The organism is Burkholderia sp. MSh2 (assembly GCF_000731655.1).
Lineage (GTDB): Bacteria > Pseudomonadota > Gammaproteobacteria > Burkholderiales > Burkholderiaceae > Burkholderia > Burkholderia paludis.
On record NZ_JPGM01000014.1, the window covers coordinates 115,344 to 157,836 of the forward strand.

At 67.4% G+C, this 42,493-nt stretch carries 40 protein-coding genes and 1 pseudogene (1 of these 41 running past the window's edge); 33 read left to right on the top strand and 8 right to left on the bottom strand.

Features of this window, described 5'->3' with window-relative positions; genetic code table 11:
• The 9 genes from mdcA to GQ57_RS11085 form a co-directional block, all read left to right on the top strand.
• On the top strand, positions 1 to 772 hold the 3' portion of the coding sequence (gene mdcA, locus GQ57_RS11045; protein WP_031401021.1) for a malonate decarboxylase subunit alpha. The gene continues 875 nt to the left of window position 1, outside the view; the window shows 772 of its 1,647 coding nt (coding positions 876–1,647); its start codon lies off the left edge, out of view; its stop codon occupies positions 770 to 772.
• A 10-nt stretch (positions 773 to 782) separates the two neighbouring features.
• Positions 783 to 1,097 (top strand): malonate decarboxylase acyl carrier protein, encoded by a 315-nt coding sequence (gene mdcC, locus GQ57_RS11050; protein WP_034197889.1) that lies wholly within the window; start codon positions 783 to 785, stop codon positions 1,095 to 1,097.
• Positions 1,094 to 2,029, top strand: a complete 936-nt coding sequence (locus GQ57_RS11055) for a biotin-independent malonate decarboxylase subunit beta (protein ID WP_034197890.1) — start codon at positions 1,094 to 1,096, stop codon at positions 2,027 to 2,029. The genes mdcC and GQ57_RS11055 overlap by 4 nt, the downstream gene beginning before the upstream one ends.
• A complete protein-coding gene (mdcE, locus tag GQ57_RS11060) occupies positions 2,016 to 2,723 on the top strand; it encodes a biotin-independent malonate decarboxylase subunit gamma (RefSeq protein WP_031401018.1) in 708 nt (235 codons plus the stop codon). The genes GQ57_RS11055 and mdcE overlap by 14 nt, the downstream gene beginning before the upstream one ends.
• On the top strand, positions 2,710 to 3,378 hold the full coding sequence (gene mdcG, locus GQ57_RS11065; protein WP_034197891.1) for a malonate decarboxylase holo-[acyl-carrier-protein] synthase: 669 nt from the start codon (positions 2,710 to 2,712) through the stop codon (positions 3,376 to 3,378). The genes mdcE and mdcG overlap by 14 nt, the downstream gene beginning before the upstream one ends.
• Complete coding sequence (gene mdcB, locus GQ57_RS11070; protein WP_034197892.1) at positions 3,375 to 4,241, top strand: triphosphoribosyl-dephospho-CoA synthase MdcB; 867 nt, start codon at positions 3,375 to 3,377, stop codon at positions 4,239 to 4,241. Before mdcG ends, mdcB begins: the two co-directional genes overlap by 4 nt.
• Positions 4,238 to 5,170 carry an acyltransferase domain-containing protein gene (locus GQ57_RS11075; RefSeq protein ID WP_034197893.1) on the top strand — a complete coding sequence of 311 codons (933 nt, stop codon included), beginning with the start codon at positions 4,238 to 4,240 and terminating at the stop codon, positions 5,168 to 5,170. Before mdcB ends, GQ57_RS11075 begins: the two co-directional genes overlap by 4 nt.
• 105 nt (positions 5,171 to 5,275) lie before the next feature.
• Positions 5,276 to 5,797 carry a phospholipase D-like domain-containing protein gene (locus GQ57_RS11080; RefSeq protein ID WP_031401014.1) on the top strand — a complete coding sequence of 174 codons (522 nt, stop codon included), beginning with the start codon at positions 5,276 to 5,278 and terminating at the stop codon, positions 5,795 to 5,797.
• A 129-nt stretch (positions 5,798 to 5,926) separates the two neighbouring features.
• On the top strand, positions 5,927 to 6,592 hold the full coding sequence (locus GQ57_RS11085) for a phosphoribosyltransferase (RefSeq protein ID WP_425322000.1): 666 nt from the start codon (positions 5,927 to 5,929) through the stop codon (positions 6,590 to 6,592).
• On the opposite strand, the gene GQ57_RS11090 is transcribed toward GQ57_RS11085, so the two are convergent.
• Complete coding sequence (locus GQ57_RS11090) at positions 6,579 to 7,790, bottom strand: polyhydroxyalkanoate depolymerase (protein ID WP_034197895.1); 1,212 nt, start codon at positions 7,788 to 7,790, stop codon at positions 6,579 to 6,581. The genes GQ57_RS11085 and GQ57_RS11090 overlap by 14 nt on opposite strands.
• Positions 7,791 to 7,954: 164 nt before the next feature.
• Between GQ57_RS11090 and GQ57_RS11095 the strand changes: the two genes are divergently transcribed.
• Together GQ57_RS11095 and GQ57_RS11100 are read left to right on the top strand one after the other, a co-directional pair.
• Positions 7,955 to 8,584 carry a glutathione S-transferase family protein gene (locus tag GQ57_RS11095; RefSeq protein WP_034197896.1) on the top strand — a complete coding sequence of 210 codons (630 nt, stop codon included), beginning with the start codon at positions 7,955 to 7,957 and terminating at the stop codon, positions 8,582 to 8,584.
• A 176-nt stretch (positions 8,585 to 8,760) separates the two neighbouring features.
• Positions 8,761 to 8,967, top strand: coding sequence for a hypothetical protein (locus tag GQ57_RS11100; RefSeq protein WP_031401010.1), 207 nt, complete (start codon positions 8,761 to 8,763; stop codon positions 8,965 to 8,967).
• Between the two features lie 110 nt (positions 8,968 to 9,077).
• On the opposite strand, the gene proP is transcribed toward GQ57_RS11100, so the two are convergent.
• A complete protein-coding gene (proP, locus tag GQ57_RS11105; RefSeq protein WP_034197897.1) occupies positions 9,078 to 10,565 on the bottom strand; it encodes a glycine betaine/L-proline transporter ProP in 1,488 nt (495 codons plus the stop codon).
• A 526-nt stretch (positions 10,566 to 11,091) separates the two neighbouring features.
• Here proP and GQ57_RS11110 point away from each other — a divergent pair.
• A complete protein-coding gene (locus tag GQ57_RS11110) occupies positions 11,092 to 11,424 on the top strand; it encodes a YnfA family protein (protein WP_011545077.1) in 333 nt (110 codons plus the stop codon).
• 27 nt (positions 11,425 to 11,451) lie between these two features.
• Here GQ57_RS11110 and dnaQ read toward each other — a convergent pair whose 3' ends face one another.
• Genes dnaQ through GQ57_RS11125 form a run of 3 tightly spaced genes read right to left on the bottom strand, consistent with a single transcriptional unit; the run spans position 11,452 to position 13,477 of the window.
• On the bottom strand, positions 11,452 to 12,186 hold the full coding sequence (dnaQ, locus tag GQ57_RS11115) for a DNA polymerase III subunit epsilon (RefSeq protein ID WP_034197898.1): 735 nt from the start codon (positions 12,184 to 12,186) through the stop codon (positions 11,452 to 11,454).
• A gap of 38 nt (positions 12,187 to 12,224) precedes the next feature.
• A complete protein-coding gene (gene rnhA / locus GQ57_RS11120) occupies positions 12,225 to 12,668 on the bottom strand; it encodes a ribonuclease HI (protein ID WP_031401007.1) in 444 nt (147 codons plus the stop codon).
• Entirely contained in the window at positions 12,665 to 13,477 is an 813-nt protein-coding gene (locus GQ57_RS11125) for a class I SAM-dependent methyltransferase (protein ID WP_031401006.1), read from the bottom strand. The genes rnhA and GQ57_RS11125 overlap by 4 nt, the downstream gene beginning before the upstream one ends.
• An 18-nt stretch (positions 13,478 to 13,495) precedes the next feature.
• On the opposite strand from GQ57_RS11125, the gene gloB reads away from it, so the two are divergent.
• The 8 genes from gloB (at position 13,496) to GQ57_RS11165 (ending at position 23,968) form a co-directional block, all read left to right on the top strand.
• Positions 13,496 to 14,302 (top strand): hydroxyacylglutathione hydrolase, encoded by an 807-nt coding sequence (gloB, locus tag GQ57_RS11130; RefSeq protein ID WP_034197899.1) that lies wholly within the window; start codon positions 13,496 to 13,498, stop codon positions 14,300 to 14,302.
• 151 nt (positions 14,303 to 14,453) lie between these two features.
• Entirely contained in the window at positions 14,454 to 16,013 is a 1,560-nt protein-coding gene (locus GQ57_RS11135) for a transglycosylase SLT domain-containing protein (RefSeq protein ID WP_034197900.1), read from the top strand.
• A gap of 157 nt (positions 16,014 to 16,170) precedes the next feature.
• Positions 16,171 to 17,388, top strand: coding sequence for an MFS transporter (locus tag GQ57_RS11140; protein WP_034197901.1), 1,218 nt, complete (start codon positions 16,171 to 16,173; stop codon positions 17,386 to 17,388).
• A 365-nt stretch (positions 17,389 to 17,753) separates the two neighbouring features.
• Positions 17,754 to 18,899 carry a glutamine-hydrolyzing carbamoyl-phosphate synthase small subunit gene (carA, locus tag GQ57_RS11145; protein WP_031401002.1) on the top strand — a complete coding sequence of 382 codons (1,146 nt, stop codon included), beginning with the start codon at positions 17,754 to 17,756 and terminating at the stop codon, positions 18,897 to 18,899.
• Between the two features lie 37 nt (positions 18,900 to 18,936).
• Complete coding sequence (leuE, locus tag GQ57_RS11150) at positions 18,937 to 19,596, top strand: leucine efflux protein LeuE (protein WP_031401001.1); 660 nt, start codon at positions 18,937 to 18,939, stop codon at positions 19,594 to 19,596.
• A 49-nt stretch (positions 19,597 to 19,645) separates the two neighbouring features.
• Positions 19,646 to 22,900, top strand: a complete 3,255-nt coding sequence (gene carB / locus GQ57_RS11155) for a carbamoyl-phosphate synthase large subunit (protein WP_034197902.1) — start codon at positions 19,646 to 19,648, stop codon at positions 22,898 to 22,900.
• Positions 22,901 to 23,018: 118 nt separating this feature from the next.
• Positions 23,019 to 23,495: a transcription elongation factor GreA gene (greA, locus tag GQ57_RS11160; protein ID WP_031400999.1), complete on the top strand. Its 477-nt coding sequence runs from the start codon at positions 23,019 to 23,021 to the stop codon at positions 23,493 to 23,495.
• Between the two features lie 14 nt (positions 23,496 to 23,509).
• Positions 23,510 to 23,968, top strand: coding sequence for a DUF4149 domain-containing protein (locus GQ57_RS11165; protein WP_031400998.1), 459 nt, complete (start codon positions 23,510 to 23,512; stop codon positions 23,966 to 23,968).
• 46 nt (positions 23,969 to 24,014) lie between these two features.
• Here the strand turns inward: GQ57_RS11165 and GQ57_RS11170 are convergent, their stop codons facing one another.
• On the bottom strand, positions 24,015 to 24,542 hold the full coding sequence (locus tag GQ57_RS11170; protein ID WP_031400997.1) for a YhbY family RNA-binding protein: 528 nt from the start codon (positions 24,540 to 24,542) through the stop codon (positions 24,015 to 24,017).
• A 193-nt stretch (positions 24,543 to 24,735) separates the two neighbouring features.
• Between GQ57_RS11170 and GQ57_RS11175 the strand changes: the two genes are divergently transcribed.
• The 11 genes from GQ57_RS11175 to phoR all read left to right on the top strand — a co-directional run bounded on the left by GQ57_RS11175 (position 24,736) and on the right by phoR (position 36,950).
• The gene (locus tag GQ57_RS11175; protein WP_034197903.1) at positions 24,736 to 25,398 is read left to right on the top strand and encodes an RlmE family RNA methyltransferase; all 663 of its coding nucleotides are present in this window, start codon (positions 24,736 to 24,738) and stop codon (positions 25,396 to 25,398) included.
• A 166-nt stretch (positions 25,399 to 25,564) separates the two neighbouring features.
• Complete coding sequence (gene ftsH, locus GQ57_RS11180; RefSeq protein WP_031400995.1) at positions 25,565 to 27,463, top strand: ATP-dependent zinc metalloprotease FtsH; 1,899 nt, start codon at positions 25,565 to 25,567, stop codon at positions 27,461 to 27,463.
• 76 nt (positions 27,464 to 27,539) lie between these two features.
• Positions 27,540 to 28,433 carry a dihydropteroate synthase gene (gene folP / locus GQ57_RS11185; protein ID WP_034197904.1) on the top strand — a complete coding sequence of 298 codons (894 nt, stop codon included), beginning with the start codon at positions 27,540 to 27,542 and terminating at the stop codon, positions 28,431 to 28,433.
• A gap of 26 nt (positions 28,434 to 28,459) precedes the next feature.
• Positions 28,460 to 29,815, top strand: a complete 1,356-nt coding sequence (glmM, locus tag GQ57_RS11190; RefSeq protein WP_034197905.1) for a phosphoglucosamine mutase — start codon at positions 28,460 to 28,462, stop codon at positions 29,813 to 29,815.
• A 432-nt stretch (positions 29,816 to 30,247) separates the two neighbouring features.
• Positions 30,248 to 31,282: a phosphate ABC transporter substrate-binding protein PstS gene (gene pstS / locus GQ57_RS11195; RefSeq protein ID WP_034197906.1), complete on the top strand. Its 1,035-nt coding sequence runs from the start codon at positions 30,248 to 30,250 to the stop codon at positions 31,280 to 31,282.
• Between the two features lie 94 nt (positions 31,283 to 31,376).
• A complete protein-coding gene (gene pstC / locus GQ57_RS11200) occupies positions 31,377 to 32,363 on the top strand; it encodes a phosphate ABC transporter permease PstC (RefSeq protein WP_031400991.1) in 987 nt (328 codons plus the stop codon).
• The gene (gene pstA, locus GQ57_RS11205; RefSeq protein WP_034197907.1) at positions 32,360 to 33,253 is read left to right on the top strand and encodes a phosphate ABC transporter permease PstA; all 894 of its coding nucleotides are present in this window, start codon (positions 32,360 to 32,362) and stop codon (positions 33,251 to 33,253) included. The genes pstC and pstA overlap by 4 nt, the downstream gene beginning before the upstream one ends.
• A 15-nt stretch (positions 33,254 to 33,268) precedes the next feature.
• The gene (pstB, locus tag GQ57_RS11210; RefSeq protein WP_031400989.1) at positions 33,269 to 34,117 is read left to right on the top strand and encodes a phosphate ABC transporter ATP-binding protein PstB; all 849 of its coding nucleotides are present in this window, start codon (positions 33,269 to 33,271) and stop codon (positions 34,115 to 34,117) included.
• An 18-nt stretch (positions 34,118 to 34,135) separates the two neighbouring features.
• Positions 34,136 to 34,840 (top strand): phosphate signaling complex protein PhoU, encoded by a 705-nt coding sequence (gene phoU / locus GQ57_RS11215; protein ID WP_034197908.1) that lies wholly within the window; start codon positions 34,136 to 34,138, stop codon positions 34,838 to 34,840.
• Positions 34,841 to 34,871: 31 nt separating this feature from the next.
• Positions 34,872 to 35,573 carry a phosphate regulon transcriptional regulator PhoB gene (gene phoB, locus GQ57_RS11220; protein ID WP_006750313.1) on the top strand — a complete coding sequence of 234 codons (702 nt, stop codon included), beginning with the start codon at positions 34,872 to 34,874 and terminating at the stop codon, positions 35,571 to 35,573.
• Between the two features lie 57 nt (positions 35,574 to 35,630).
• Positions 35,631 to 36,950 (top strand): phosphate regulon sensor histidine kinase PhoR, encoded by a 1,320-nt coding sequence (phoR, locus tag GQ57_RS11225; protein ID WP_031400988.1) that lies wholly within the window; start codon positions 35,631 to 35,633, stop codon positions 36,948 to 36,950.
• 156 nt (positions 36,951 to 37,106) lie between these two features.
• Here phoR and ppk1 read toward each other — a convergent pair whose 3' ends face one another.
• Positions 37,107 to 39,170, bottom strand: a complete 2,064-nt coding sequence (ppk1, locus tag GQ57_RS11230) for a polyphosphate kinase 1 (protein WP_034197909.1) — start codon at positions 39,168 to 39,170, stop codon at positions 37,107 to 37,109.
• 278 nt (positions 39,171 to 39,448) lie between these two features.
• On the opposite strand from ppk1, the gene ppx reads away from it, so the two are divergent.
• The gene (gene ppx, locus GQ57_RS11235; RefSeq protein WP_031400986.1) at positions 39,449 to 40,963 is read left to right on the top strand and encodes an exopolyphosphatase; all 1,515 of its coding nucleotides are present in this window, start codon (positions 39,449 to 39,451) and stop codon (positions 40,961 to 40,963) included.
• A 73-nt stretch (positions 40,964 to 41,036) separates the two neighbouring features.
• Here ppx and GQ57_RS11240 read toward each other — a convergent pair whose 3' ends face one another.
• A complete protein-coding gene (locus GQ57_RS11240) occupies positions 41,037 to 41,471 on the bottom strand; it encodes a hypothetical protein (protein WP_034197915.1) in 435 nt (144 codons plus the stop codon).
• Positions 41,472 to 42,212: 741 nt separating this feature from the next.
• On the opposite strand from GQ57_RS11240, the pseudogene GQ57_RS11245 reads away from it, so the two are divergent.
• Positions 42,213 to 42,493, top strand: a pseudogene (locus GQ57_RS11245) (transposase); the annotation flags it as partial.

The following is a 42,493-nucleotide window of genomic DNA, read 5'->3' on the forward strand; positions in this document are numbered from 1 at the left end:
GTCGGGCTGGGTCGAGCAGATCCATTGCTTCGGCTCCGAGGTCGGGATGGACGACTACATTCGCGCGCGCTCCGACGTGTGGTTCACGGGCCCCGACGGCTCGCTGCGTTCGAACCGCGCGTTCTGCCAGACGGCCGGCCTCTATGCGTGCGACATGTTCATCGGCTCGACGCTGCAGATCGACCTGTCCGGCCATTCGTCGACGGTCACCGCGGAGCGGATCGCCGGCTTCGGCGGCGCGCCGAACATGGGTAGCGACGCGCGCGGCCGGCGCCATCCGAGCGAGCCGTGGCTGAAGGCCGGCGCGGAAGCCGACCCCGACACGCCGGCGCCGCTCAGGCGCGGCCGCAAGCTCGTGGTGCAGATCGGCGAGACGTTCGGCGACAAGAACGTGCCGATGTTCGTCGAGCAGCTCGATGCGCTGAAGCTCGCCGACAAGCTGCAGCTCGACCTCGCGCCGATCATGGTCTACGGCGACGACGTTACGCACATCGTCACCGAGGAAGGGATCGCGAACCTGCTGATGTGCCGCGACAGGGACGAGCGCGAGCACGCGATCCGCGGCGTGGCCGGCTATACGGAGATCGGCCGCGGCCGCGACCGGAAGATGGTCGAGCGGTTGCGCGCGCGCGGCGTGATCCGCCGCCCGGAGGATCTCGGCATCGATCCGCTCGACGCCGATCGTCGCTGGCTCGCCGCGCGCTCGATCAAGGATCTCGTGCACTGGTCGGGCGGGCTCTACGCGCCGCCGGCCCGGTTCCGCAACTGGTAAGGAAGAGGGCATGGAACAGTTGAACTATCGCTTCACCGCGCGCGAACGCGCGAAGGGCGGGCAGGCCGCGGCGCTCGTCGGCGTGGTAGCGTCCGGCAATCTCGAGGTGCTCGTCGAGCGTGTGTTGCCCGGCAACGAATGCGAGATCGACATTCGCACCGCGGCGGTCGGCTTCGGCGCGGTATGGCAGGCCGTCGTGGCGGATTTCGTCGAGCGGCGCACGCCGGGCGGCCTGAAGCTGTCGATCAACGACGGCGGCGCGCGCCCCGACATGGTGTCGCTGCGCCTCGCGCAGGCCGTGCGCGCCATCGAGGGGGACGCATGATGAGCGACGCGATCCACGACGCGCCGGCGTTCGTCGCGAACGGCGCGAGCTGGTACGAGGCGTCGGCACGGCAGCGCATCGACGGGCTGCTCGACGCGGGCAGCTTCAGCGAATTCCTCGGGCCGGCCGAGCGCGTGACGAGCCCGCACCTGCCGCTGTTCGACCTGCCGCAGCAGTTCGACGACGGAATGGTGGTCGGCCACGGCCGGCTCGACGGCCGCCCGGTGTTCGTCGCCGCGCAGGAAGGCCGCTTCATGGGCGGCGCGTTCGGCGAAGTGCACGGCGCGAAGCTCACGGGGCTGCTGCGGGCCGCGCGCGACGCCGGCAAGCCGGTGCTGATCCTGTTCGATACGGGCGGCGTGCGGCTGCAGGAAGCGAACGCGGGCGAGCTCGCGATCGCCGAGATCATGCGTGCGCTCGTCGACGCGCGGGCGGCCGGCGTGCCGGTGATCGGGCTGGTCGGCGGACGCGCGGGCTGCTACGGCGGCGGCGGACTGCTTGCCGCGTGCTGTTCGGCGCTCGCGGTATCGGAGCAGGGGCGCATCAGCGTGTCGGGCCCCGAAGTGATCGAGACCAATCGCGGCGTCGAGGAATTCGACGCGAAGGACCGAGCGTTGATCTGGCGCACGATGGGCGGCAAGCACCGGCGGCTGACGGGCGGCGCCGACCGCTATGTCGCCGACACGCCCGATGCGTTCCGCGCGGCGGCGCTCGAGCTGATCGGCCGCGCGCCGCGGTTCGACGCGGCGATGCTGCGCGCGGAACAGGCGCGTCTCGAAGCGCGCGTCGAGCGGTTCGGCGGATGCGCGGACGCGCTCGACGTGTGGCGCGCGCTCGGCGCATCCGCGCCGGAAGCGATTCCGGGCATGCCGGACGACGCGTTCGCCGCGCTTGCCGACCAACTGCAGGAGCCCAAGCATGACGCTCGATGAAGTCCTGACCTCGCTGTTTCCCCACGGCCATTCGATCGCGCGCGCCGGCGGGCTGCTGACCGGCCACGCGGAACTCGCCGGCACGCGGGTCGACGTGATCGGCGTCGCCGAGCGCTTGCCGTTCGGCATCGACGAGGCGCTGACCCTCGCATCGCACGTGCTCGGCACGATCGAGCGCGGCGCGGCGACGCCGATCCTCGTACTCGTCGACAGCGACAGCCAGCGGATGAGCAAGCGCGACGAACTGCTCGGCTTGAACGAGGGGCTGTCGCATCTCGCGAAGTGCCTGATGCACGCCGATCTCGCCGGGCACCGGACGATCGGCGTGCTGTACGGGCACACGGCCGCGGGCGCGTTCATCGCGACCGCGCTCGCGACGCGCACGCTGCTCGCGGTGCCGGGCGCCGAGCCGGAAGTGATGGACCTGCCGTCGATGTCGCGCGTGACGAAGCTGCCGATCGACGTGCTGACGGCGATGTCGCGCTCGACCCCGGTATTCGCGCCGGGGCTCGACAATCTCGTGCAGATGGGCGCCGTCGACGCCGTGCTCGATCCGGCGCGCGGGCTCGATGCGCAGGTTGGCGAATGGCTCGGCAAGCCGCTCGAGCGCGTCGATCGACGCGCGGCGCGCGGCCGGCCGGTCGCGACCGAGGTCGCACGGCGCGTCGAGGCGCTCGCGCGTGCCGCAGGCTGACATGCCGCTGCGCCGCCACACGCTCGTCACGTTGACGCCGGCGGGGTGGGACGCGGCGTTCGCGCGCGACCTCGCGCTTGCGGCCGATCCGCGCGTGCGGGCGTGGGCCGCGCGCGGCTGGCCGCTGATCGTGCGCCGCGCATCGCCCGACGAGGTCGAGGCCGGCCGCGTGCCGCTCGGTTTGCCGCTGCCGCCTTCCGCGGGCAAGCGGCGCATCGCGCTGAACGCGGCCGCCGACGCGCTCGCGACGATCGGCCCGCTGCCCGCGCCGGCCGACGTGCTGGCCGTCGCGCCCGACGCGTGGCGCGCATCGCTGCGCGCGCTCGACGCGCTCGGCGTGCGTTGCGGCGTGCAGGGCCGCGTGTTCGGCAGCCTCGCGTGGCAGGCGCTGACGGGCGAGACGTACCTTGGCGCGGCATCCGATCTCGACATCGTGTTTCCGTTGCCGGACGCCGCGTCGATTGCGCCGCTGCTCGACGGCCTCGCGGCGATCGACGCGGGTGCGCCGATGCGCATCGACGGCGAACTGCTGCGCGCCGACGGCGCGGGGGTCAACTGGCGCGAACTGCATGCGCGCCAGCCCGAAGTCGCGGTCAAGACCGCGAGCGCCGTCGAACTGATGCCGGCCGGCGCATTCACCGGAGGCGCGCGATGAGCGCATCGGCTGCCCGGCGCGTCGCGGCGCCGTCCGATGCCGAGCGTATCGCCGGGCTGGCCGAGCGCTGTCTCGTGCTCGAGATCGAAACCTATCCGAAGCCGGGGCTCGTCAGTCACGTCGACACAGGCAGTCATTCGGACATGGATGCCGCGACGTTCGCCCGCAGCGCCGCCGCGTTGCGCCCGTACTTCGCCGAGCTGGCCGACGCGGGCGCGCGCGACGCGGACATGGCCGTGCTGCGCAAGATCGGCCTGCGGGCCGAGCACGCGATGCTCGCCGCGACGGGCGGCGTCAACACGCATCGCGGCGCGATCTTCGGGCTCGGGCTGCTGTGCGCGGCCGCGGGCCGGCGTGCGATGCCCGGCGCCGCGCCGGACGGGACGACGCTCGGCGCGTGCGTCGCGCGCCGCTGGGGCGCCGATATCCTGGGCGGCCCGCGCTTGCCCGACAGCCACGGCGAGCGCGCGAGCCGCCGTTACGGCGTCGGCGGCGCGCGTCGCGAGGCAGCCGACGGGTTCACGACCGTGTACGCGGTCGGGTTGCCCGCGCTGCGCCGCGCGAAGCGCGATTTGCCTGACGATCCGGAAGCCGCGCGCGTCGATGCGTGCTTCGCGCTGATTGCCGCGCTCGACGACACGAATCTGCTGCACCGGGGCGGGCAGGCCGGCCTCGACTTCGCGCGGGCGACCGCCCGTGCGTTCGTGGCGCGCGGCGGCGTGCGCGCGCGCGACTGGCGGCTGCGCGCGGCCGCCGCGCATCGTGCGTTCGTCGCGCGGCGGCTGAGCCCGGGCGGCGCGGCTGATCTGCTCGCGATGAGCGTCTTCGTCGATGCGCTCGAAGCCGGCGGGGCGGTGCGATGACGCTGGCCATCCTGTGCTCGGGGCAGGGCTCGCAACGCGCCGACATGTTCGACCTGACCGGCGCCGCGCCGGCGGCCGGCGCGCTGTTCGCGCACGCCGGCCGGCTCCTCGGCGACGATCCGCGCGAGTGGGTCCGGCGAGCCGGGACGGACGCGCTGCACGAAAACCGTGCCGCGCAGATCCTCTGCACGCTCCAGGCGCTCGCGGCCGCCGCGCTGCTCGACGCCGTGTGGCCGCGCCGGCGCTGCGTTGCAGGCTACAGCGTCGGCGAAGTCGCATCGTGGAGCGTCGCGGGGGTGATCCGGCCCGAGGACGCGCTCGACCTGGCCGATGCGCGTGCGCATGCGATGGATGCCGCGAGCGGCGGCGGCGAGCGGATGGTGTTCGTCCGGGGGCTGACGCGCGCGCAGCTCGCGCGGCTGTGCGACGGCCGCGACGCGGCGATCGCGATCGCGAACCCGGGCGACGCGTTCGTGGTGGCCGGACGGCAGGCCGATGTCGACGCGGTGGGCGACGATGCGGCGCGCGACGGTGCGCTGCGCGTCGCGCCGATGGGCGTGCGGATCGCGTCGCATACGCGCCTGCTGGCGGCGGCCGTGCCGGGATTCCGCGCGTCGCTCGCCGCAACGCACGTGCGGCGGCCGCTGCCGGGCACGCGGCTGTTTTCCGGCATCGACGGCGCATCGGTGCTCGATGTCGATGCGGGTCTCGACAAGCTCGCGCGGCAGATCGCGGAGCCGGTCGAGTGGGCAGCCTGTCTTGCCGCGTGCGTGGAGGCGGGCGCGACCGCGTTTTTCGAACTCGGCCCCGGCCGCGCGCTCGCCGAGATGGCCGGTGCGGCGTATCCGGCGCTGCCGGCGCGCAGCCTGGCGGATTTTCGTTCGGTCGACGGCGTCGCGAGCTGGCTCGCGCGCGTCGCATCGGGCTGAACGGCGACCGGGACGGCCGCCGTCGTACGCGTTTTCCGCACCGTGTGTTGCGCCCGCGCCGCAGCGCCGCGGCGGGCGCTTGCCACCCGAACTGGCGTCGCTACAATGGCGCCCGCCATGAGATCCGCCGCCTTCCTTCTCGCCGCGCTCTGCTGCGCGGCGAGCGTCCACGCCAGCCCGATGCCGTCCGACGCCGCATCGCTCGGCACGTACTTTTCGTATGACAACGCAGCGGCCGACGCGACCGTCGGCCTGATCGAGCAGGCGCAGCGCCGCGTGCTGCTGGCCGGCCATACGCACGTGCAGCCGGCCGTCGCGAGCGCGCTGCGCGCGGCGCGTGCGCGTGGCGTCGAGGTTCGGGTCGTGCTCGTGCGCTCTCCGCGCGCGGGCAGGTACAGCGGCGCGGGCTATCTGAAATCCGCAGGCATCGACGTCGCGATCGATTCGCGGCCCGGCGATCCCGCGCCGCGCTTCGTGATCGTCGACGACAGCGTCGCGCTGACGACGCTGTCCGAAGGCGCGGCCGCGCATGCGGAAACGGTGAACGTGTTCCGGCGCGCGCCCGAACTCGCGCAATCCTATGCACAGTCGTTCTGGCGGCTGTACCGGCAGGCCGGCGGCCTCTGATCCTTGCCTTCGGCGGGCGCTGCGCCCGCCGGTGTGACCCCGCTTGCATCGGCCGCGCCGATGAACCATGCTCGTTGACAGGCGCCGACGCGGGTTGCGCGCGTCCGGCGCAACAGCCGGGAGCCGATCGTGACCGAGTGGTTTGCCGACCGCGCCGATGCGGGCCGCCAGCTGGCCGATGCATTGGGCGATTACGCGGGGCGTCGCGACGTCGTCGTGCTCGCATTGCCGCGCGGCGGCGTGCCCGTCGCGTATCCGGTTGCCTGCGCGCTGCGCGCGCCGCTCGACGTGCTGGTCGTGCGCAAGCTCGGCGTGCCGTACGATCCCGAACTCGCGATGGGGGCGATCGCGACGGGCGGCGCGATTCATCTGCAGCGTTCGGTGCTCCGCTCGATGAACGTGTCCGACACGCAGCTCGCCGACGTGATCGCGCGCGAGACGGCCGAACTGCATCGCCGCGAAGCACTGTATCGGGGCGCCGCGCCGCCGCTGTCGGTCGCCGGACGCGTGGCGATCGTCGTCGACGACGGTATTGCGACCGGTGCGTCGATGCGCGTCGCGCTGCAGGCGCTGCGCGAGCGTCGTCCCGCGCGCGTCGTGGCGGCCGCGCCGGTTGCGCCGGCGGGTGCGCGGCATGCGTTCGACGATCTGGCGGACGCGTTCGTCGCGGTGTCGCAGCCGTCGTCGTTCTTCGGGATCAGCCAGTTCTACGCGTGCTTCGAGCAGACGAGCGACGACGAGGTGCGCGCATTGCTCGACGCGGCCCGTCTCCGACCCGGCATCACGTCCGCCTGAGCCCGTGCGGGCGGCCGGCCTCGGCCAGGGCGAACGCGCGCTGCAGCGCCGGATGGACGTTGCCGTGCCAGCGCGCTCCCGTAAACAGCCCGTAGTGATCGCAATCGTCGACGTCGATGCGATAGCGCTCGTCGGCCTTGAGGCCGCCGCACATGTCGAGCGCCGCATGTGTCTGGCCGGCGCCCGTGACCGCGTCGCAGGCGCCTTCGACGGTCAGCAGCGTGACGCCGCGCAGCGCGGCCGGCTCGATCCGCCGGCCGCCTACCTCCCACGTGCCGTTGGCGAGACTCATGCGCTGGAACACGATGTCGATCGTGTCGAGGAAATACTCGGCCGGCATGTCGAGCAGCGCGGTGTATTCGAGCAGCGCCCGCCGCGCCGCGGCGAGCCCGGCCATGTCGAAGCGCGACGCGGCCAGCGCGTAGGCCTCGATCAGCGTCAGGAAGCGCCGCGGATACAGGAGGGCGATCTCGCCCTGTTGCAGGTAGGTCGGGAACACGTGGCGGCCGTGCCCGGTGAAGCCGGGCGGCACGACGTCGATCAGGTAGCGGCGGCACCAGCCGAGCGAGTGCGCGGCCGCGGCGCTGCCGAGCGAGCTCGGATTCAGGCGGGCGTCGAGCGGGCCGCCGATCAGCGTGATGCTCGCGGGCGGCGCGAGGCCGCGTGCGGCGCGCAGGGCGAGGGCGCCGAGCGCCGGCACGGTCGCCTGGCACACGGCGACGACATGCAGCGGCCGCTCGTCGTGCGCGAGCCCGTCGACGAAGCCGTCGAGCGTCGCCACGTATTCGTCGAGCCCGAAGCGGCCCGACGCGAGCGGCACGTCGCGCGCGTTGCGCCAGTCGGTCACGCAGACGTCGCCGTCGGCGAGCAGTGTTTCCACGGTTTCCCGCATCATCACGGCCGCGTGCCCGGCCAGCGGCGCGCACAGCAGCACCGTACGCCGTGTGTCGGGGCGCGTGAAACGCCGCAGGTCGCAGAACGGCGTGCGCGCGACGACGCGCTCGCCGAGGTCCGGCCACCCGATGTCGAAGCGCGGCGGGCCGGCCGGCCGTCCGAGCAACGGCTCGAACAGATCGTCGTAGCACGACGCGGCGGCGTGCGGCAGCGTCGTCGGGGGCCACGCGTCGAACGCATGCCGCGTCGCGGCGCGCCAGGCGCGCATCCATTCCCGCTGCTGCTCGACGAGGGCATACCACATGGCGAACCTTGGGGCGGAAGGGGCGTGAATCTGCATTATGGCCACTGTGGCCGCGCAGCGGGAGTCCGATCTGCGGCCGGCTGATGCGTATCAAGCGATCTAGGCGGCGCGGTGCAACGCTGCTACAGTCGTCGGTCCCATTCCCCTCGAGCGGAGCGTTTGCGATGAAGCTGATCGGCATGCTGGATTCCCCATTCGTGCGACGTGTCGCCATTTCGGCGAAGCTGCTCGACCTGCCGTTCGAACACGAGCCGGTTTCGGTATTCCGTCATTTCGAGCAGTTCAAGGCGCTCAACCCGGTCGTCAAGGCGCCGACGCTCGTGACCGGCGACGGCACGACGCTGCTCGATTCGTCGCTGATCGTCGACTATCTCGATCACCTGGTTGAGCCGGAGCGGCGCCTGCTGCCCGACGCCGTGGAGGCGCGGCTGCGGGCGCTCGTGCCGGTCGGTTTTGCGCTGGCGGCGGCCGAGAAGACCGTGCAGGTCATCTACGAGCAGGCGCTGCGCCCGGCCGACAAGCAGCACGCGCCGTGGCTCGAGCGCGTGATGGGCCAGCTCGAAGGGGCGTACGGCGCACTGGAGCCGCTCGTGGCGGCGGCGAACGGCTGGCTGGGCGGCGCGCGTCCGCTGCAAGCCGACGTGACGGTCGCGGTGGCATGGCGCTTCACGCAGTTCATGGCGGCCGATTACCCGGCGCTCGCGCGGATCGATCCGGCCCGCTATCCGGCGCTGGCCGCGCATTCGGCCCGGGCGGAAGCGCTGCCGGCGTTCGTCGGGACGCCGCTGGTCTGAGGCCGGTTCGCGCGGGGCGATCGACCGCCGCGGGCCGAGATCCGGCGCGCGCCGGGCCCGGGCGGGCAAACCGCTGCCGATTGTTCGCGAACGCTGACAAGTGACTTCGCATTCGCGCGGTTTATCCGGGGCCGGCCGATCCCTAGAATTCACTCCATCGAATCACGCGTTGCCTGATGGAGCCGAACATGAAAGCCCTGATCGAATCGAGCCTGTACCACCCGTCCGTCGTGTTGCCGCTTGCCGCGCTGACGCAACTGATGGTCGAGCGCGACTTCAATCTCGGCCAGATCGGACTGATCGTCGCGACCCGAGGCGCACAGGCGGCGGTGTCGCGCTCGCGCGCACTGATCTTCTGCCGTCACTGCGAGGCGCAGGCATGAGCGCGCTTGCGGCGGATCGCTGAAAAAAAGCCCGGCCGGCGTGAGCCGGTCGGGCGGATCGGGTTCGATCGGGCCCCGGCTTCGGCCGGGGCCTTTTTCATGGTCGACGCTCAGGCGCGCGCGGTCGATACGACGCCGTACGGCTGCGCATCGTCGTCCTCGCGCATCTGGCGCGCCAACTGGTGGGCTTCGCGGCGCGTCGCGACGGCCGGCGGCGAGCCCTTGAGCGGCTGGCGCGCGGTTTCGGCGAGCGCGAGCACCGACACGATGCCGATCACGGCCGCGCCCATCATGTAGTACGCGGGCATCATCAGGTTGTGGGTCACGTCGACGAGCCATGCGGTCACGAGCGGCGTCGTGCCGCCGAACAGCGACACCGACACGTTGAAGCCGATCGCGAGCGCGCCGTAGCGGATCTCGGTCGGGAACAGCGCCGGCAGCGCCGACGGCATCACGCCGGTAAAGCACGACAGCAGCACGCCGAGGATCAGCAGGCCGCCGAACACCGAGGCCGTGGTGCCCGCATGGATCAGCGTCATCGACGGAATCGACAGCGCGAGCAGGCCGATACAGCCGGCGAGCATCACGGGCTTGCGGCCGACCTTGTCGGACAGGCGGCCCGCGGCGAGCGTCATCGGCATCATCAGCACCATCACGATCAGCACGAGCACGAGGCTGTGCGATTCGTCGAAGTGCAGCGTCGACGACATGAAGCTCGGCAGGTACGACAGCACCATGTAGTCGGTCACGTTGAAGATCAGCACGAGGCCGACGCACAGCAGCAGCGCGCGCCAGTTGCGCATCAGCGTGTCGCGGAAGCGCGCCTTCGGCACGGCCTTGTCCTGCGCTTCGCGCGCTTCGGCCTGGCGCTTGAACGCGGGCGTTTCCTCGAGCTTCATCCGGATGTAGAGGCCGATCAGGCCGAGCGGGCCGGCGATCAGGAACGGCACGCGCCAGCCCCACGACAGCAGCGCTTCCTGCGACAGCGACGCGGTGAGCAGCGCGACGACGCCGGCCCCCAGCACATAGCCGATCAGCGTACCGAACTCGAGGAAGCTGCCCATGAAGCCGCGCCGCTTGTCGGTCGAGAATTCGGCGATGAAGGTGGCTGCGCCGCCGTATTCGCCGCCGGTCGAGAAACCCTGCACGAGACGCGCGACGAGCAGCAGCACGGGCGCCATGATGCCGATGGACGCATAGCTGGGAATCAGGCCGATCGCGAAGGTGCCGACGGCCATCATGATCATCGTGGCGGCGAGCACGCGCTGGCGGCCGATGCGATCGCCGAGCGGGCCGAACACCATGCCGCCGAGCGGGCGCACGAGGAACGCGGCCGCGAACGTGCCGAAGGTCGCGAGCAATTGCGCGGACGGGCTGCTGGACGGGAAGAACACCTTGCCGAGCGTGACGGCGATGTAGCTGTAGACGCCGAAGTCGAACCATTCCATCGCATTGCCGATGGCCATCGCGCTGACGGCGCGCTTGAGGAGGCTCTGGTCGACGACGGTGATGTCGTCGGCGGCGAGCGGGGCCTCGCCGGACGGCGAGGCGGAGGAAGCAGCAGCGGTCGGGCTGACGTGTGTTGCGGTCAAGGTCATGCACTCCTTTGACTGCGCCGGAACGGGCGGGCCGTCCGACACGGTTTGCCGGCGAGCGTGGTGTCGTGTGCGGCGCGTCGGGGCAAGCCATTAAGCACTTACTGCACAACGGGCGGTAAAGGGCCTGAAGGGACTGCTTCGACGCGGGCCCGGCGGGCCGTCGCGACAGTGCGCTCATGAAGAATGGGCCGCGTGATGCAGGCGGCAGATGCCGGCGCGGACGATGTCCGGCGTTCCGGCGAGCACCCCGGAGGGGCAGCGAAACGAGAAAAGCGGGCCTGTCGGGCGGGCTTTCCTGTGGATGCAATTTCGATCGAAGGGCCGGCCCGCAACACGCGGACGGACTTCTCCCGAAATCGAATAGACAGAGATTGAATGTTGAAACAGGCGACATGATAGCACGATGACGGATGATCGTGCAAATTGCCGGGAGACGCCCGTCCGGCGGGGGCCGCTCGGGTATGATCGGCGGCGCGCGGCGGGCCCGCGCAACCCCGTTGGCGGGGGTGAATTCGCGAGGAACCGGATGACCGAACTGATGAGGATCGCGGCGCTGTTTGCCGCCACCGCGCTGGCCGAAATCGTCGGCTGCTACCTGCCGTGGCTCGTGCTGAAAGCCGGGCGCCCGGCCTGGCTGCTGGTGCCGGCCGCGCTGTCGCTCGCGCTGTTCGCGTGGCTGCTGACGCTGCACCCGAGCGCGGCGGGGCGCACCTACGCGGCGTACGGCGGCGTGTATATCGCCGTTGCGCTGATCTGGCTGCGGGTGGTCGACGGCGTCGCGCTGACCCGCTGGGACGTGGCCGGCGCGGTGCTCGCGCTCGGCGGGATGGCGGTCATCGCGCTGCAGCCGCGCGCGTGAGCGCGACTGCGGCGCGGGCCGGGTGCGTCAGGCCGGCTCGGCGGCGCCCGCGTCGGCGGGCTTGCGCCATACGCAGGTGCCCTTGACCGATTTGTCGAGCTCGTCGAGTTGCGCGTGGTGCGCGGCAAGTTCGTCGTCGCTCGCGGTCACCACGGCCAGGTCGAGCGCGGCGAGCGACACGCGCTGGCCGTTGCCCGCGCCGCCGTCGGCGCCCGCGTCGTCGAGCATGTCGATCACGAGGCTGTCCTGGCCGCGCGTCATCGCGAGATACACCTCGGCGAGCAGTTCCGAGTCGAGCAGCGCGCCGTGCAGCGTACGGTGCGCGTTGCTGATGCCGAAGCGGTCGCACAGCGCGTCGAGCGAGTTGCGCTTGCCGGGGAACATCTGCTTGGCCTGCACCAGCGTGTCGATCACGCCGCCGCAATGCTCGGTGAACGGCGGCAGGCCGAGCCGCGAGAATTCGGCGTCGAGGAACCCGAGGTCGAACGGCGCGTTGTGGATGATCAGCTCGGCGTCCTGCACGAAATCGCGAATCTGGTCGGCGACTTCCGCGAACTTCGGCTTGTCGCTGAGGAATTCGGTCGTGAGGCCGTGCACCGCCAGCGCGCCCGGATCGCTGTCGCGCTCGGGGTTCACGTAGAAATGCAGGTTGTTGCCGGTGAGCCGCCGGTTCAGCAGCTCGACGCAGCCGATTTCGATGAGGCGGTCGCCCGTGCGGGCGTTCAGGCCGGTGGTTTCGGTATCGAGAATGATCTGGCGCATGTCGGGAAAAACAAGGAAAACAGGGGAGCGGCCGGTGCTCAGGCCGTGAGCGATTCGACGCCGCGATTCGCGAGCGCGTCGGCGCGCTCGTTTTCGGGATGGCCCGCGTGGCCCTTGACCCAGCGCCACTCGACCTCGTGCTGCGCGACGAGCGCGTCGAGCCGCTTCCACAGGTCGGCGTTCTTCACGGGCGTCTTCGCCGCGGTGATCCAGCCTTTCTTCTTCCAGCCGTGGATCCACTCGCTGATGCCTTTCTGCACGTATTGCGAGTCGGTGTGCACGATCACCTGGCACGGCCGCTTCAGCGCCTCGAGCGCGGCGATCACGCCCATCAGCTCCATGCGGTTGTTGGTCGTGTTGGGCTCGCCGCCGAACAGTTCCTTTTCGCGGTCGCCGTAGCGCATCAGTGCGCCCCAGCCGCCGGGGCCGGGGTTGCCCTTGCAGGCGCCGTCGGTATAGATGTCGATGGTATCGGTGGTCATGAGTGTTCTTGATGGGTGGTCGGGGAGGCCGCCGGCGTCAGGCCCGGCGCGAGCACGGGCTTCTTCATCCTGATCTGGCCGACGAGGCGCATGCCGCGCACGCGCTTGACGGCCGTCACCATGTAGACGGCGCCGAAGATCGGCCACCAGCGGTCGCCGGCGGCTTCCATGAAGCCGTAGCGGGCCAGCCACTTGTCGGTGGCGAGCGGCGGCCGGTAGCAGCCGAAACGGCCGCGTTCGAGGTCGAAGCCGAGCAGCTTGATCCAGTCCTTGAGCCGGATGAACGCGATCTGGTCGCGCGCGGCCGGCACGAACGGATGGTTCGCCATGCGCCCGAACGATTGCCGCATGCCCCACAGGCTGAGCGAATTGAAGCCGGTGATGACGAGCTGGCCTTCCGGCATCAGCACGCGTTCGGCCTCGCGCAGCAGGCGGTGCGGGTCGGACGTGAATTCGAGCGTATGCGGCATCACGATCAGGTCGACGCTCTGCGACTCGAACGGCAGGTCGAGCAGGTCGCACCAGGTCGTGCTGCGCCCGTCGGGCGCGTGCTCGGGCGTGTGCGCCTCGCGCGCCCACGGATACTGGTACGGCGCGCTCGCGCCGCTCGCCGGATCGAGCACGAGGCCGCGATACGGCATGCGGTTCTCGCGCAGCGCGTCGAGCTGCGGCAGGCCGAGCTGCAGCGCGTGGAACCCGAAGACGTCGGACACGATCCGGTCGAGCTGCGCCTGCTCCCAGCCCAGCACGTAGCGGCCGGGCGGCGAGTCGGTCCAGGCGGGCCAGTCTATAATTTGTCGGTCAGACATAACGATGATTGCGCGCCCATGAACGAGCTGGAATACGTGCCGGTGCCGGCATTCGAAGACAACTATATCTGGCTCGTCTCGGACGGCCGCGATGCGATCGCCGTCGATCCGGGTGAAGCCGCGCCCGTGCGCCGGGTTCTTGCCGAACGAGGCTGGCGGTTGACCGCTATTTTACTCACGCACCACCATGCCGACCACGTCGGCGGTGTCGCGGCACTGCGCGATAGCCAACCGGCCGATGTTCCGCTCGCCGTTTACGGCCCGGCGGCCGAGGCGATCGGCGTGGTCACGCGGCCGCTGTCCGGCGGCGCGCGCGTGGTGCTCGACGCGCCGGCCGTCGCGTTCGACGTGCTCGACGTGCCCGGCCATACGCGCGGCCACATTGCCTACTTCCAGGCGGCCGGGCAGGGCGCCACGGTGCCGCACGTGTTCTGCGGCGACACCTTGTTCTCGTGCGGCTGCGGCCGCCTGTTCGAAGGCACGCCCGCGCAGATGCTCGCGTCGCTCGACGCGCTCGCGGCGCTGCCCGGCGACACGCGCGTGCACTGCGCCCACGAATACACGCTGTCGAACATCCGCTTCGCGCTCGCATGCGAGCCCGGCAACGCGGCGCTCGCCGCGTGGCGCGACGACGCACAGGCGCTGCGCGCGCGCGGCGTGCCGACGCTGCCCACTACGATCGCGCACGAACGCGCCGTTAACCCGTTCATGCGGGCGGACAGCGATGCGATCCGCGCGACGCTCGAAGCCGAACTGCACGAAACGGTGCCGGATCGACTGGCGGCGTTCACGCTGATGCGAGAGTGGAAAAACCGGTTCCGGTGATCATTTCCGGAGGACTCCAAAGCTCAAGCGGTGTCTGTAAAAATTGCTCCAAATGTAGGATTTCGCTGAGTTTTCGGTGTTTTTATTGACGTGAAGCACGCACTTCCGTAGTATCGCCTGCAATTTCCAGCCGTCGGAAGCCGAGATTTTCATGCGACTTATATTGAGTGCGATGGTGGTTCTGCTGCTCGCCGCCTGTGCGAGCCAGCCGCCTGTCGCCAACAACGCCGCCGATTCGCAGGCGACGTCCAGCTACCTCCGTAAATCAGCCACTGCCAAGGAAACCGTCGACGTCGACAAGCAATCCGTCGGCGACCTGACCAGCGCGGACTCCGATCTCTGGGGGCGCATTCGTCGCGGCTTCCAGATGCCCGACCTGCAGAGCGACCTGGTCGACATGCAGACGACCTGGTACACGCAGCGGCCCGATTACGTGCAGCGCATGACCGAGCGCTCGCAGAAGTACCTGTATCACATCGTCGAGGAGCTCGAGGCGCGTCACATGCCGACCGAGCTTGCGCTGCTGCCGTTCATCGAGTCCGCGTACAACCCGCAGGCGCTGTCGGTCGCGAAGGCGGCCGGCATGTGGCAGTTCATGCCCGGCACGGGCCGCACCTACAACCTGAAGCGCAACATGTGGCAGGACGAGCGCCGCGACGTGCTCGCGTCGACGAGCGCCGCGCTCGACTACCTGTCGCGCCTGCATGACATGTTCGGCGACTGGTACCTGGCGCTGGCCGCGTACAACTGGGGCGAGGGCAACGTGCAGCGCGCGATCGCGCGCAACCAGGCGGCCGGCCTGCCGACCGACTACCAGAGCCTGCGGATGCCGAACGAGACGCGCAACTACGTGCCGAAGCTGCAGGCGGTGAAGAACATCATCGCGAGCCCGCAGCAGTACGGCCTGACGCTGCCGGACATCCCGAACCACCCGTATTTCGTGACGGTCACGACGTCGCGCGACATCGACGTGGAGATCGCCGCGAAGCTCGCGAACCTGTCGCTCGACGAATTCCGCTCGCTGAACCCGTCGTTCTCGAAGCCGGTGATCCTCGGCGCGACCGAGCCGCAGATCCTGCTGCCGTTCGACAACGCGTCGGCGTTCGAGAAGAACCTGAAGGCCTACAACGGCCAGCTTTCGTCCTGGACCACCTATACGGTCAGCGAGCGCGCGCGGCCGGCCGCGATCGCCGAGAAGATCGGCGTGGACGCCGATACGCTGATGGCGGTCAACAAGATTCCGGCCGGCATGCGCCTGAAGCCGGGCTCGACGATCGTCGTGCCGCGCGGCGGCGACGACGACGAGGACATCAGCGCCGATGTCGCCGAAAACGGCGTACTCGCGATGGAACCCGACGTGCCCGACACGCGCAAGATGCTGATCCGCGTGCGCCGCAAGCAGTCGATGGCGGCGATCGCCGGCCGCTACGGGGTGTCGGTCGGCCAGCTCAAGGCCTGGAACCGCACGCACCGGGATCTCGCGATGCCCGGCCAGGCGCTCGTGCTGCACGTGCCGGTCGGCCGTGCGGTGCCGGCCGAGCCGGGGCCCGAACGGATCGCGACGTCGGTCGGCAGCGCGCACATCGAGCGCGCGAGCCTGGCGGTGGGCGGCAAGTCCGCGCACGGCGCGAAGCGCGCCGCGGCCAAGCCGGCGGCCAAGTCGTCGAAGGCGGCGCCCGCGAAGGCGGAGCACAAGGGCAAGAAGAAGTAACGCGGTCGCGCACGCGTCGCGCGGCCGGCCCGGTTCGCGCGATTGCGTTATCATCCGATCAAATGCGACGAAACGCCGTCACCGAGGTGACGGCGTTTTCGTTTGTGCGCGGCGCGCGGGCGCCGCGCCGGAAATCTTCACATAACGAGGGGAAGCGATGTCGTCGGTGCAGGTGAGGGTGCTCGCGCTGTTTTCGGTCGGGTATTTCGTGTCGTACGTGTTTCGCGGCGTCAATCTGGGCTTCGCGCCGTTCGTCACGCACGAACTCGGGCTGTCCGCCGCCAATCTCGGCCTGCTCACGAGTCTGTATTTCCTCGGCTTCGCGGGTGCGCAGATCCCGGCCGGCGTGATGCTCGACCATTTCGGCCCGCGCCGCGTGACGGCCGGCATGCTGCTGTTCGCGGCAGCCGGTGCGGCCGTGTTCGGCGCCGCGCACAGCCTCGGCACGATGATGGCCGGCCGGCTGCTGATCGGCGTGGGCGTGTCGGTCTGTCTCGGCGCGGCGTTCAAGGCGCTCGCGCAGCACTTCCCGGTCGGCCGGCTGCCGCTCGTCAACGGTCTCGTGATGGCCGTGGGCGGCCTTGGCGGCGTCGTGGTCGGCTCGCCGCTGACCTGGCTGCTCGGCTGGACGAGCTGGCGCGATATCTGTTTCGGTCTCGCGGTGCTGACGGTGGCCGTCGCGGCCTCGATCGGCCTCGGGGCGCCCGAAGCTGCGCAGGCGCGCCACCAGGGCGGGCTCGTCAGCCAGTTCAAGGGGACGTGGCACATCCTGAGCAGCCGTGCGTTCTGGAAGATCGCGTCGTTCTCGGTCGTCACGCAGGGCGTGTTCTACGCGATGCAGTCGCTGTGGGTCGGGCCGTACCTGCGCGACGTCGCCGGGTTCGATGCGCCGCATGCCGCGCGCCTCGTGTCGGTGCTCGGTTTCGCGATGATGGCCGGCTGCGTCGGTTTCGGCGCGGCGGCGCGCGTGCTCGAGCGGCGCGGCGTATCCGTCTACGCGTTCTGCGGGGTGGGCATGGCGCTGTTCGTCGCGACCCAGGCCGCGATCGTCGCGCGCGCGCCGCTGCCGCCGGCGGTGCTGTGGGCGGCCTACGGGATGTTCGGCGGCGTCGGCATCCTGACCTACGCGGTGATGGCGGGGCACTTTCCCGCCCATCTGATCGGCCGAGCGAACACGACGCTCACGCTCGTGATCTTCCTGCTGATCTTTGCATTCCAGATCGGCGTCGGCGCGGTGCTGTCGCACTGGCCGGCGGTCGACGGCCGTTATCCGGCCGTCGCGCATTTCACCGCGTGGGGCGTGCTGCTCGCGCTGCAGCTCGCGAGCGCGGTCTGGTACGTATGGCCCGCGCGCGGCGCTGGCCAAGCACACTGATCAGGCGGTACGCTGACGGGTAGGGCGGCCGCGGAAACGGGGCCGCAGCACGTCGCGCCGCGCCGGCGGGCGCCGCGCGTGCATGATCGGACGCGCCATATCGATTGAAGATAGGGCCGTTTTCAGGCTATAATTTGAAAGTTTGTGCTGATCAACCTCGCACCCTAGCGCCTACCTCATTCATCCCGTTCATCCGCCGCACGCCGCCTGCCGGGCGATGCCGCGAAGCCTCGTGCGCCACGCGCCGGGTTCGCGGCTCGCAGCGCAAGCCGCGTCCAGCTAGCGACCACGCGCGCTCACGCAGCGCGGCGCTCGCGCGGCAGGGTAAACAGGTCGGCAGCAGGGTGTTCCCCAAGGAGCCTCCCGTGTTGCCGTCTTTTACTCCCGCCTTGCTTGCACTCGCCGACGGCACGGTCTTTCGTGGTTATTCGATCGGGGCCGAAGGCCACACGATCGGCGAAGTCGTGTTCAATACCGCGATCACCGGCTATCAGGAAATCCTGACCGATCCGAGCTACTCGCGCCAGATCGTCACGCTCACCTATCCGCATATCGGCAACGTCGGCGTCAACGCCGAGGACGTCGAAGCCACGAAAGTCCATGCCGCCGGCCTGATCATCCGTGATCTGCCCTCGCTCGCGTCGAACTTCCGCATGGACCGCACGCTCGGCGATTACCTGCGCGACGAAGGCGTCGTCGCGATCGCCGGCATCGACACCCGCAAGCTGACCCGGATCCTGCGCGACAAGGGTGCGCAGAACGGCTGCATCCTGACGGGCTCGGACGACGCGGAGAAGGCGATCGAGCTCGCGCGCTCGTTCCCCGGTCTTGCCGGCATGGATCTCGCGAAGGTCGTGTCGACCGACAAGCCGTTCGAGTGGAAGCAGACCGAATGGCGCCTCGGCAGCGGCTACGGCATGCAGGAAGCGCCGAAGTATCGCGTCGTCGCGTACGATTTCGGCGTCAAGTACAACATCCTGCGCATGCTCGCGGAGCGCGGCTGCCACGTGACGGTCCTGCCCGCGCAGGCGAGCGCGGCCGATGCGCTCGCGCTGAATCCGGACGGCATCTTCCTGTCGAACGGCCCCGGCGATCCGGAGCCGTGCGACTACGCGATCGCCGCCGCAAAGGAATTCATCGCGCGCGGCGTGCCGACCTTCGGCATCTGCCTGGGCCACCAGATCATGGGCCTCGCGGTCGGCGCGAAGACGCTGAAGATGAAGACCGGCCACCACGGCGCGAACCACCCGGTGAAGGATCTCGGCGACGGCCGTGTCGTGATCACGTCGCAGAACCACGGCTTCGCGGTCGACGCCGACTCGCTGCCGGCCAACGCGCGCGTGACGCACGTGTCGCTGTTCGACGGCACGCTGCAGGGCTTCGAGCTCACCGACAAGCCGGCGTTCTGCTTCCAGGGTCACCCGGAAGCGTCGCCCGGCCCGCACGACATCGGCTATCTGTTCGACCGTTTCACCGCGCTGATGGACGCGGCGAAGCAGCACAACGCCTGACGTCACCGACGCAACCGAAGAACGGGAGATTCGCATCATGTTCGGCCACGCACTCGGCATCACGGATATCTGGACCTACGTGTTCGGCGTGATCTTCATCATCCTGCTGCCGGGGCCGAACTCGATGTACGTGCTGTCGCTCGCGGCGCAGCGCGGCGTGAAGGCCGGCTACCGCGCGGCCTGCGGCGTGTTCCTCGGCGACACCGTGCTGATGGTGCTGTCCGCCGCGGGCGTCGCGTCGCTGCTGAAGGCGAACCCGTTGCTGTTCTCCGTCGTCAAGTACGGCGGCGCCGCGTATCTGCTCTACATCGGCACCGGCATGCTGCGCAGCGCGTGGCAGAAGCTGCGCGCGCCGGCCCATGCGCCGGCCGACGCGCCGCGTTCGGTCGATGCGGAGCGGCCGTTCCGCAAGGCGCTGATCGTGAGCCTGCTGAACCCGAAGGCGATCCTGTTCTTCATCTCGTTCTTCATCCAGTTCGTCGACCCGGCATTCCCGCATCCCGCGCTGTCGTTCGTCGTGCTCGGGGCGATCGCGCAATGCGCGAGCTTCCTGTACCTGAGCACGCTGATCTTCGCGGGCGCGCGGCTCGCCGAGCATTTCCGTCGCCGCCGCAAGCTTGCGGCAGGCGCGGCGAGCAGCGTGGGCGGCCTGTTCATCGGATTCTCGGTGAAGCTGGCGCTCGCGACCCTGAGCTGAGCGCCGCCGGCCGACCCACGACAACGATTACTTATTGAATTCACCAGCCATGCCAAAACGCACAGACATCAAGAGCATCCTCATCATCGGCGCCGGCCCGATCATCATCGGCCAGGCGTGCGAGTTCGACTATTCGGGCGCGCAGGCTTGCAAGGCGTTGCGTGAGGAGGGCTACAAGGTCGTTCTCGTCAACAGCAACCCGGCGACGATCATGACCGACCCCAACACGGCCGACGTGACCTACATCGAGCCGATCACGTGGGAAGTCGTCGCGCGCATCATCGAGAAGGAGCGCCCGGACGCGATCCTGCCGACGATGGGCGGCCAGACCGCGCTGAACTGCGCGCTCGACCTGCACCACCACGGCGTGCTCGAGAAGTTCGGCGTCGAGCTGATCGGCGCGTCGCCGGAAGCGATCGACAAGGCGGAAGACCGCCAGAAGTTCAAGGACGCGATGACCAAGATCGGTCTCGGTTCCGCGAAGTCGGGCATCGCGCATTCGATGGAAGACGCGACCCGCGTGCACGGCGAGATCATGGCGGCCACCGGCGGCAGCGGCTACCCGATCGTGATCCGTCCGTCGTTCACGCTCGGCGGCTCGGGCGGCGGCATCGCGTACAACCGCGAGGAGTTCGAGGAGATCTGCAAGCGCGGTCTCGACCTCTCGCCCACGCGCGAGCTGCTGATCGAGGAATCGCTGCTCGGCTGGAAGGAGTACGAGATGGAAGTCGTGCGCGACCGCGCCGACAACTGCATCATCGTCTGCTCGATCGAGAACCTCGACCCGATGGGCGTGCACACCGGCGACTCGATCACGGTCGCCCCGGCGCAGACGCTCACCGACAAGGAATACCAGATCCTGCGTAACGCATCGCTCGCAGTGTTGCGCGAGATCGGCGTCGACACGGGCGGCTCGAACGTGCAGTTCTCGATCAACCCGAAGGACGGCCGCATGGTCGTCATCGAGATGAACCCGCGCGTGTCGCGTTCGTCGGCGCTCGCATCGAAGGCGACGGGCTTCCCGATCGCGAAGGTCGCCGCGAAGCTGGCGGTCGGCTACACGCTCGACGAGCTGAAGAACGAAATCACCGGCGGCCAGACGCCGGCGTCGTTCGAGCCGACGATCGACTACGTCGTCACGAAGATTCCGCGCTTCGCGTTCGAGAAATTCCGCGAAGCCGATTCGCGCCTGACGACGCAGATGAAGTCGGTCGGCGAAGTGATGGCGATCGGCCGCACGTTCCAGGAATCGTTCCAGAAGGCGCTGCGCGGCCTCGAAGTCGGCGTCGACGGTCTCGACGAGAAGTCGACCAACCGCGACGAGATCGCGATCGAGATCCACGAGCCGGGCCCGGACCGCATCTGGTACGTCGGCGATGCGTTCCGCATCGGCATGACGGCCCAGGAAATCTTCGAGGAAACCGCGATCGACCCGTGGTTCCTCGAACAGATCGAACAGATCATCCTGAAGGAAAAGGCGCTTTCGGGCCGCACGCTCGCGTCGCTGACGTTCGACGAGCTGCGCTACCTGAAGCAGAGCGGCTTCTCCGACCGCCGCCTCGCGAAGCTGCTCGGCGCGAGCCCGGAAGACGTCCGCAAGCGTCGCGTCGAACTGAACGTGCGCCCGGTCTACAAGCGCGTCGACACCTGCGCGGCCGAATTCGCGACGAAAACCGCGTACATGTACTCGACCTACGAGGAAGAGTGCGAGGCGCAGCCGACCACCAACAAGAAGATCATGGTGCTGGGCGGCGGCCCGAACCGGATCGGCCAGGGCATCGAATTCGACTACTGCTGCGTGCACGCGGCGCTCGCGATGCGCGAGGACGGTTACGAAACGATCATGGTCAACTGCAACCCGGAAACGGTGTCGACCGACTACGACACGTCCGACCGCCTGTACTTCGAGCCGCTGACGCTCGAAGACGTGCTCGAGATCGTCGACAAGGAAAAGCCTGTCGGCGTGATCGTCCAGTACGGCGGCCAGACGCCGCTGAAGCTCGCGCTCGATCTCGAGGCGCACGGTGTGCCGATCGTCGGCACGTCGCCGGACATGATCGACGCGGCCGAAGACCGCGAGCGCTTCCAGAAGCTGCTGCAGGACCTCGGCCTGCGCCAGCCGCCGAACCGCACCGCGCGCGCCGAAGACGAAGCGCTCAAGCTGGCCGAGGAAATCGGCTATCCGCTGGTCGTGCGCCCGTCGTACGTGCTGGGCGGCCGCGCGATGGAGATCGTCCACGAGCCGCGCGACCTCGAGCGCTACATGCGCGAGGCCGTTAAGGTGTCGAATGATTCGCCGGTGCTGCTCGACCGCTTCCTGAACGACGCGATCGAGTGCGACGTCGACTGCATCTGCGACGGCGACGCCGTGTTCATCGGCGGCGTGATGGAGCACATCGAGCAGGCGGGCGTCCACTCGGGCGACTCGGCGTGCTCGCTGCCGCCGTACTCGCTGTCGAAGGAAACCGTGGCCGAACTGAAGCGCCAGACGGGCGCGATGGCGAAGGCGCTGAACGTGGTCGGCCTGATGAACGTGCAGTTCGCGATCCAGCAGGTGCCGCAGGCGGACGGTTCGAAGCAGGACATCATCTACGTGCTGGAAGTGAACCCGCGCGCATCGCGCACGGTGCCGTACGTGTCGAAGGCAACCAGCCTGCCGCTCGCGAAGATCGCGGCGCGCGCGATGGTCGGCCAGAAGCTCGCGCAGCAGGGCGTGACGAAGGAAGTCGAGCCGCCGTACTTCAGCGTGAAGGAAGCCGTGTTCCCGTTCGTCAAGTTCCCGAGCGTCGATCCGGTCCTCGGGCCTGAAATGCGCTCGACCGGCGAAGTGATGGGCGTCGGCCAGACGTTCGGCGAAGCGCTGTTCAAGTCGCAGCTCGCGGCCGGTTCGCGCCTGCCGGAGTCGGGCACGGTGCTGCTGACCGTGATGGACGCCGACAAGCCGAAGGCGGTCGAAGTCGCGCGCATGCTGCACGACCTCGGCTACCCGATCGTCGCGACCAAGGGTACGGCCGCCGCGATCGAGGCTGCCGGCGTGCCGGTGAAGGTCGTGAACAAGGTGAAGGACGGCCGTCCGCACATTGTCGACATGATCAAGAACGGCGAGATCGCCCTCGTGTTTACGACGGTCGACGAGACGCGCCAGGCGATCGCCGATTCGCGTTCGATCCGCATGAGCGCACAGGCGCACAAGGTCACGTACTACACGACGATGTCGGGCGCGCGCGCGGCGGTCGAAGGCCTGCGCTACCTGAAGGATCTGGAAGTCTATGATTTACAAGGTCTTCACGCTCGCCTAAACTAAGCGGTCAGTTACCTGTAGAAGCAACACGTGCCGCGATTAGGCGGCGTTTCCGGTTCGCCGGAAATGCGCTTAATCGCGGTGATTTTTTTTATAGCCGTTTTTAGCGATTGAGCCGTTTATGAGCACCATTCCGTTGACAAAGCGTGGCGCAGGACTCCTGCGCGATGAATTGCAGCGCCTCAAGTCCGTCGAGCGGCCGGCCGTGATCAACGCGATCGCGGAGGCCCGCGCACAGGGCGACCTGTCCGAAAACGCCGAATATGATGCCGCGAAGGAAAAGCAGGGCTTCATCGAGGGTCGTATCGCGGAACTCGAATCGAAGCTGTCCGCCGCGCAGGTCATCGATCCCGCCGTGCTCGACGCCGAAGGCCGCGTGGTCTTCGCCTCGACGGTCGAGCTCGAGGATCTCGAGTCGGGCGACACCGTCAAGTACCAGATCGTCGGCGACGACGAAGCCGATATCGATCACGGCCTGATCTCGGTCAGCTCGCCGATCGCGCGCGCACTGATCGGCAAGACCGAAGGCGACGTCGCGGCCGTGCAGGCGCCGAGCGGCGTGCGCGAGTACGAAATCATCTCGGTCAGCTACATCTGAAGCGGGGCGACGTGATGCCGCATCGGGTGTTCCGTCTGCTGTCGGCCGTGTGGGTCGGCAGCCTGCTGACGATCGGGTATGCGGTCGCGCCCGTGCTGTTCAGGACGCTGGAGCGGATGACGGCCGGTTCGGTCGCCGCCCAGCTGTTCCGTATCGAGGCGATCCTCGGTGTCGTGTGCGGCGTGCTGCTGCTCGCGCTGTCGAACCAGCAGGTGCGGCGCGGCAGCAACGAGTATCGCCGCGTGCGCTGGGTCGTCGCGGCGATGATCGTATGCGTGCTGGTCGGGTATTTCGCGCTGCAACCGTTCATGAACGCGCTGCGGGTGGCCGCGATGGATGCGGGCACCGACATCGCGAACTCGCCGTATGCGAGCCGTTTCGGGATGCTGCACGGCGTCTCGAGCGTGTTCTACCTCGTCGAGAGCGTGCTGGGGCTGATGCTGATCTGGCGTTTGCCGACCCGCGACGCCTGAAGCGTGCCGCGCAGGCCCGGCCGATGGCGGGCCCGCGGGGCGGGGCTTACTTGTCCTGGAACGGACGCTTCGTGCTGGCCTGGCGCTTCTTGGCCCGCTTCACGGTGCCGCCGGCCGTTACGCGCTCGTTGCCGCGCACGACGACCTTCGTCGGCTTCGGGCGGCGCACGGGGCTCGCGTTCGGCGAAACCTTGACGACCTTGACGGTGCGCGGTGCGCGGCCTTTCCGGTCGTCGGCGGCTTCGGCCGCGCTCGGCAGCGTGCCGGCACGACGGCCGCGCGCCGGGGCCGCCGCGGCGGCTTCGGGCTTCCAGATCACCAGCAGCTTGCCGATGTGCTGGATCGGCGCCGCGCTCAGGCGGTCGCAGATCTCGTCGTAAATCGCGATGCGTTCGTCGCGTTCGTCGCCGAACACGCGGATCTTGATCAGCTGGTGCGCGTTCAGGTGCACCTTGATCTCCTTCAGCACGGCGTCGGTCAGCCCTTCGGCGCCGATCAGCACGACGGGCTTGAGCGCATGGGCCTGGGAGCGCAGCGCGGAGCGCTCGGCGGGGGTAAGCGAAAGGGCGGGCATGGAAATGTCGAAATCTAAATAAGGGCGCGCTGACTGAATAGCGATCGCGGAACGTTACCGCGTCAGCCGTGCGCCGAAACCACGTAAAATCGCGGCATGGGCCTGAAAAGGGGCCGCAGCCGCGCGAAGAAGACGCGTATTATCCGCTAAAAGCGCGGCTTCACGAAGCAAATGGCAGCAATCTCTCTCTCGAATGGCAAAAAATCGCTTTAACCAGCACTGGCTGCACGACCACATCAACGACCCGTACGTCAAAATGGCGCAGCGGGAGGGCTATCGCGCGCGCGCCGCGTACAAGCTGAAGGAAATCGACGAGCAGGACAAGCTGATCCGTCCGGGCCAGGTGATCGTCGATCTCGGTTCGGCGCCGGGCAGCTGGAGCCAGTATGCGCGCAACAAGCTTGCGCAGGGCAGGAAGCGCGACGCGGAACGCGAAGGCGGCATCGACGGCACGATCGTGGCGCTCGATATCCTGCCGATGGAGCCGATCGCCGATGTCCACTTTCTCCAGGGCGACTTCCGCGAGGACGAGGTGCTCCGTCAGCTCGAGGATTTGCTCGAAGGTCGCGCGGTGGACCTTGTTATTTCCGACATGGCCCCCAACCTCTCTGGCGTGGCCATGGCGGACGCGGCGCGCATCGAGCACATCTGCGATCTGGCGCTCGAATTCGCGCAGAACCATCTGAAGCCGGAAGGTGCGCTGCTCGTGAAGTGTTTTCACGGCAGCGGCTACAGCCAGATCGTCGAGAAATTCAAACAGCAGTTTAAGATCGTCGCGCCGCGCAAGCCGAAGGCGTCCCGCGACAAATCGTCCGAAACGTTCATTTTGGGTCGGCATCTGAAACGTCCGCGCTGATGCGCGGCGGGGTGCCGCAAACGGGCTCCGGCCCTTGCCAGACAAGCGAAGCGCTATCGCGGCGGTTGTCAATGCTTATGGCGAGGGTGGTCGGACTGGATTAGAATGACCGAGGGGCGCCGCAAGGAAAATGTAGGCGCTCGTCTACGAGTGAAGGAGTGGTGCTTTGAACAACAACATGTTTTCGAAGGCAGCAGTGTGGCTGGTGATCGCACTGGTGCTGTTTACCGTGTTCAAGCAGTTCGACAAGCCCCGCGTCCAGGAAGGCGTGTCCTATTCGCAGTTCATGGACGACGCCAAGAACGGCAAGGTCAAGAACGTCATCGTTCAGGGGCGTAACCTCACCGTCACTCCGGCTGATGGCCAGAAATACCAGATCGTGTCGCCCGGCGACATCTGGATGGTTGGCGATCTGATGAAGTACGGCGTGCAGGTCAGCGGCAAGGCCGACGACGAGCCGAACGCGCTGATGTCCGCGCTGTACTACCTCGGGCCGACGATCCTGATCATCGTGTTCTGGTTCTACATGATGCGGCAGATGCAGGGGGGCGGCAAAGGCGGTGCGTTCTCGTTCGGCAAATCGCGTGCGCGGCTGATCGACGAGAACAACAACGCGGTGAACTTCTCCGACGTCGCGGGCTGCGACGAAGCGAAGGAAGAAGTGTCCGAGCTCGTCGACTTCCTGCGCGATCCGCAGAAATTCCAGAAGCTCGGCGGCCGCATTCCGCGCGGCGTGCTGCTCGTCGGCCCTCCGGGTACCGGCAAGACGCTGCTGGCCCGCGCGATCGCGGGTGAAGCGAAGGTGCCGTTCTTCAGCATCTCGGGTTCCGACTTCGTCGAAATGTTCGTCGGCGTCGGCGCGGCCCGCGTGCGCGACATGTTCGAGCAGGCGAAGAAGCATGCGCCTTGCATCGTGTTCATCGACGAAATCGACGCGGTCGGCCGTCATCGCGGCGCCGGCATGGGCGGCGGCAACGACGAACGCGAACAGACGCTGAACCAGATGCTCGTCGAGATGGACGGCTTCGAGGCGAACTCCGGCGTGATCGTGATCGCCGCGACCAACCGTTCCGACGTGCTCGACAAGGCGCTGCTGCGTCCGGGCCGTTTCGACCGCCAGGTCTACGTCGGCCTGCCGGACATCCGCGGCCGCGAACAGATCATGCGCGTGCACCTGCGCAAGGTGCCGATCGCGAACGACGTCGATGCGGCAGTCATCGCGCGCGGCACGCCGGGTTTCTCCGGCGCCGATCTCGCGAACCTCGTGAACGAGGCCGCGCTGTTCGCCGCCCGTCGTGGCAAGCGCATCGTCGAGATGCAGGATTTCGAGGACGCGAAGGACAAGATCTTCATGGGTCCGGAGCGCAAGTCGGCCGTGATCCGCGAGGAAGCGAAGCGCGCAACCGCTTACCACGAGTCGGGCCACGCGGTGATCGCGAAGCTGCTGCCGAAGGCCGACCCGGTGCACAAGGTCACGATCATCCCGCGCGGCCGTGCGCTGGGTGTCACGTGGCAGTTGCCGGAGCATGACAACGAAACGTACTCGAAGGACTACCTGATGGACCGCCTCGCGATCCTGTTCGGTGGCCGGGTGGCGGAAGAGTTGTTCATGAACCTCGTCAGCACCGGCGCGTCGGACGACTTCAACAAGGCGACCCAGACGGCGCGCGCGATGGTGGCACGCTTCGGCATGACCGATGCGCTCGGGCCGATGGTCTACGTCGACGACGAGAACGATGCGTCGCCGTTCGGCCGGGGTTTCACGCGCACGATTTCGGAAGCGACGCAGCAGAAGGTCGACGCGGAAATCCGCCGCGTGCTCGACGAGCAGTACAGCCTCGCACGCCGCCTGCTCGACGAGAACCGCGACAAGGTCGAAGCGATGACCGCCGCGCTGATGGAGTGGGAGACGATCGATGCCGATCAGATCAACGACATCATGGACGGCCGTCCGCCGCGCTCGCCGAAGAGCGCGCCGGCTGTCGGCGGCGATTCGTCGGGCGGCGGCAGCAGCGCCGAGGTGAAGCCCGGCAACGCACCGGCGCCTGCCTCGCCGGCGGCGTAATCTCCGTTTCAGCGCCGTTCACGGGCTGGTGTGGCTTCACACCGGCCCGTTTTGCATTCATCCACGCCCGTTCCTCGTGTCCGATTCCGCTGTCTTCCCGCTTATTCCCGCGCCACTCCAGTGCGGCCGTTTCGAACTGACGTTCGAGCGCCCGCTCGTGATGGGCATCCTCAACGCCACGCCCGATTCGTTTTCCGACGGCGGCCGCTTCCTGGCGCGCGACGACGCGCTGCGCCAGGCCGAGCGGATGATCGCCGAAGGCGTTGACCTCCTCGATATCGGCGGTGAGTCGACGCGGCCCGGTGCGCCGCCCGTGCCGCTCGACGAGGAACTCGCGCGGGTGATTCCGCTTGTCGAGGCGCTGCGGCCGCTGAACGTGCCGCTGTCGATCGACACCTACAAGCCGGCCGTGATGCGCGCGGCGCTTGCCGCCGGCGCGGACCTGATCAACGACATCTGGGGGTTCCGCCAGCCGGGCGCGATCGACGCGGTGCGCGAGGGCCGCTGCGGGCTGTGCGCGATGCACATGCTCGGCGAGCCGCAGACGATGCAGGTCGGCGAACCCGACTACGACGACGTCGTGACCGACGTGCGCGATTTTCTCGCCGCGCGCGCCCAGGCGTTGCGCGACGCAGGCATTGCGTCGGAGCGGATTTGCGTCGATCCCGGCTTCGGGTTCGGCAAGGCCGTCGTCGACGACAACTACGCGCTGCTGGCCGCGTTGCCGGACACGGCGCCGGCGCGGCCCGACGGGCGGGCCTATCCGATCCTCGCGGGCATGTCGCGCAAGTCGATGCTCGGCGCGGTGATCGGCGGCAAGCCGCCGATGGAGCGTGTCGCGGCGAGTGTGGCGGCGGCAGTGTGCGCGGTCGGGCGCGGGGCGGCGATCGTGCGCGTGCACGATGTCGCGGCGACGGTCGACGCGCTGAAGATCTGGAATGCCGTGCGCGAAGCCGCGCGGCAACGATAAGTCAGAAGACGAAGGAGGAAGAACCCATGGGACGTCGATATTTCGGCACGGACGGCATTCGCGGTACGGTGGGCGAAGCGCCCATCACGCCCGATTTCGTGTTGCGCCTCGGTTACGCGGCCGGCAAGGTGCTGGCCGGTTCGGCCGACGGCGCGGCAGGCTCGCGTCCGACCGTGCTGATCGGCAAGGACACCCGTGTGTCGGGCTACATGCTCGAAGCCGCGCTCGAGGCCGGGTTCTCGGCGGCCGGCGTCGACGTGATGCTGGCCGGCCCGATGCCGACGCCGGGCGTCGCGTACCTGACGCGCGCGCTGCGCCTGTCGGCCGGCGTCGTGATCAGCGCGTCGCACAACCCGTACCACGACAACGGGATCAAGTTTTTTTCCGCTGACGGCAACAAGCTGCCCGACGACACCGAGGCCGCGATCGAAGCGTGGCTCGACAAGCCGCTCGAATGCGCGCCGTCCGACGGCCTCGGCAAGGCGCGCCGCCTCGACGACGCGGCCGGCCGCTACATCGAGTTCTGCAAGAGCACGTTCCCGGCCGCGTTCGACCTGCGCGGGATGAAGCTCGTGATCGACTGCGCGCACGGTGCCGCATACCAGATCGCGCCGCACGTGTTCCACGAGCTCGGCGCGGACGTGATCCCGATCGGCGTCGCGCCGAACGGCTTCAACATCAACGACGGCGTCGGCGCGACCGCGCCGGACGCACTGGTGCGCGCGGTGCGGGCGAATCATGCCGATCTCGGCATTGCGCTCGACGGCGATGCTGACCGCCTGCAGGTCGTCGATTCGACCGGCCGCCTTTATAACGGCGACGAGTTGCTCTACGTGCTCGTGAAGGACCGGATCGCGACCGACGGCAAGGTCGAGGGCGCGGTCGGCACGCTGATGACGAACCTCGCCGTCGAAGTCGCGCTGCAGCGCGAGGGCGTGCAATTCGTCCGCGCGGCGGTCGGCGACCGCTACGTGCTTGAACAGCTGCGCGAGCACGGCTGGCAGCTCGGCGCGGAAGGCTCCGGCCATATCCTGTCGCTCGACCGCCATTCGACCGGCGACGGTATCGTGTCGGCGCTGCTCGTGCTGGCCGCGCTGAAGCGCAGCGGCCAAACGCTCGCGCAGATGCTCGACGGCGTCACGCTGTTCCCGCAGAAGCTCATCAATGTGCGGATGAAGCCGGGCGCCGACTGGAAGGGCAGCGCGGCGATCCGCGCCGCGATCGCCGCGGCGGAAGCGGCGCTCGCCGGCAGCGGCCGCGTGCTGATCCGCGCATCGGGCACCGAGCCCGTGCTGCGCGTGATGGTCGAGGCGCAGCAGGCGGCCGACGCGGTGCGCCACGCAGAGACGATCGCCGACGTGGTGCGCGCGGCGACGACCTGATGCAGGATGCCGGCGCGGGGCGGCCCTGACGCCCCCGCGCCGGCCCGCCGGCCATTCCTTACGCGGCGCCTTCGGGGCGCCGCTGTTTCGTCAGACGCAAAGGTTTGCGACAGCGGGAAAGCGTCGTTCCGCGTACGCATTCATCAGACCGAGGCAAACGCCACCGGCCCCGAATATCGAACCCGTTGCCGGCGGGCGTTTTTCCGGCCGGCCGATGCCGCGGCACGCCGCGCCGGCGCCCCGCGGCGGAGGTTCTTCGCATCCGTCCGGGCAGGCATTTCGGGCCTGCCGTCGCCGCTTCGGCGCGCCCGCTGTTTCCTTTCAAGCAGTCATGTTACTGTCACGCCAGTTTCATCGATTGTCACATTACCGTCATGAGGAGCCCCTAACCTTCGCGGTGCCGTAGTCATCCGCTCACACACTGGAGGTCTCATGAAATTGATGCAAACCGCGATTGCCGGCCTGGCTGGCGCGCTTTTCGCCGTAGCTGCGCACGCTTCCGACATCACGGGTGCTGGCAGCACGTTCGCGATGCCGATCTATACGAAGTGGGCTGCCGATTACCAGCAGTCCGGCGGCGCGAAGGTCAACTACCAGGGCATCGGCTCGTCGGGCGGCCTGAAGCAGATCGTCGCGAAGACGGTCGACTTTGCCGGTTCGGACGCCCCGCTGAAGGATGACGAGCTCGCGAAGGAAGGCCTGTTCCAGTTCCCGACGGTGGTCGGCGGCGTGGTGCCGGTCGTCAACGTGCCGGGCGTGAAGGCTGGCGAACTGACGCTGTCGGGCCCGGTGCTCGGCGACATCTACCTCGGCAAGATCAAGAAGTGGAACGATCCGGCGATCGCCGCGCTGAACCCGAAGGTCAAGCTGCCGGATACGGACATCGCCGTGGTCCGCCGCGCCGACGGCTCGGGCACGAGCTTCATCTGGACGAACTACCTGTCGAAGGTCAACGACGAGTGGAAGTCGAAGATCGGCGAAGGCACGACCGTCAACTGGCCGACGGGCACGGGCGGCAAGGGTAACGACGGCGTCGCGGCCTTCGTGCAGCGTCTGCCGGGCGCGATCGGCTACGTCGAATGGGCGTACGCGAAGAAGAACAACATGGTCTACACGGCCCTGAAGAACTCGACGGGCACGGTGGTCGAGCCGAAGACGGAAACGTTCAAGGCCGCTGCTGCCGGCGCGAACTGGTCGAAGTCGTTCTACCAGATCCTGACGAACCAGCCGGGCAAGGAAGCATGGCCGGTCGTCGGCGCGACGTTCGTGCTGCTGCACGCGAAGCAGGACAAGCCGGAGCAGGGCGCGGAAACGCTGAAGTTCTTCAGCTGGGCGTTCAAGAACGGCGAGAAGGCTGCTGACAGCCTGGACTACATCTCGCTGCCGCCGGCAGTCGAAGTGGAAATCCGCAAGCAGTGGAAGACCAAGGTGACGGACGCTTCGGGCAAGTCGGTCGCCGCCGAGTAAGCATTGCAGCGGTTCGCTGCCCGGCCGTGCAGGTCGGGCGGTGTGTGCGGTAAAGCCGGGCGTTACGGCGCCCGGCAATCAAAAGCAGGCACCCATGTCTGATATTTCCTATACGTCCTCACGGTCCGCCGACGTTGCGCAGCAACGCGCGCCGAGCCGCCTCGGGGATGTCGTATTCGGCGGTCTTGCACGGCTTGCCGCCATCGTGACCCTGCTGCTGCTCGGCGGGATCATCGTTTCCCTGATCATCGCGTCGATGCCGACCATCCAGAAGTTCGGCCTCGGCTTCCTGTGGCAATCCGAGTGGGATCCCAACTCGGACATCTACGGCGCGCTCGTGCCGATCTACGGCACGATCGTGACGTCGCTCATCGCGCTCGTCATCGCCGTGCCGGTCAGCTTCGGCATCGCGCTGTTCCTCACCGAGCTGTCGCCCGTCTGGCTGCGCCGCCCGCTCGGCATTGCAATCGAGCTGCTCGCAGCGATTCCGTCGATCGTGTACGGCATGTGGGGCCTGCTCGTGTTCGCGCCGATCTTCGCGGAATATTTCCAGAAGCCGCTCGGCCGCCTGTTCAAGGACGTGTGGATTCTCGGCCCGCTTACCGCCGGGCCGCCGATCGGCATCGGCATCCTCGCGGCGGGCGTGATCCTTGCGATCATGATCATCCCGTACATCGCGTCGGTGATGCGTGACGTGTTCGAAGTCACGCCCGTGCTGCTGAAGGAGTCGGCGTACGGCATCGGCTGCACGACCTGGGAAGTGATGTGGAAGGTCGTGCTGCCCTATACGAAGACCGGCGTGATCGGCGGCGTGATGCTCGGCCTCGGCCGCGCGCTCGGCGAGACGATGGCCGTGACCTTCGTGATCGGCAACACCAACCTGCTCGACAGCGTGTCGCTGTTCGCACCGGGCAACAGCATCACGTCGGCGCTGGCCAACGAATTCGCGGAAGCGCAGCCGGGCCTGCATACGTCCGCGCTGATGGAACTGGGCCTGATCCTGTTCGTGATCACGTTCATCGTGCTGACCATCTCCAAACTGCTGCTGCTTCGTCTCGAGAAGGGAGAGGGCAAGAAATGAGCGAGCCCGTCATGAATTTCCCGGGGCCGGACGGCGCCGTGCTCGACGCGATGCGCAACCGCCTGCAGCGCAAGCGCAAGGCCGTCAACGCGATCGCGCTCGCCGCGGCGCTCGGTGCGATGGCATTCGGCCTGCTGTGGCTCGTGTGGATTCTCTACACGACGATCCACCTCGGCATCGGCGGCTTGTCGCTGCAACTGTTCACCGAATCGACGCCGGCACCGAACACGGAAGGCGGCGGTCTCGCGAACGCGATCGTCGGCAGCTTGCTGCTGTGCGGTTTCGGCACGCTGGTCGGCACGCCGATCGGTATCCTCGCAGGCGTCTATCTCGCCGAATACGGCCAGAAGAACCTGCTGGCGAGCACGATCCGCTTCATCAACGACATCCTGCTGTCCGCGCCGTCGATCGTCATCGGCCTGTTCGTGTACGCGATCGTCGTCGCGAAGTCGGGGCGTTTTTCGGGCTGGGCCGGCGTGATCGCGCTGGCACTGCTGCAGATCCCGATCGTGATCCGCACGACCGAGAACATGCTGAAGCTCGTGCCGAACGCGCTGCGCGAAGCGGCCTTCGCGCTCGGCACGCCGAAGTGGCGGATGGTGCTGAAGATCACGCTGCGTGCTTCGGTGGGCGGCATCATCACCGGCGTGCTGCTTGCGGTCGCGCGGATCGCCGGCGAAACGGCGCCGCTGCTGTTCACCGCCTTGTCGAACCAGTTCTTCTCGTGGGACATGAGCCAGCCGATGGCGAACCTGCCCGTCACGATCTACAAGTTCGCGATGAGCCCGTTCGCCGAATGGCAGTCGCTCGCATGGGCGGGCGTGTTCCTGATTACGCTCGGGGTGCTCGGACTCAACATCCTGGCGCGCTCGATCTTCTCGAAAAAGTAACGGCGGAGCAATCCGATGAATATGGCAGAAAGCCACCTGAATCCCGTCGAGCGCACTGCTGCGCCGGCCGGCACGCAAGACGCGGCGCACGGCCGCCCGCTCGAGCCGCTGAACGCGAAGATCGAGGTCAACAACCTCAACTTCTTCTACAACAAGTTCCATGCGCTGAAGAACATCAACCTGAGCATTCCCGAAGGGAAGGTGACGGCGTTCATCGGCCCGTCGGGCTGCGGCAAGTCGACGCTGCTGCGCACGTTCAACAAGATGTTCGCGCTCTATCCGGAGCAGCGCGCCGAAGGCGAAATCCTGATGGACGGCGAGAACCTGCTGACGACGAAGCGCGACATCTCGCTGCTGCGCGCGCGCATCGGCATGGTGTTCCAGAAGCCGACCCCGTTCCCGATGTCGATCTATGACAATATCGCGTTCGGCGTGAAGATGTTCGAAAAGCTCACGCGCTCGGAAATGGACGACCGCGTCGAGTGGGCGCTCACGAAGGCCGCGCTGTGGAACGAAGTGAAGGACAAGCTGAGCCAGAGCGGCTACGGCCTCTCGGGCGGCCAGCAGCAGCGGCTGTGCATCGCGCGCGGCATCGCGATCCGTCCGGAAGTGCTGCTGCTCGACGAACCGTGCTCGGCGCTCGACCCGATCTCGACGGGCCGCATCGAGGAGCTGATCGCGGAGCTGAAAAGCGACTACACGGTCGTGATCGTCACGCACAACATGCAGCAGGCCGCGCGCTGCTCGGATTTCACGGCCTACATGTACCTGGGCGAGCTGATCGAATTCGGCGAGACCGAAAAGATCTTCATCAAGCCGGTGCGCAAGGAAACGGAAGACTACATCACCGGCCGTTTCGGTTGATGACGGAGAACAACAGCCATGTCGGATAAACATCTGTCGAGCCAGTTCGACGCGGACCTGAATGCCGTGTCGTCGAAAGTGCTGGAAATGGGCGGGCTCGTCGAGTCGCAGATCGTCGGCGCGATGCACGCGCTGAACGATTTCGATCGCGATGCGGCCGAGAAGGTGATCGCCGCAGAGGAAACGCTGAACGCGATGGAAGTCGACATCGACCAGGAGTGCGGCAACATCATCGCGCGGAGGCAGCCTGCCGCGCGTGACCTGCGCCTTTTGATGTCGATTTCGAAAACGATTACGAACCTCGAGCGCGCAGGCGACGAGGCCGAGAAGATCGCGAAGCGCGTGCGCCGTCTGGTCGACGAGCCGGCTGCTCGTACGGTCAACATCGCCGAGATCAAGGTGTCGGGCGAGATGGCCGTGACGATCCTGCGCCGCGCGCTCGACGCGTTCGCGCGTCTCGATACGGTGGCCGCCGCCCAGATCGTCAAGGACGACAAGGAGATCGACCTGGAATTCCGCGCGTTCGTGCGCAAGCTCGTGTCGTACATGCAGGAAGATCCGCGCACGATCTCGGTCGGCCTCGAATACCTGTTCATCGCGAAGGCCATCGAGCGGATCGGCGACCACGCGAAGAACATCGCCGAATTCATCATCTACATCGTGAAGGGCACCGACGTACGGCACCAGCCGCGCGACACGCTCGATCGCGAAGCCAACAGTTAATCGACTCCGTACAGGAAAGAAAGAGGTGCCGATGCCCAGCAACATTCTCGTCGTTGAAGATGAGCCCGCGATTTCCGAACTGATCTCGGTGAATCTCCAGCACGCCGGTCACTGCCCGATCCGGGCGTACAACGCGGAACAGGCGCAGAACCTGATCAGCGACGTGCTGCCCGATCTTGTGCTGCTCGACTGGATGCTGCCGGGCAAGTCCGGCATCGCGTTCGCGCGCGACCTGCGCAACAACGAACGGACCAAGCACATTCCGATCATCATGCTGACCGCTCGCGGCGACGAGCAGGACAAGGTGCTCGGCCTCGAAATCGGCGCGGACGACTACGTGACGAAGCCGTTTTCGCCGAAGGAGCTGATGGCGCGGATCAAGGCCGTGCTGCGCCGCCGCGCGCCGCAGCTGACCGAGGACGTCGTGTCGATCAACGGGCTGCGTCTCGATCCGGCCACGCATCGTGTCGCCGCGCATGGCGACGGCAGCGAGATCAAGCTCGATCTCGGCCCGACCGAGTTCCGCCTGCTGCATTTCTTCATGACGCATCCGGAGCGCGTGCACAGCCGTACGCAACTGCTCGACCAGGTGTGGGGCGACCACGTGTTCGTCGAGGAGCGTACCGTCGACGTGCATATCAAGCGACTGCGCGCAGCCTTGAAACCGGCCGGCTGCGATGCGATGATCGAGACCGTGCGCGGCAGCGGCTACCGGCTCGCCAAGCACGCGTAACGTATTCGTGCATGCCGTGTGCCACGGCATGCCGTTCATTCTTTCGGACGCTGAATCATGAACATCATCTGGGCGCGCTTTCTCGTGTCGCTCGTGCTGCTCGTGCTGATCGGCGTATTGGTCGGCGTGTTCGCCGGCCCGACCGCGGGCCTCGTGTTCGTGGTCGTGATGCTGATCGTGCAGGGCTTTTTCAGCACCTTTCATACGCAGCGTCTGTGGCGGCTGCTCGACGCGCCGGTCTACGGCGAAGTGCCGAGCGCGCCGGGCATCTGGGGCGAGATCTACTATCGGCTGCACAAGCTCGCGAAACAGTGGCATGCGCAGGTGCGGCAGGTCGAGCAGCAGCATTCGCGCTTCATCCAGGCGATCCAGGCGTCGCCGAACGGCGTCGCGATGCTCGACGACCACGATCAGATCGAGTGGTGCAACGCGATCGCCGAAGTCCACTTCGGCCTCGATGCGAAGCGCGACCTGCGCCAGCACATCACGAACCTGGTGCGTCATCCCGATTTCGTCCGCTACCTGAACGCGCAGCATTACGACGAGACGCTCGTGATGCGCGGGATGGGCGATTCGCGGCAGAACGTGCTGGCCGTGCAGGTGTTTCCGTACGGCGAGAACCGCAAGCTTCTGCTCACGCAGGACATCACGGAGCTCGAGCGCACCGATGCGATGCGGCGCGACTTCGTCGCGAACGTGTCGCACGAGCTGAAGACCCCGCTTACCGTGCTGTCGGGCTTCCTCGAGACGATGCGCGAGCTGCCGCTGAACGAGGAGGATCGCGCGCGCTATCTCGACATGATGGACCAGCAGGCGTCGCGGATGCGGCACATCGTCACCGACCTGCTCGTGCTCGCGAAGCTGGAGGGCGAGAGCAAGCCGCCGGCCGATCGCGCGATCGACATGCGCGCCGTGTTCGACCATCTGAAGGAGGACGCGCAGACGCTGTCGAACGGGCATCACGACATCTCGTTCACGATCGACGACACGCTCGGCGTGACCGGTGCGCAGACGGAGCTGTTCAGCGCGTTCGCGAATCTCGTCACGAATGCGATCCGCTATACGCCGGACGGCGGCAAGATCGCCGTGTCGTGGCGGCGCGAGGGCGCCCACGGGGTGTTTTCGGTCACGGACAGCGGCTTCGGCATTCCGGCCGCGGACCTGCCGCGACTGACCGAGCGCTTCTACCGCGTCGACCGCAGCCGCTCGCGCGATACGGGCGGCACGGGGCTCGGGCTCGCGATCGTCAAGCACGTGCTGCAGCGGCACGATGCGCACCTGTACGTGCAGAGCGAGGAAGGGCGCGGCAGCACGTTTACCGCCCGGTTCCCGGGCTCGCGCATCATCGCGATCCGGCCGGCCGCGTACGAGGCATGATCGCGTCATGGCGTCCCGTCGCTCGCCCGGCGAGCGGCGGCATGCCGGTTTGAACGGTCCGAAAGGTCTGAACGGTCGGAAACGAAAAAAGCACAGCCCGCGGGCTGTGCTTTTTTCATGGGCGGTGCGGCGCGCGACTCGCGCCGCGCTGCCGGATCACGAGCAGAACTTCGCGAGCAACCCGAGTTGCGCGTTGCGGATCGTCTTGCCGGCGCGGCGGCGGCGGTAGTGGCCGTCGCTTTGCATCTGCCAGGCCGACTGGTTGTCGCCGAGGCAGACCGACAGGCCTTCGGCGATCACGCGCCGCTTGAGCTTGCGATCGCGGATCGGGAACGCGACTTCGACGCGGCGGAACAGGTTGCGGTCCATCCAGTCGGCGCTCGACAGATAGACGTCTTCCGTGCCGCCCGCGTGGAAATAGTAGATCCGGTGGTGCTCGAGGAACCGCCCGACGATCGAGCGCACCGTGATGTTCTCCGACAGCCCCGGCACGCCGGGTTTCAGCGCGCAGACCCCGCGCACGATCAGGTCGACCTTGACGCCGGCCTGCGACGCCTCGTACAGCGCGGCGATCACCGACGGCTCCAGCAGCGCGTTCATCTTCGCGACGACGCGCGCACGCTTGCCGGCTCGCGCATTGTCGATTTCCTTGCGGATCGATTCGATGATGCGCGGATGCAGCGTGAACGGCGACTGCCACAGCTCGTGCAGCGTGAGTTCGCCGCCGATTCCGGTCAGCTGCTGGAACACGTGATGGACGTCCTCGCAGATCTTCTGGTCGGCCGTCATCAGCCCGAAGTCGGTGTAGAGGCGCGCCGTGCGCGGGTGGTAGTTGCCGGTGCCGAGGTGCACGTAGCGGCGCAGCGACGTCTTGCCGGCCTGCACGACGCGCCGCACGATCAGCATCATCTTCGCGTGGCACTTGTGGCCGACCACGCCGTACACGACGTGCGCGCCGACGGCTTCGAGCTGCGACGCCCAGTTGATGTTGGTTTCCTCGTCGAAGCGCGCGAGCAGCTCGACGACGACGGTCACTTCCTTGCCGTTGCGCGCGGCTTCCATCAGCGCGTCCATCAGCGGCGAATCGGTGCCGGTACGGTAGATCGTCTGCTTGATCGCGACGACGCTCGGATCCTTCGCGGCCTGCTGCAACAGCTCGAGCACCGGCTGGAAGCTCTCGTACGGGTGGTGCAGCAGGATGTCGCCGTGATCGATCGCGTCGAACATCGTCGGCGCGTTCGTGATCGCGGCCGGTGTCGATGCGGTGAACGGCGTGAACTTCAGCTCGGGGCGGTCGACGAGATCGGGAATCTGCATCAGGCGCACGAGATTCACGGATCCGGCGACGCGATAGCAATCCTTCTCGCCGAGCTCGCTTTCCTCGAGCAGGCGCCGCACGATGTGCGGCGGCGTATCGGCCGACACCTCGAGGCGCACCGCGTTGCCGAGGTGGCGCGCGGGCAGTTCGCCCTGCAGCGCGACGCGCAGGTTCGTGATTTCGTCCTCGTCGACGAACAGTTCGCTGTTGCGCGTGATGCGGAACTGGTTGCAGCTTTTCACGACGAGTTGCGGGAAGAGTTCGCCGACGAAGCGCTGCATGAACGAGCTCAGCAGCACGAAGCCGTGCTCGAAGCCCGACAGCGCGTGCGGCATGCGCACGACGCGCGGCAGCGCGCGCGGCGCCTGCACGATGCCCATCACGGCCTGGCGGCCGAAGGCGTCGCGGCCTTCGAGCTCGACGACGAAGTTCAGGCTCTTGTTCAGCACGCGCGGGAACGGATGGGCCGGATCGAGGCCGATCGGCGTCAGCACGGGCAGCAGCTCGTCGAGGAAGTAGCGCCGCGCCCATTCGAGCTGCTCGTCGTTCCACGTATCGCTTGCATGGAAGTAGATGCCTTCCTGCTCGAGCGCGGGCAGCACGGTTTCGTGCAGCATCGTGTACTGTCGATGGACGAGCCGCTGCGCGCGTTCGACGACGAGATCGTAAGCGTGCTGTAACGACATGCCGTCGGGTGTCAGCGCGCCGGGATTGTCGCGGATCTGCTCCTGCAGGCCGGCCATCCGCACTTCGAAGAATTCGTCGAGGTTGCTGCTCGTGATGCAGATGAAGCGCAGGCGTTCGAGCAAAGGGACTTGAGGATCGGCCGCTTGGGCCAGCACGCGCTCGTTGAAACCGAGGATGCCGAGTTCACGATTGAGAAGCGGATAACGGACGGACATCGGCAGAGTAGGGGGTGATTCGGGCGATGATTCGAAAGGACGCTCGGAAACTCTCACGGTACAGTGACGTGCTGATGACAATGGTGTATTTATATCGGGAAATTCTACGCCGTAACCGTTTTGTCTCATAAATGTTTCGACGATATGCAAACGAGCGGCGTGCATGCCCGTGAAGCGTGGCAACGGCAAGCGTTCCACGCTTAAAATGTCGCCTTTGATTGATCGCCCGCGGCGGCCGGCCGGCTGCCGCGGGCGAACGCTCACGGAGCCCCCTTCTGATGGTTACAACCCCCCACTTGCTGGCTGCCGTGGATCTCGGCTCGAACAGCTTCCGGCTGATCGTCGGGCGCGTCGAGGAGACGCCGGCGGGCAGCCAGATCTATCCCGTCGACGCACTGCGCGAGCCGGTCCGGCTGGCCGCGGGCCTGTCGAGCGACAAGATGCTCGACCGTGCGTCGCAGGAGCGTGGCTGGGAGGCGCTGAAGCGGTTCGGCGAGCGCCTGCGCGATTTCCATCCCGATCATGTGCGCGCGGTGGCGACCAACACGCTGCGCGTCGCGAAGAACGCGGGCGAGTTTCTCGGCGAGGCCGAGGCGGCGCTCGGCTTCCCGATCGAAGTGATCGCGGGCCGCGAGGAAGCGCGGCTGATCTACGCGGGCGCCGCGCACTCGGTGCCGGCGAGCGCCGGCAAGCGGCTCGTTGTCGACATCGGCGGCGGCTCGACCGAGTTCATCATCGGCTCGCACTACACGCCGATCGTGATGGAGAGTCTCTATATCGGCTGCGTGAGCCACAGCCGCGCCTTTTTCCCGGCCGGCAACGTCGACGAATACACGATGCGGCAGGCCGAGCTCGCGGCCAAGCGCGAGATCCAGATCATTTCGAGTGAGTACAAGAAGGCCGGATGGGATCAGGCGATCGGCTCGTCCGGCACCGCGCGGGCGCTTGCGGAGCTCGTCGAGGCGAACGGCTTCAACGATCCGGGCGTCACGCACGGCATTTCGCGCGGCGGCCTCGAGCGCCTGAAACGCGCGCTGATCAAGTCGGAGAACGTCAACCGGCTGAAGCTGATCGCGCTGAAGCCCGACCGCGTGCCGGTGCTCGCGGGCGGCCTCGCGATCATGCTTGCGGTGTTCGAGGAACTCGGCGTCGACTATGTCGACACGACCGACGGCGCGCTGCGCCTCGGCGTGCTGTACGACCTGCTCGGGCGGACGCAGCACGAGGACATGCGCGCGGTGACCGTCGAGGGCTTCACGCGTCGCTACGGCGTCGATCGGTCGCAGGCCGAGCGGATCGGCACGCTGGCGGTGCGTTTATACGACGAACTCGAAGAGGCCGACGACGAGGCGCGCGAGGAAGGGCGGATGTTCCTCGGCTGGGCGGCCGCGTTGCACGAGATCGGCCTGTCGATCTCGCACAGCGCGTATCACAAGCATTCGGCCTATATCGCGAGCAACGCGGACATGCCGGGTTTTTCGCGCACCGACCAGGCGCGGCTCGCTGCGCTCGTGCTCGGGCACGCGGGCAAGCTCGGCAAGCTGTCACAGGCGCGCGAGGTCGAGTGGCCGCTGCTGTTCTGCCTGCGGCTCGCGGCGCTGCTGTGCCGGCGCCGGACCGATGCCGGGCTGCCCGACATTTCCGTGTCGCAGATGAAGAAGGGCGGGTATGAAGTGCGCCTGCCGGGCACGTGGGTCGAGCAGAATCCGTTGACCGACTACAGCCTCAGCCAGGAGGCGGCCGAGTGGGAGAAGGTCGGTATCCCGTATCGCGTGGTGTACACCGGCGCGTGACCGGCCGATAGCGGGGGCCGATGGGGTCGGTGCGCCGCGTTCGGGCGGGGCGCGTGACCGCCGCGACGCCCGCTCAGTCGGACGAGCAGACGATCGCGGTCAGGAACGGGAATGCCTGTTTGACGGTCGCGTCGCTGCCGGCCTTGCGCACGGCTTCCTCCACCGCACTCTTCGTGCCCCGCACCACGACGCCGTAGGCCCAGTCGCCGATCGGCGTGCCGTCGCCCGGACGGAAGATCGGGTCGTTCGCCTGGTAGCCGAGCACGACATAGACGCCGAAGCCGTATGCCGTCAGCGAGCGGTTGGTACGGAATGCGTTGACCGAATTCGATTCGACATGCATCGGTTCCGACTGAATGTCGCCGGCTGCAAGCAACGGCGCGACGAACTTGTGGCCGGTGGAATGGCAGTCGAGCGCATCGTCGAGCGTCTTGGCCGATGCGGCGCTGGAAGTTGCAAGCGCGAGCAGCGAGGCGCAGAGGGCGGTTTTGAGAATGTTGTCGTTCATGCGCGGATGCGGGTTGTTCATGCGCATTATCGCGTGTTCCGGGATGGGGCGTGTGCGTGTGCGGGGCCGCGCTGGATGGCGATGCTTTCCGCGATCAAATCGGCTGCATGATTGCGCTGTACGTCTCAATTGAAAGTCCCGGAAGTTATCCGTCGGGCAGGCTCGATTCCGAATATCAAAGCAGGAAGTGCGGCGACAGCCACTATGGATGCATTTGAGGCGCGCGCGGTTGAGTCGTGGTCGGGAGCGTGATCTGTGGCGGGTAAGCCGGTTATCTAAACGCGGAAGGTGACAGCAGCGCCATAATCAAAGCTTGATCATATTGGAAGGTCAGTCGACGCTTCGGCGAGACTTTGTGGAATGCATAAGCTTGTTGAGGCAGGCAATGTAATCGACGAAGAATATCGATTGGCGCTCGTGCCGGAGTTTTCCAATTTCAACTCGGGCAGTTTTGTAGGCCAGGATCATTGATCGCAAAAAAGCGAACGACACAATCATTCAGCAATCACCGATCGCCGGTGACCGAGCGACGGTGGCCCACACAATGATGGCGCAGGCGGCGCGCGAAGCTGGCGGCGGCGTTACCCCAAAAGAAAAAGGGTTACGGCATTTCTGCCGTAACCCCTTGATTCCTTTGGTCGGAGCGATAGGATTCGAACCTACGACCCTCTGATCCGGTAATCCCCCCAAAAGACCGGTGTGATCAGAAGTAGAATTTTCTCGTTGAGGGAGTTCTACAGCATGAAGAAATCGAGATTCACGGACAGCCAGATCATGGACGCGCTCAAGCGCGTGGAATCGGGGCTGTCGGTGCCGGACCTGTGCCGGGAACTGGGCATCAGCACGGCGACGTTCTACAAATGGCGCTCGAAGTACGGTGGCATGGACGTCTCGCTGATCGCGCGGATGAAGGAGTTGGAGGCCGAGAATGCTCGGTTGCGCAAGATGTACGTCGAGGAGAAGATCAAGGCCGAGATCGTGGCGGAGGCGCTCGCAAAAAAAGACTGAGGCCATCTTGCCGG

Excerpts from the sequence above, each read along its gene's own strand:
- mdcC (WP_034197889.1), top strand. The coding sequence starts at position 783 with ATGGAACAGTTGAACTATCGCTTCACCGCGCGCGAACGCGCGAAGGGC.
- GQ57_RS11055 (WP_034197890.1), top strand. The coding sequence starts at position 1,094 with ATGATGAGCGACGCGATCCACGACGCGCCGGCGTTCGTCGCGAACGGC.
- mdcE (WP_031401018.1), top strand. The coding sequence starts at position 2,016 with ATGACGCTCGATGAAGTCCTGACCTCGCTGTTTCCCCACGGCCATTCG.
- mdcB (WP_034197892.1), top strand. The coding sequence starts at position 3,375 with ATGAGCGCATCGGCTGCCCGGCGCGTCGCGGCGCCGTCCGATGCCGAG.
- GQ57_RS11075 (WP_034197893.1), top strand. The coding sequence starts at position 4,238 with ATGACGCTGGCCATCCTGTGCTCGGGGCAGGGCTCGCAACGCGCCGAC.
- GQ57_RS11080 (WP_031401014.1), top strand. The coding sequence starts at position 5,276 with ATGGCGCCCGCCATGAGATCCGCCGCCTTCCTTCTCGCCGCGCTCTGC.
- GQ57_RS11090 (WP_034197895.1), bottom strand. The coding sequence starts at position 7,790 with ATGTGGTATGCCCTCGTCGAGCAGCAGCGGGAATGGATGCGCGCCTGG.
- GQ57_RS11095 (WP_034197896.1), top strand. The coding sequence starts at position 7,955 with ATGAAGCTGATCGGCATGCTGGATTCCCCATTCGTGCGACGTGTCGCC.
- GQ57_RS11100 (WP_031401010.1), top strand. The coding sequence starts at position 8,761 with ATGGAGCCGAACATGAAAGCCCTGATCGAATCGAGCCTGTACCACCCG.
- proP (WP_034197897.1), bottom strand. The coding sequence starts at position 10,565 with ATGACCTTGACCGCAACACACGTCAGCCCGACCGCTGCTGCTTCCTCC.
- GQ57_RS11110 (WP_011545077.1), top strand. The coding sequence starts at position 11,092 with ATGACCGAACTGATGAGGATCGCGGCGCTGTTTGCCGCCACCGCGCTG.
- dnaQ (WP_034197898.1), bottom strand. The coding sequence starts at position 12,186 with ATGCGCCAGATCATTCTCGATACCGAAACCACCGGCCTGAACGCCCGC.
- rnhA (WP_031401007.1), bottom strand. The coding sequence starts at position 12,668 with ATGACCACCGATACCATCGACATCTATACCGACGGCGCCTGCAAGGGC.
- GQ57_RS11125 (WP_031401006.1), bottom strand. The coding sequence starts at position 13,477 with ATGTCTGACCGACAAATTATAGACTGGCCCGCCTGGACCGACTCGCCG.
- gloB (WP_034197899.1), top strand. The coding sequence starts at position 13,496 with ATGAACGAGCTGGAATACGTGCCGGTGCCGGCATTCGAAGACAACTAT.
- GQ57_RS11135 (WP_034197900.1), top strand. The coding sequence starts at position 14,454 with ATGCGACTTATATTGAGTGCGATGGTGGTTCTGCTGCTCGCCGCCTGT.
- GQ57_RS11140 (WP_034197901.1), top strand. The coding sequence starts at position 16,171 with ATGTCGTCGGTGCAGGTGAGGGTGCTCGCGCTGTTTTCGGTCGGGTAT.
- leuE (WP_031401001.1), top strand. The coding sequence starts at position 18,937 with ATGTTCGGCCACGCACTCGGCATCACGGATATCTGGACCTACGTGTTC.
- carB (WP_034197902.1), top strand. The coding sequence starts at position 19,646 with ATGCCAAAACGCACAGACATCAAGAGCATCCTCATCATCGGCGCCGGC.
- greA (WP_031400999.1), top strand. The coding sequence starts at position 23,019 with ATGAGCACCATTCCGTTGACAAAGCGTGGCGCAGGACTCCTGCGCGAT.
- GQ57_RS11165 (WP_031400998.1), top strand. The coding sequence starts at position 23,510 with ATGCCGCATCGGGTGTTCCGTCTGCTGTCGGCCGTGTGGGTCGGCAGC.
- GQ57_RS11170 (WP_031400997.1), bottom strand. The coding sequence starts at position 24,542 with ATGCCCGCCCTTTCGCTTACCCCCGCCGAGCGCTCCGCGCTGCGCTCC.
- GQ57_RS11175 (WP_034197903.1), top strand. The coding sequence starts at position 24,736 with ATGGCAAAAAATCGCTTTAACCAGCACTGGCTGCACGACCACATCAAC.
- glmM (WP_034197905.1), top strand. The coding sequence starts at position 28,460 with ATGGGACGTCGATATTTCGGCACGGACGGCATTCGCGGTACGGTGGGC.
- pstS (WP_034197906.1), top strand. The coding sequence starts at position 30,248 with ATGAAATTGATGCAAACCGCGATTGCCGGCCTGGCTGGCGCGCTTTTC.
- pstC (WP_031400991.1), top strand. The coding sequence starts at position 31,377 with ATGTCTGATATTTCCTATACGTCCTCACGGTCCGCCGACGTTGCGCAG.
- pstA (WP_034197907.1), top strand. The coding sequence starts at position 32,360 with ATGAGCGAGCCCGTCATGAATTTCCCGGGGCCGGACGGCGCCGTGCTC.
- pstB (WP_031400989.1), top strand. The coding sequence starts at position 33,269 with ATGAATATGGCAGAAAGCCACCTGAATCCCGTCGAGCGCACTGCTGCG.
- phoU (WP_034197908.1), top strand. The coding sequence starts at position 34,136 with ATGTCGGATAAACATCTGTCGAGCCAGTTCGACGCGGACCTGAATGCC.
- phoB (WP_006750313.1), top strand. The coding sequence starts at position 34,872 with ATGCCCAGCAACATTCTCGTCGTTGAAGATGAGCCCGCGATTTCCGAA.
- phoR (WP_031400988.1), top strand. The coding sequence starts at position 35,631 with ATGAACATCATCTGGGCGCGCTTTCTCGTGTCGCTCGTGCTGCTCGTG.
- ppk1 (WP_034197909.1), bottom strand. The coding sequence starts at position 39,170 with ATGTCCGTCCGTTATCCGCTTCTCAATCGTGAACTCGGCATCCTCGGT.
- ppx (WP_031400986.1), top strand. The coding sequence starts at position 39,449 with ATGGTTACAACCCCCCACTTGCTGGCTGCCGTGGATCTCGGCTCGAAC.
- GQ57_RS11240 (WP_034197915.1), bottom strand. The coding sequence starts at position 41,471 with ATGAACGACAACATTCTCAAAACCGCCCTCTGCGCCTCGCTGCTCGCG.